The organism is Amycolatopsis rifamycinica (genome assembly GCF_000695625.1).
In the GTDB taxonomy this organism is placed as follows: domain Bacteria; phylum Actinomycetota; class Actinomycetes; order Mycobacteriales; family Pseudonocardiaceae; genus Amycolatopsis; species Amycolatopsis rifamycinica.
Genome location: NZ_JMQI01000082.1, coordinates 1 through 56,420, shown reverse-complemented (window position 1 = coordinate 56,420; position 56,420 = coordinate 1). Strand labels below are relative to the sequence as shown.

Below are 56,420 nucleotides of genomic sequence, written 5' to 3'. Positions count from 1 at the left end.
CGTGCACGCCGGCCCGGAACGCGCCGAGCAGCTGCTCCAGAACCCCTTCTACCAGACGATTTCCACGTCGTTCTCCGGCACGCAGGAGTACATGGCGATGGAGAAGCTGGGCCAGCTCGCCGCCACCGGCGAGTGGGACCTGATCATCGTCGACACCCCGCCGAGCCGGTCCGCGCTGGACTTCCTGGACGCGCCGACGCGGCTGTCGAGCGCGCTGGACGGCCGGATGATCCGGCTGCTCACCGCCCCGGCGAAGGCCGGCGGCTGGGGCCTGCGCAAGGTGGTCAACGCCGGGTTCTCGATGTTCGCCAAGGCGGTGTCGACGATCATCGGCGGCCAGCTGCTGACCGACGCGTCGGCGTTCATGCAGGCCTTCGACAGCATGTTCGGCGGCTTCCGCGAGCGCGCCCGCAAGACGGCGGAGCTGCTGCGCTCGTCCGGGACGTCGTTCCTGGTCGTGGCCGCGCCGGAGCCGGACGCGCTGCGCGAGGCGTCCTACTTCGTGGAGCGGCTCTCGTCGGAGTCGATGCCGCTGGCCGGGCTGATCGCGAACCGGACGCACCCGGTGCTCGCGAAGCTGTCGGGCTCGGAAGCGCTGGCGGCGGCCGAGTCGCTGCAAGAGGGCGACACGAACGCCCCGCTGGCCGAGGCGGTGCTGCGGCTGCACGCCGACCGCGTCGACCTGGCGGCCCGTGAGGAGCGGCTGCTGGCCCGGTTCACCAGGGCACACCCGGAGGTGGCCCTGGCGAAGGTCCCGGCACTGGCCGGCGACGTGCACGACCTCGACGGCCTGCGCGAGATCGGCGTGAAGCTCGCCGGCTGACCGGCACTTTCACGTGAAAGCTCCGCCCGCAGGTCGGCACTTTCACGTGAAAGTGACGCTTGGGTCAGCCGACCTTGACGCGCTCTATCGCGTCGCGCTTGGCTGCTTCGAGCAGGTCGGCCCAGCTCACCACGTCCGGGCGGCGGCGCAGCAGAGCTCGCCGCTCCCGTTCGGTCATGCCGCCCCAGACGCCGAAGTTGATCCGGCCGTCGAGCGCTTCGGCGAGGCATTCCGTGCGGACCGGGCAGCCCATGCAGACCGCTTTCGCGCGGTTCTGCTCCGCACCCCGGACGAACAGGCCGTCCGGATCGGCGTCCCGGCAGGACGCGTTGATTCGCCAGCTCGACTGGTTGGTTTCCATACCCCCAGCTCCCTACCCTGGTGATCGACGCACCAGCGGGGAAAGGCACTGCGCTCCCTTGCCCCCGCGAGCGTGTCTCCCTCAGCTCACGTCGGTTACCCGGGCACCTCCCCGGTGCCGGTGCCGCCGTTCGGACCAAGCGAGCTCCCACCCGTGTTGATCCATCCGACGGCTTGTCTTCGTGAGACGTTGACGGACTGTAGGGGCCCTCGGTTCCCCCCGTCGAGACCCAGAATGCCTTCCGTTACCAGTTGTCACCGAAGGGGGGCTGTTTTGTCACTGAATTCACACCTCCGGAGACACGGCGTCACCGGGGCCGGATCCGTTCCGGGTAGCCTGGCCCTCGTGCGAAAAGCGGATGGTTTGTTCAAGCTCATCGGCCTCTGTCTGCTCGCGGGGGTGCTCGTCGCCGGCATGCTCTTCCCGGTCGTGGGGGCCGCCGGCGTCATGTCGAACCAGGCCAGCGAGACGGTGGAGAAGACCTCCTCCGACCTCGCGGACATCCCACCGCCGCTGGTGACGACGGTCACCGACAGCACCGGCAAGCCGATCGCGACCCTGTACGACCAGTACCGGCTGCCGATCAACGAGAACCAGATCAACGAGGCCATGAAGTGGGCCCTGGTCTCGGTCGAGGACAAGCGGTTCTACGAGCACCACGGCGTCGACTGGCAGGGCACGCTGCGCGCGGCCGTCAGCAACAGCACCGGCGCCGACACCCAGGGCGCCTCGACGCTGACCCAGCAGTACGTGAAGAACTACCTGATCAACGTCGTCTACCGGACCGACCAGGTCGGCCAGAAGAAGGCGCAGGAGCAGTCGGTCGCCCGCAAGCTCAAGGAAGCGCGGATCGCGATCCAGCTCGAGACGAAGCTGACCAAGCAGCAGATCCTGGCCGGCTACCTCAACATCGTCGAGTTCTCCCGCCAGATCTACGGCATCGGCGCGGCGGCGCACGCGTACTTCGACACGACCCCGGAGAAGCTCACCGTGCCGCAGGCCGCGCTGCTGGCCGGCCTGGTGAACAACCCGATCAACAACGACCCGTGGAAGCACCCGGACAAGGCCACCGCGCGCCGCAACCTGGTGCTCGACCGCATGGTGGACAACAAGAAGCTGGCGAAGGCCGACGCCGACCGCTTCAAGGGCGAGCCGCTGGGCGTGGTCGCGGACTCCCCGAAGAAGCCGCCGGCCAACTGCATCGGCGCGGGCCCGGAGGCCGGGTTCTTCTGCCAGTACGTCGAGGACTACCTCCTCAAGGCCGCCGGGATGACGAAGGACCAGCTCTACACCGGCGGCTACACGATCAAGAGCACGCTGGACGAGCGCGCCAACCACGAAGCGAAGGTCTCGGCGGAGGCGCAGGTCAAGAAGACCCAGCCGTACGTGGCGAACACGTTGTCGCTGGTGAAGCCGGGCAAGGACCGGCACGAGGTGGTCGCGCTGGCCTCGAACCGCGACTACGGCCAGAACCAGGACGCGGGCCAGACGACGTATGCGCTGCCCACCGGCGTGTACAACACCGGGGGCGCGGGGTCGACGTACAAGATCTTCACCACCGCGGCGGCGCTGGACAAGGGTGTCGCCGGGATCTTCACGCCGGTGCAGGTGCCGGACACCTACGTCTCGCACGTCTACTCCGGTGGTGGTGAGAACTGCCCGCCGACCGGGCCGCCGCTGCGTTCGCGCTGGTACTGCGTCGGCAACGCCGGCGACTACAGCCGCATCGCCCAGGGCGCGACGATCCAGACCGCGCTCGCGACGTCGCCGAACACCACGTTCGTCGAACTCGAAGACCGGCTCGGCAGCACGGCTCCGGGCATCGACATGGCCAAGCGGCTCGGCATGCGCGACACGATGGCGAGCAACGTCGGCGGCGGAACGGTCGACCCGAAGGCGAAAACCGACGAGAAGCGCCTCAGCCAGGCCGAGTACTACGGCCCCAAGGGCAGCTGGCCGGGCTTCGGCGCGTTCACCCTGGGCTTCAGCCCGCTGAGCGGCCTCGAGCTGGGCAACGTCGCGGCGACCATCCTCTCCGGCGGCACCTGGTGCCCGCCGACGCCGATCAGCGCGGTGACCGACCGCAACGGGAAACCGGTGCCGGTCAAGGAAGCGCCGTGCGAGCAGGCCGTGCCCGAGGGGCTGGCGAACACCCTCGCCGTGGGCATGAGCAAGGACGACCAGCCGGGCGGCACGTCGAACCGCGCGGCGGCCGACGTCGGCTGGAACCGCCCGATGATCGGCAAGACCGGAACGACCCAGGGCAACGTCTCGGCGACGTTCGTCGGCGGCACGCCCCAGCTGGCGGGCGCGGCGATGACGTTCAAGTTCGGCGGCGGCCAGGGCGGTATCTGCGACGCCGGCCCCGGCAACGTCCGCGTGTGCCCGACCGGGAACATCTTCGGTGGCAAGGCCCCGGCCCGGACGTGGTTCGGCGCGATGAAGAACATCATGGACGGCAGCCAGCCGGTGCTGCCGTTGCCGGGCCCCGACCCGAAGTACATGGGCGGCGCCGCGCGGTAGGTCCGGCCGGCAAGCGGGGGCGGGAGGTGCGACACCTCCCGCCCCCGCTTGCCGTCTCGATCAGGCGCTTCCCATGTCCACCAGTATCAACGAGTTCCACCACGCGTAGAGCTTGTCGAGTTCGTCGGTGGTGCTGACCTTCGTGGACAGCAGGATGCCCGCCACCAGGTTCTTCTTCTCCGTCCACACCAGCTGCGCCGGGTCGCCCAGGTAGCAGGTCAGGTACTCGCCCGGGACCGGCCTGGGCGCCTCCGCCCGGTAGTACGTGCCCCAGATCTTGGGGTACTTGTTGGGGCGGCACGCTCCCTGCGCGTCGTTGCGGGTGAGGCCCTGTGTTTTGACGATGTTCTGGAAGAACGCGTCCATCGCCCCGGCGTCGGCGAAGCGGAGGAACCGCGCGCCGGTCGGCTCCGCGAACCAGACGTTGCCGATCTTGACGTCACCGACGGTCGAACCGGTGCACTCGACCGCCGCGACCGCTCCGGCCGGGGGCGCCGCGTCGACGCACGTGCGGTAGACCGGCGGCAGCGCGGCGTGCAGCTTCGTGTCGTGCGGGGGCGGCGATTCCGAAGTGGACGGTGGCTCGGTCGGGGTGGCCGGTGACGTCCGCGGCGGCGGCGTGGAGGTTCCGCTGGTGGTCGGCGGGTTCGTCGGTCCCGGCCCGGCCGTCTGGGTCTTGTCCCGCGTCACGACGTACGTGATCACCAGCGCCACCACGACGACTCCGGCCAGCGCGGCGCACAACGCGATCCACCGGTTCCGCTGCGGCTTCGCGGGCGGCGGCGGCTGCGGCGGCGGCGCGACCGGGGCCCGGAACGGGACACTCGGCGGGCCGGTGAACGGGCCCGGGTGCGGTGCCGTCGGGAGCGGCATCGGCCGGGGCGGGGTCACCGGCGCCGGAGCGGCCTGCGGTACCGGGCCGGGCAACGTCTTCTGCCACGTCGGCATCGGCGGGGCCGGCGGGGCCGGCGCGGTGACCGCCGCTTGGACGGCGTCGGCGAACGCCCCCGCCGTCGGGTAGCGGTCCGCCGGGTTCTTCGCCATGCCGCGCGCCACCACCGCGTCCAACGCCACCGGCAAGCCCGGCCGCGCCCGCGAAGGCAGCGGCGGTGGCGCGGTCAGGTGCGCGCCCATCTGCGCGGCCGCGCCCTCCGCCGGGAACGGGCGGTGCCCGGTGAGGCACTCGAAGAACACGCACGCCAGCGCGTAGACGTCGACCAGGCCGGTGATCGGCGCGTCGCCGAAGCGTTCCGGCGCCATGTAGTCGAGGGTGCCGATCACGTTGCCGGTGCCGGTGATCGACGTCCCTTCGGCCGTCATCGACCGCGCGATGCCGAAGTCCACCAGGTACACGAAGTCGGCGCTCGTCACGAGCACGTTCGACGGCTTGACGTCGCGGTGCACCAGGCCGTCCGCGTGGGCGGCGTCGAGCGCGCCCGCGACCTGGGCCACGATCCCGGCCGCCCGCACGGGCTCGAGCGGCCCGTCCTCCAGGAGATCCTTGAGGTCGCGGCCCTCGACGAGCCGCATGTCGAGGTACAGCCGTCCGTCGATCTCGCCGTAGGCGTGGATCGGGATCACGTGCGGTTCCCGCAGCCGCGCGACGATCTGCGACTCACGGCGGAAGCGCGCGCGGAAGGCTTCGTCGGTGACGAACGGTTCGGACAACAGCTTCAGCGCGACGACGCGGTCGTGCGCCGTGTCGTACGCGCGGTGCACCTCACCCATGCCGCCGCGGCCCAGCAGGCCTTCGATCCGGTACGGCCCGAACTGCTCCATCGTTCTCCCCAAGCCCCCCGGCTGGTGTCCCGTCTCTGGGCCGACGCAAATGCTAAACGGCAGGTTCCCCGTAACGGCGGCGAAGTCATCCAACTGTTGAGCACGTATCCTGGGTGCTGTGAGCACGCTCAGTAACACACGCACGTCGGGGGCGACGGCGGCGCGCCTCGCCGCGGGGACGGTGGCCCTCGGCGCCGCGACCCTCGGTTACGCCGTCGGGATCGAACGGCGCCGCTGGACCCTCCGCACCGCCGAACTGCCGGTGCTGGCCCCCGGCTCGCGGCCGTTCACCGTCCTGCACGTCTCGGACCTGCACATGCTGCCCGGTCACCACAGCAAGCAGCGCTGGGTCGCCGCGCTCGACGAGCTGAACCCGGACCTCGTCGTGAACACCGGCGACAACCTCTCGCACCGGACGGCCGTCCCGGCGGTGCTGCGCGCGCTGGGCCCGCTGCTCGACCGGCCCGGCGTGTTCGTCTTCGGCAGCAACGACTACTACGCGCCCAAGCCGAAGAACCCGGCCCGCTACCTGATGCCGCAGGGCAAGAAGAAGCGCATCCACGGCGTCCAGCTGCCCTGGCGCGACCTGCGCGCGGCGTTCGTCGAGCACGGCTGGACCGACCTGACCCACGTCCGCCGCACGATCGACGTGGGCGGGCAGCGGGTGTTCGCGGCGGGTGTCGACGACCCGCACCTGCGCCGCGACCGCTACGCCGACATCGCGGGCCCGGCCGACAGCGGCGCGGCGGTGCGCATCGGCGTCACGCACTCGCCGGAGCCGCGGGTGCTGGACACGTTCGCCACGGACGGTTACGACCTCGTCCTGGCGGGCCACACCCACGGCGGCCAGCTCCGGCTCCCGGGTTACGGCGCCATCGTCACCAACTGTGAGCTGGATCGCAGCCGGGCGCGGGGCGCGTCGCGGTGGGGCGCGCACATGTGGCTGCACGTCTCGGCGGGGTTGGGGACGTCGCCGTGGGCGCCGGCGCGGTTCGCGTGCCCGCCCGAGGCGAGCCTGTTGACGCTGGTCCCGCGCGGATCGGGCACCGACGAGCCCCATAAGTCAGCCCCCCGTAAAGCCCGCGACAGCGTCCGCTAGACTTCTCCACGACCCGTTAAGCAGTACCTCGGGGTGTGGCGCAGCTTGGTAGCGTGCCTCGTTCGGGTCGAGGAGGTCGTGGGTTCGAATCCCGCCACCCCGACGAGTAAGAGCCGGTGTCTTCGGACACCGGCTCTTCTGGTTTTCAGGGCCTGGTGGCCGTCACCTCGACCCAGCACTGGCTGAAGTCCCCGTCACCCCCGCGGGTCCACACCAGCGCCGACCGGGCCGCGCTCGCCAGCTGGTCGCGGTCACGGGCGTACGCCGGGTCCGCGATCGCCGCGTCGAGTCTCGACTCCACGTACTTCGCCAGGTCGCGGTAACTCATGTCCTCGCGGTACTTCGTCCGCGACGCCACCTCCGCGAAGCCGGCCCGGACGCAGTTGTCCGCGATGTGGCGGCCGGCGAACGGGTCGCCGCCCGCCCGGCGGCGCAGCAGGTAGTGGCCTCGCAGGGCAGCGTCGACGTTCGCCGTCTTCGGGCGCAAGCGGGCCTTGCTCCAGTCCGAAGTGGACACCGCGAGCCTGCCGCCCGGCCTCAGCACCCGGTGCAGCTCCACCAGCGCGTCCACCGGCCGGGAAAGGTGCTCGAACAGCGCGTGCGAGAACGCCACGTCCACGCTGCCGTCCGCGAAGGGCAGGTCGTACGCCGACGCCACCAGGAAGTCCACTGTGGACCGACCGGCGCGGCGGGCCGCCGCCCGGGCCAGCGCCACCTGACCCGCGTCGACGTCGACGCCCGTCACCCGCGACTCCGCGGCCAGGCCCAGGGTGATCGAGCCGGGACCGCACCCCAGGTCGACCACCCACATGCCCGGCCGGAACAGGGGCTGGGCGAACGTGGCCCGCTCGGCCGCCGTGCGCGCGGACATCATCGACACCGCGTCTCGCCCGTAGCCCGGCGCGTAACCCTCCAGCACCCCGCACACAGTACGGCCAGAAGGTGGCAGGATCGAGGGGTGAGCACGCAGTCAGCCAACCAATATCCGCCCGCGGTGGTCCCGGACCGGCTGTTCGACGACGCCGAAGCCGAAGCCCGCTGGCGCGCCCGCTTCCACGCCCCGCGCATCTTCGCGCCGGAGTGGGCCCGCGACGCCCCCGACGCGAACGTCTACGCCTCCAACGCCAGCGGCGTCTGGGAGGTCTACGCCTGGAACCGCGCGACCGGCGAGCACCGCCGCGTCACCGACCGGCCGAACGGCACCCTGCACGCCACGCCGTCCCCCGACGGCGAGTGGATCTGGTGGTTCGACGACACCGACGGCGACGAGTTCGGCTCCTGGGTGCGAGAGCCGTTCGCCGCGACCGAGGGCAGCGAGCCGGAAAAGGCCGTCCCGGACGTCCACGACGGCTACCAGGCCGGGCTCGAGATCGGCGCGAAGATCGTCGCGGTCGGCGTCTCGACCGACGACGGCAGCGAGCTGTTCGCCCGGATCGGCGGCGAGACTCGCCGCTTCTACAGCCACCCGGACGATGCCAGCGTCGCCGCCCTCTCCCGCGACGAAAGCCTGCTCGCGATCTCGCACTCCGAGCACGGCGACTCCCGCCACCCGGCGCTGCGGGTGCTCGCGACCGACGGGTTCGAAGCCGTCGCCGAGAAGTGGGACGGCGAGGGCAAGGGCCTCTCCGCGCTCGAATTCTCCCCGCTGCCCGGCGACCAGCGGCTGCTGGTCGTGCACGAGCGCCGCGGCCGCGATGAGCTGCTGGTCTGGGACGTCCGGGCGGACACCGAGACCGAAATCGAGCTGGACCTGCCCGGCGAGGTCGTCGCGGGCTGGTACCCGGACGCGCGCGCCCTGCTGGTCGTCCAGTTCCACGAGGGCCGCAATTCGTTGTACCGCTACGACCTCGACACCGCCGAAGTATCCATTTTGGATACGCCGGCCGGCCGGATCGGCGAGGCGGGCGTCCGTCCGGACGGCACGGTCGAGTACTCGTGGTCCAGCGCCGCCGAGCCGGCGGCGGTGCGGGCCCGGACCGCCGACGGCACCGACTCGGTCCTGCTCGAACCGCCGGGTGAGCGGGCGCAGGGCTCGGAGCCGGTGACCGACGCGTTCGTCGAAGGCGTCGGCGGGCGGATCCACGCGCTCGTCTCGCGGCCTTCGGGCGCGCCGGACGGGCCGCTGCCCACGGTGTTCTCCCTGCACGGCGGCCCGCACGCGGCGGACGAGGACCGCTTCTCCGCCTACCGCGCGACCTGGCTCGACGCCGGGTTCGCCGTGGTCGAGGTCAACTACCGCGGCTCGACCGGCTACGGCTCCGCCTGGCGCGACGCCATCGAGGGCCGTCCCGGCCTGACCGAGCTGGAGGACGTCGCCGCGGTCCACGACTGGGCCGTCCAAACCGGACTCAGCGACCCGGCGAAGTGCGTGGTGAGCGGCGCTTCGTGGGGTGGCTACCTGTCCCTGCTCGCGCTCGGCACGCAGCCGTCGCGGTGGGCGGCGGGGGTCGCCGGCGTGCCGGTGGCGGACTACGTCGCCGCGTACGAGGACGAGATGGAGCAGCTGCGCTCGTTCGACCGCGGGATCTTCGGCGGCTCGCCGGAGGACGTGCCCGCGGTGTACCGGGAGTGCTCGCCGATCACGTACGTCGACGCCGTGACGGCGCCGGTGCTCGTGCTGGCCGGCGACAACGACCCGCGCTGCCCGATCCGCCAGATCGAGAACTACCTCGACCGACTCGGCGGCCGCGACCTGCACCACGAGTTCTACCGCTACGACGCGGGTCACGGTTCGCTGGTGATCGCCGAGACGATCAAGCAGACCGCGATCGAGGTCCACTTCGCCCTGCGGGCCCTCGGCCTGCGCTGACGCCAACCCGCCACTTTCACGTGAAAGTGCCGCCCCGCTGAAGGGCACTTTCCCGTGAAAGTGGCGCTCAGCGTTCGGAGTACAGGACGCCGCCGGCGGCCCAGTGGTCGGCGCCGACCTCCACCAGCGTCACCTGGACGCCTTCGGGCTTGCCGCCGCAGGTGCGGACGAAGGCGTCGGTCAGCTCGCGGACCAGGGCACTCTTCTGGGCCGGCGTGCGGCCGGGGAACATGGCAACGCTGATCATCGGCATGGCGGCTCCTGCGCTCGAGGGGACGCCGCGAAGCCTAAAGCCCCCGGTTCACCGACCGCAGCCGGCCGACCGCGGCCGCGTCGCCCTCGAAGTCCAGGTGAACGGCGTCGCGGCCGAAGACGAACAGCAGCAGGTCCACCGGCGCCCCGACGACGGTCACCGGATCGGGTCCGGTCTTGACGGCGGCCTCGCGGCCGTCACGGGTCCGGAGCGTCACGCCGACGGGCGACTTCCGCAGGTTCAGCTTCGCCGCCTGCCTGGCCGAGCTCCAGGCGGCGGCGTCCCGGGTGGGGTCCGCGGGCCGCGGTTCCCAGCCGTCCTGCGCACGCCGGACGTCTTCGTGGTGGACGAGGAACTCGGCGGCGTTGGTCAGTTCGTCGAGGGGGCCGATCGCGGTGGGCCAGAACTTCGCCGGGCCCTTCCGCACCAGTTCGACCAGGCTCGCCCACGGCCGCGCGGCGTAACGGTCCTGGACTTTCTTCGTGTACCCGGCCAGCGCGGGCACGAGGATGCCGGGAGCGGCGTCCGGCCGGTGCTCCCGCACGACGAGGTGCGCGGCGAGATCCCGGGTCGTCCAGCCTTCGCACAACGTCGGCGCGTCGGGCCCGAGTTCTGCGAAGAGGGAGCTCAAGGCCTGGCGTTCGTCTGCAGCGACACCCATGTGGTCGACGTTACTCGGCGGTACCCGCCGTGGCGACGGGAAGAGACGCCGGGCCCGTGGGGTTGTCCGGAAGGTGAGCCGACTCTTCAGCCCGATCACCGTCCGCGGCCTGACCCTGCCGAACCGCGCCTGGGTGTCGCCGATGTGCCAGTACTCCGCCACCGACGGCGTCCCCGGTGACTGGCACCTCGTCCACCTGGGCCAGTTCGCCACCGGCGGCGCGGGACTCGTCATGACCGAAGCGACCGCTGTCGTCCCCGAAGGGCGGATCAGCCCGCAGGACACCGGCATCTGGACCGGGACCCAGGCCGAAGCCTGGCGGCGGATCGCCGGCTTCGTGCACGCGCAGGGCACGGCGATCGGCATGCAGCTGGCCCACGCCGGCCGCAAGGCCTCGACGCGGCGGCCGTGGGAAGGCACCGGCAGCGTCCCGGCGCCGGAGGGCGGCTGGCCGAGCGTCGGAGCCGACGCGCAGCCGTTCGGCACCTACGCTCCGGCGCGGCCGCTGAGCACCGACGAGGTGAGCGCGCTCCCCGAGACCTTCGCCGGAGCGGCCCGGCGCGCGGTCGACGCCGGCTTCGACGTCCTCGAGCTGCACTTCGCCCACGGCTACCTCGTCCACCAGTTCCTTTCACCGCTGTCCAACTCCCGCACCGACCGCTACGGCGGCGACTTCGAAGGCCGCACGCGGCTGGCCCTCGAGATCGCGGAGGCCGTCCGCGCCGAGGTGAGCGTGCCGCTGTTCGCCCGGCTCTCGGCCACGGACTGGACCGACGACGGCTGGACCGCCGACGACTCCGTCCGGCTGGCGAAGCTGCTGGCCGAGCGCGGGATCGACCTGATCGACACCTCGACCGGCGGCAACACCCCCCACCCCGACATCCCCGTCGGCCCGGGCTACCAGGTGCCGTTCGCCGAGCGGATCCGCACCGAAAGCGGCCTCCCGACCGGCGCGGTCGGCATGATCACCGACCCGCACCAGGCGGAGGAGATCGTCAGCGGCGAGCGGGCCGACGCGGTGTTCCTGGCCCGGGCGCTGCTGCGCGACCCGCACTGGCCGCTGCGGGCGGCCAACGCCCTCGGGGCGGACGTGCCGTGGCCCGCGCAGTACGCCCGCGCCAAGTCCTGGCACTAGTGGTGGAAGGCGGTCGCCTGTGCCGGGTCCTTCGGGCGGCCGCCCAGCTGCGCCAGCTCGGGGAGCACCCGGGCCAGATCCGCCAGCAGCAGGTCCGCCAGGTCGTGCGTGAAGCCGTTGCGGACCACGATCCGCAGCACCGCCAGGTCCGTGCGGTTCTCCGGGAACGTGTACGCCGGCACCAGCCAGCCGCGCTCGCGCAGCCGGCGGGACACGTCGAAGACGTCGAAGCCGGCGTCGGGGCGGGTCGTGAACGCGAACACCGGCAGCTGGTCGCCTCGCGTCAGCAAGGAGAACGGCCCGAGCGAGGCGATTCCGGACGACAGGTGCATGGCGACATCACGCGAAGCCTGCTGCACCGCGCGGAAACCCTCGCGACCCAACCGGACGAACGTGTAGTACTGGGCCGCGACCTCCGCGCCCGGGCGGGAGAAGTTCAACGCGAACGTCGGCATGTCGCCGCCCAGGTAGTTCACGTTGAACACCAGCTCGGACGGCAACGCGGCCTTGTCGCGCCAGATCACCCAGCCGACGCCCGGGTACACCAGGCCGTACTTGTGGCCCGACGTGTTGATCGACGCCACGCGCGGCAGGCGGAAGTCCCACTCCAGGTCCGGGTCGAGGAACGGGGCGATCATCGCGCCCGAAGCGCCGTCGACGTGCACCGGGATGTTCCAGCCCGTGCGCTCTTCCAGCGAGTCCAGCGCGGCCGCGATCTCCGCGACCGGCTCGTAGCTGCCGTCGAACGTCGAGCCGAGGATCGCCACCACGCCGATCGTGTTCTCGTCGCAGCGGGCCACCGCTTCGTCGGCCGTGAGGTGGTAGCGGTCGCCGTCCATCGGGACCAGGCGCGGCTCGACTTCCCAGTACTCGCAGAACTTCTCCCAGCACACCTGGACGTTCGCACCCATCACCAGGTTCGGCTTCCCGCCGCGGCCGAGGCGGGCCCAGCGCCGCTTCAGCGCCATCCCGGCGAGCATGCACGCTTCCGACGACCCGGTGGTCGAGCAGCCCATGATGTCCGTGGGATCGGGCGCGTGCCACAGGTGGGCGAGGATGTTCACGCAGCGCCGCTCGAGCTCGGCCGTCTGCGGGTACTCGTCCTTGTCGATCATGTTCTTGTCGACGCACTCGGCCATCAGCTCGCGCGCCTGCGGCTCCATCCACGTCGTGACGAACGTGGCGAGGTTGAGCCGCGCGTTGCCGTCCAGCATCAGCTCGTCGCGCACGAGCTGCAGCGCGGTGTCCGGCGGCAGCGGGTCGTCGCGCAGCTCGTCGTGCGGCATGACGAAGTCCGCCGCCAGTGCCGGGTTCGTCCCGGCGTAGAACGGATTCGTCCCGGCCGCGCGGTCCGGGCGGCCGGTGTTCCCCTGATGCAAGACCATGCCACCGAACGTACTGGCCCGCACCGACGAAAAAGGGCCGCTCCACCGGAGAACGGCCCTTTTGTGGCGGAAAATCAGGCCTGCTGGGCCTGCCACATCCAGTGCGCCTCTTCCAGCGCCCGGGTGATCTCGATCAGCAGGTCCTGCGTGACGAGGTCGCTCTTGTCGGTCTCGTCGATGCGCTGACGCAGCCGCTCGATGAGCGCCGCGAGGATGTCGACGATCGCGGCGACCGTGGCCTCCACCGACTGCCAGTTGTCCGGGTACTCGGGCACGCCCGAGCTCTCGACGACGGTCTTGGCCTTGCCGTTCGGCGAGATGCCGATGGCGTTGGCGCGCTCGGCGACCTCGTCGACGTACTGGCGCGCGGTGTTCACGAGCTCGTCGAGCTGCAGGTGCGCGCTGCGGAAGTTCGACCCGACGACGTTCCAGTGCGCCTGCTTGGCGATGAGGGACAGGTCGACCAGGTCGACCAGCGTGGCCTGGAGGGCGTTGCCGGTGATCTCCTTGTCGGCCTCGGAAAGCGGGCTCTTGATCGGAGACTTGCTCATCTGGCGGTGATCCTTTCCTCTTGGTGGTTCGGACCGGGATTGCGGGTCAGACGGTGGCCGACAGCGCGACCTCGATGTTGCCGCGGGTCGCGTTGGAGTACGGGCACACCTGGTGCGCCTGCTCGACCAGCTGGTCGGCCTGGGCCTGGTCGAGACCCGGGAGCGAGACGTTCAGCGCGACGCCGAGGCCGAACCCGACCTCCTGCTTGAGCACGCTGACCTCCGCGGTCACCGTCGAGCCGGTCAGCGGCACCTTGGCCTGGCGGGCGACCAGCTGCAGGGCGCTGTGGAAGCAGGCCGAGTAACCGGCGGCGAACAGCTGCTCCGGGTTGGTCTTGTCCCCGCCGGGGCCGCCCATCTCCTTCGGGATGGCCAGCGACTCGTCGATGACGCCGTCGGAGGAGGTCACTTCGCCGTTGCGGCCGTCGCCGCGCGCCGTCGCCACTGCGGTGTAGAGCGCCTGACCCATGCTCAGCCTGCCTTCTGTCCCGGACGCCCCACTGCGAACGTCTCAGTCGGCACAACGTCCCGCGGCCGCGGAACGGTGCCGCCACATGGCAGGCATCACGTGGATGACGTACCCGGCGGTCCCCGGGCGAAACGTCACGCGGCGCGCATCACGGCAAACTCGGCGACCTGCCGCCCGATCAGGCGAAGGGTGCGGACGCTCTTCTCGTCGGAAGCGCCGCCGGCGTCGTCGAACTTGGTCTCGGCCGAGTTGATCGAGCCGCCCAGCGGGGTGGCCCAGCCGCGCAGGGCGTGCGTGATCGTGCGGAGCTGCTCGAGCGTGGTCACCGCGGCCTGCCAGCCGTAGGCGACGGCGGCGAGGCCGACCGCGCGGCCGTCGAGGTACGGACGGCGGTCGTCGCGCAGGTCCTCGACGTAGTCCAGGGCGTTCTTGACCAGGCCGGACAGCGCGCCGTGGTAGCCGGGCGAGACGACGATGAGCCCGTCGGCCTCCCGGATGGCCTCCACCAGCCGGGTGGCGCGCTCGTCACGCTCCAGGACACCGGCGTCGTAGAACGGCAGGACCAGCTCCGGGCCGGTGAGCAGCCGGGTCCGGACCCCCGCTTCGGCCGCGCCGTCCAGCGCGATCTGCAGCGCGCGTTCGGACTGCGAGCCCTCACGCAGGGAGCCGCCGATTCCGAGCACGTTGATCGTCCTGGCTGAAGTCACGATTTCAGGCTAACCCCTCCAGTTAACTGGAGGACCAGACTCTGGGACGGAGGTCCTGGTCACAACTGGACCGGGTACCTACTGACAAGTAACCTCCTGGGCAGTCCCCGACGCTCGTGGAGGCACCATGGCGATCCCGCTCCCCGTCCGCGCCCAGGCGGCCGCGTCCCAGCTCGCGTTCTGGCTGCCCACGCCGGTGCGGCGGGCGGTCGCGGGCCGGGCCGTCCGCATCGACGGCCAGGACCTCGCCCTCGACGCCCAGCTTCTCCTCCGGCTTCAGAAGATCGCTCGAGCCGAGCTCGTGCGCGGCTCGGTCGAGGAGTCACGGGCCCTGCTCGACGCGGGCAGGCAGCTGGTCAGCGGCAAGCCGATCGAGCCGGTCGCGGTGCGCGAGGTCGCCGTCCCGACGCCCGATGGCGACCTGCCGGCGACGCTGTACACGCCGGCCGGCCTGCCCGAGAAGTCGCCGCTGCTGGTGTTCTTCCACGGCGGCGGCTGGGTGATCGGGACGCGCGCGAGCCACGACAACGCCGTTCGCTTCCTGGCCAAGCACGCCGGGGTGCGGGTGCTGTCGATCGAGTACCGGCTGGCCCCGGAGTTCCCGTTCCCGGCGGCGACGGAGGACGCGCTGGCGGCGTTCGAGTACGCGGTGGCGAAGGCGGCCGACCTCGGCGCGGACCCGGCGCGGATCGCCGTCGGCGGCGACAGCGCGGGCGGCAACCTCGCCGCCGTGACGGCCCAGCAGGCGGTGCGCCGCGGCGGCCCGGTGCCGGCGTTCCAGCTGCTGATCTACCCGGCGACGGACTTCGCGAAGCGCTACCGCTCGCAGGACCTGTTCGCCAAGGACCTGTTCCTCACCGACGTGCACATGAAGTGGTTCGAGGGCCATTACGTGCCCGAAGGCACGGACCTGACCGACCCGCGGCTGTCGCCGCTGCACGCGGACGACCTCGGTGGCCTGCCGCCGGCGTTGGTCGTCACGGCGGGCTTCGACCCGTTGCGGGACGAGGGTGAGGCGTACGCGGAGAAGCTGCGTGAGGCGGGCGTCGAAGTGGCCCTGCGGCGGCACGAGGACCTGATCCACGGGTTCATCAACTTCACCGGCGTCGGGACGCGGTTCCGGGAAGCGCTGGCGGAGACGGCGGGTGCGCTGCGGCAGGGATTGTCCAAAGTGCACTGAACCGGACCCGGAGCGGGTCCGTCCCGCCCGGGCCCGGTCAGAGCGGCAGTCCCGCTTCCAGGTGAGCCAGCGCCTCGTCGAGGATCACCAGGGTGTCGGCGCCCGGGTCCGCCGCGGCCCCGGCGAAGGCGGCCATGACCACCCCGACCACCGCGCCCGCCCAGTTGCGGACCTCGAAGTCGTCCGCGGCCCGGCCGGTGCGGCGCGCGGCCAGCCCGGCCAGCAGGTCGATGCCTTCGGCGAACTTGTCCATCACCGCGGTGCGCAGCTCGGGCTCCCGGAACACCAGCACCTGCCGTTCGCGCTCCCGCTCCCAGTCCTCGGCGGCGATCTGCGTGCGGATGGTCTGCGCGGTGGCCCGCAGCGCGGCGGCCGGGCTGAGCTCGGGTGGCTGGGCCAGCGCGGCTTCGATGAGCACCGGGTCGAAGGGGTCGTAGAGGACCGTCGCCTCCTTCGTCGGGAAGTACCGGAAGAAGGTGCTGGGCGAGATCTCCGCCGCCGCCGCGATCTGGTCCACCGTCGTGGCGCTGTAGCCCTGCTCGTGGAACAGCCGCAACGCGTGCCGCTGGATCGCGGCGCGCGTCCTGGCCTTCTTCCGCTCCCGCAGCCCCGTGGGCTCAGATGGCGACGACGTCATGCCCCGATTCTCGCGGCTGCGCTCCCGTGGCCGCCCGGCCGGGCAGGAACAGCAGGGCGAGCAGTGCCCCGGCGACCCCGAGCCCGGCGCACACCCACAGCGTCACGGCCATGCCGTCGGTGAACGCGGCCCGCGCGGACTCGGCGAGCCCGGACCGGTGCAGCTGCCCCGCGACGGCGACCGCGGCCGACGCGCTGCCGCGTACCGCGTCGGCGACCGGCGCGGGCAGGCCGTCGACGCCGACGCCGTCGCGGTAGACGCCGTTGAGCACCGTGCCCAGCACCGCCACGCCGATGGTGCCGCCGACCTGGCGCAGCACCTGGATCAGCGCCGAACCGGCGCCCGAGCGGCCTTCGGTCAGCGCACCCATGGCCATCGTCATCAGCGGCGGGAGCGTGGCGCCGGTGCCCAGCCCGATGACCAGCTCCCAGCCCACGGTGGCGCCGTAGCCGCCCGACGGCGTCGTCGTCGAGCCCCACGCCGGCCCGGCGGCGAGCAGCACGAACCCGCCCGTGACGACCCCGCGCACGCCCAGGACGGCGACCAGCAGTTCGGCGACCTTCGCCGCCACCAGCATCCCGCCGATCAGCGGCAGCAACCGGACGCCGGTCTGCAGGGCGTCGGCCCCCTGCACCGCCTGGAACAGCTGCGGCAGCACGAACAGCAGGCCCATCAGCGCGAAGGACGCCACCGTGGCCAGCACCGCGCCCCAGACGAACCGCGGCTCGCGGAACAACGCGAGGTCGGTCAGCGGCGCGGCCACCCGCGTCTGCGCCCGGCAGAACACCGCCACGAGCCCGGCGCCCAGCGCGATCAGGCCGTACGTCACCGGATCGGCCCAGCCGTGTTCGCCGGCGTGGACGAAGCCGTAGGTGAGCGCGACCAGCCCGGCCGTCGACAGCGCGATGCCCGCGAAGTCGATCCGGCCGCCGCCGGAGCCGGGGGTCAGCGGCAGGAGGAACACCACGGCGACGACGCCGACCACGGTCAGCGGGACGTTGATGAGGAACACCGAGCCCCACGCGAAGTGGTCGAGCAGCCAGCCGCCGAGCAGCGGCCCGAGCGGGATGCCGGCGAACATCGCCATCACCCACGTCGTGAGCGCCTTCGCCCGCTCCTCCGGCGGGAACAGGATGTTCAGCAGCGAGAGCGAGAGCGGGATGAGGAACGCGGCGCCGACGCCGAGCACGACGCGGGCGGCGATCAGCTCGCCCGGCGAGCCGGCGTAGGCGCACCACAGCGAGGCCAGCCCGAACACCGCGAGCGCGCCGAGCAGCAGTTTCTTCGGCCCGAACCGGTCGCCGAGCAGGCCGGCGGGCAGCAGCAGCGCGGCCAGCGCCAGCGTGTAGGCGTTGCCGAACCACTGCAGCTGCGTGGTCGTGGCGCCGAGGTCGACGGCCAGCGTCGGGACGGCGACGTTGAGCACGGTCAGGTCGAGCCCGATGGTCAGCAGGCTCACCGCGAGCGCGCCGAGCGCCCACCACCTGCGTGGGTGCGCTTGAGTCATGGCAACCCCCAAATTTGATAGTGACTACCAAATGAGAGTAGCTCTCATAATCTCCGGCCGCCAGGGGGTGCGAACGCGGAAATATGTTGCACGCGCGTACCACCTTGGGTTCTCATCGAGGACGTGCCGCTGCAGCCCTACCGCCGGGTGCTCTCCGTGCCCCGCGTGCCCTCGACGATGGCCCTGATGTTCCTGGCGCGTCTCCCGATCACCATGAACGGCATCCTGATGACGCTGTACATCGTCACCGGGCTCGGCCGCGGCTACGGCGCCGCCGGGCTGGTCGGCGGCTGCGTCACGCTGGGGATGGCGCTCGGCGCGCCGCTGCTCGGCCGCTGTTTCGACCGGTACGGGCTGCGTCCGGTGGTCGCGGTCTGCGGGATCGGCACGACGGTGTTCTGGATCGCCGCACCGCACCTGCCGTTCGAGGCGCTCGCCGTCGTCGCCGTCGCGGCCGGGATGCTTTCGGTGCCGGCCGGCTCACTGGCCCGGCAGGTCCTGGCCACGCTCGTGCCGCCGGATGAGCGCCGCGCGGCCTACTCGCTCGACACGATCTCGATCGAAGCGACGTTCATGATCGGCCCGGCGGCCGGCATCGCGGCCATCACGGCGTTCTCCCCGACGTGGACGCTGACCGCGCTCGGCCTGCTGTTCGGCGCCACGGCGTTCCTGATCTGGCTGGTGAACCCGCCCATCCGCGAGGGCGCGGGCAAGGCGGAGGAGCTCGGGCCGCGGCCGCCGCTGCGCAGCTGGCTCACCGGCCCGCTGATCGGGACGCTGCTGATCGCGGGCGGCGCGTTGTTCGTGCTCGTCGGCACCGAGCTGGCGACGCTGGCGGCCCTGCGCGCGAACGGCGAGCTCGGCGTGACCGGCCTGATCATCGCGGTGATGTGCGCGGCGTCGATCGCCGGCGGCATCGTGCACGGCGTGGTGAAGCGGTCGCTGCCGCAGGGTGTGCTGATGCTGCTGCTCGCGCTGCTGGTGATGCCGGTCGGCCTGGCCGACCACCCCTGGTGGCTGCTGATGCTGGCCCTGATCCCGACCAACCTGCTGTGCGCCCCGACGCTGGCGGCCACGACCGAGACGGTCGCCCGGATCGCCCCGCCGCAGGTCCGCGGTGAGGCCATGGGCCTGCAGGACGGGTTCACCCGGCTCGGCCTGGCCGTGGGCAGCCCGGTGGTCGGCTTCGCGATCGACCACTCGAGCCCGGAGTGGGGCTTCGTCGCGGCCGGCCTCGGCGGCCTGGTGATCGCCGCGGCCGGCCTGCTGCGCCGCCGGACCCCGGCCCCCACCCCCGAACCGGTCCTCGCCGTCGCCGACCAGCCCTAGTCGCCACTTTCACGTGAAAGTGCCGGGCCCAGGTCGGCACTTTCACGTGAAAGTGCCGGGCCCGAGGGTGGCACTTTCACGTGAAAGTGGCGGGCCCGAGGGCGGCACTTTCACGTGAAAGTGGCGTCTGGAGGGTCAGCCGCAGGCGGCGCGGAGCGCGTCGAGCTTCTTGACGTTGCGCTGCACCCACTGGGCCACGACGCCGGCGTCCTCGATGCGCTCCTTCTGCACCTGAACGTACGAGTCGGCCATGCCGAGCAGCGCGTTCTTGACGTCCTGGTCCTGGACGTCGCCCGCGAGCTCGCGCAGCCGCCGCTCCTTGTCCTCGGCGCGCGCCTTGAGCCTGGCCGGGTCGACCAGGGGGTTGAGGTCGGCGAGCCCGAGTGCCTCGGTGCACACCGCGACCTTGTCGGCCGTCCTGCTCCCCTGGTCGACCGCGTTGCCGACCTCGGCGCACCCGCTCAGCAGCAGCGCCAGCACGGCGAGCGCGGCCGTCGTTCCACCCCTCGTCATGACGCCAAAGGTACCGTCAGCCCTTGACGCAGACCACCTGCTTGAGGTGCGCCACGACCTCGACCAGGTCCGTCTGCGCGCGGATCACCGTTTCGATGTCCTTGTACGCCGCCGGGATCTCGTCGACCACGCCGGAGTCCTTGCGGCACTCGACACCCGCCGTCTGCGTCGCGAGGTCGTCGGCGGTGAACAGCTTCTTCGCCCTGGTCCGCGACATCCGGCGGCCCGCGCCGTGCGAAGCCGACTGGAACGACGAGTTGTTCCCCAGCCCCCGGACGATGTACGAACCGGTCCCCATGCTGCCCGGGATGATCCCGAGGTCACCCGATCCGGCGCGGATCGCCCCCTTCCGGGTGACGAGCAGCTCGACGCCGTCGTAGGTCTCCTCGGCGACGTAGTTGTGGTGGCACGAGATCGCGTCGTCGAAGCTCACCTGCGGGAGCTCGTCGCGCACGGCCTGCTTCACCAGCGCGACCATCGTGGCGCGGTTGCGCGCCGCGTAGTCCTGCGCCCAGAACAGGTCGCGCCGGTAGGCCGCCATCTCCGGCGTGCCGGCGACGAACACCGCGAGGTCGCGGTCGGGCAGGTCGGCGTTGTGCGGCAGCTTGCGCGCGACGGCCATGTGCCGCTCGGCCAGCTCCTTGCCGATGTTGCGCGAACCCGAATGCAGCATCAGCCAGACCCGGCCCTCGTCGGCACCGCCCTGCTCGAGGCAGACCTCGATGAAGTGGTTGCCACCACCGAGGCTGCCGATCTGCCGCGCGGCCCGGTCGTGCAGGTCCTGGACGCCGGGGTGCAGGTCGCCGAACTGCTTCCAGAACGCGTCCCAGCCGCCGACGCCGTTCACCTTCGCCGGGTTCACGGGCGTCCTGTGCAGCCCGAAGCCGACGGGCACAGCGCGTTCGATCCGCCGGCGCAGCTTCAGGAGGTCGTCGGGCAGGTCGCTCGCGGTGAGCGACGTCCGGACGGCACTCATCCCGCACCCGATGTCGACGCCGACGGCGGCGGGCGAGACGGCGTCGCGCATGGCGATGACGCTGCCGACGGTCGCGCCCTTGCCGTAGTGGACGTCGGGCATCACGGCGACGCCGTGCACCCACGGCAGGTTCGCGACGTTGTGCAGCTGTCGCATGGCCTTGTCTTCGACCGATGCGGGATCCGCCCACATCCGGATCGGGACGCGGGCGCCTTCGACAGCGGTGTACATGGTTTTCCTCCCCTTGAAAAGCGTTTCGCGGTGCCCAGGATCCCCCGGGCACCGCGAAACGGCCAAGCGAGTTTTACTCGTCCACTGTGGTCTACAGCTGCTGGGCCACCAGCTCCGCGATCTGCACGGCGTTGAGCGCCGCACCCTTGCGCAGGTTGTCGTTCGAGATGAACAGCGCCAGCCCGCGCCCGCCCTCGATGCCCTGGTCGACCCGGATGCGGCCGACGTAGCTCGGGTCGTTGCCCGCCGCCTGCAGCGGGGTGGGGACCTCCGACAGTTCCACGCCCGGTGCGTGCGCCAGCAGCTCCGTCGCACGCTCGACCGACAGCGGCCGCTCGAACTCCGCGTTCACAGAGATCGAGTGGCCCGAGAACACCGGCACGCGCACGCAGGTGCACGAGACGCCGAGGCCCGGGATGCTCAGGATCTTACGGCTTTCGTTGCGGAACTTCTTCTCCTCGTCCGTCTCCAGCTCGCCGTCGTCCACAATGGACCCAGCCATCGGGAGGACGTTGAACGCGATCGGGCGGACGTACTTCTCCGGCTTCGGGAACTCGATCGCCGCGCCGTCGTGCGTCAGCAGCGAGGCGTGCTCCGCCGCCGCCTTGACCTGGTTCGCCAGCTCGTCGACGCCGGCCAGCCCGCTGCCGGACACCGCCTGGTACGTCGACGCGACCAGGCGGACCAGTCCGGCCTCGTCGTGCAGCGGCTTCAGCACCGGCATCGCCGCCATCGTCGTGCAGTTGGGGTTCGCGATGATCCCCTTCCGCGCTTCCTTGACGGCCTCGGGGTTGACCTCGCTGACCACCAGCGGCACGTCCGGGTCCATCCGGAACGCCGAGGAGTTGTCGATCACCGTGACACCCGCGGCGGCGAAGCGCGGCGCCTGCGCCTTGGACGTCGAGCCGCCCGCGGAGAACAGCGCGATGTCCAAACCGGACGGATCGGCCGTCGACGCGTCCTCGATCGTGATTTCGGTGTCCCGCCACGGAAGCTTCGACCCCGCCGAGCGCGCCGAAGCGAAGTAGCGCAGCTCGGCGACCGGGAACTCCCGCTCCGCCAGCAGCTTGCGCATCACCGCACCGACCTGGCCGGTCGCGCCGACCACCCCGACCCGCAGCCCGTCCGCCATCAGCGACCACTCCCCGCGTAGACGACGGCTTCTTCGTCGCCGCCGAGTTCGAACGCCTCGTGGATCGCGCGTACGGCGTCGTCGAGCTGCGCGTCCCGGATCAGCACCGAGATGCGGATCTCCGAGGTGTTGATGATTTCGATGTTGACGCCGGCCTCGGCCAGCGCTTCGCAGAACGTCGCCGTGACACCCGGGTGCGAGCGCATCCCGGCGCCGACCAGCGACACCTTGCCGACGTGGTCGTCGTAGAGGACCGACTCGAAGCCGATCTCCGCCTTGACCTTCTCCAGTTCCTTGACGGCCTTGGCGCCGTTGGCCTTCGACAGCGTGAACGTGATGTCGGTGCGGCCGGAGACGGTGCTGGACACGTTCTGCAGCACCATGTCGATGTCGATCTCGGCGTCGGCGATCACGCGGAAGATCCGGGCCGCGGCACCGGTGTGGTCCGGCACCCCGGTGACCGTGATCTTGGCTTCGGAGCGGTCGTGCGCCACACCGGTGATCAGGGCTTGTTCCACGGGGATCTCCTCGATAGAACCGGTCACCGTCGTGCCCGGCTTGTCGCTGTAGGAAGAACGGACTCGGATCGGGACGCCGTAGCGGCGCGCGTACTCGACCGAACGCAGGTGCAGGATCTTCGACCCGCTCGCGGCGAGTTCGAGCATCTCCTCGTAGGTGACGGTGTCGAGCTTGCGCGCGTCCGGCACCACCCGCGGGTCGGCCGTGTACACACCGTCCACATCGGAGTAGATCTCGCAGACGTCGGCGGTCAGCGCGGCGGCCAGCGCGACGGCGGTGGTGTCCGAGCCGCCGCGGCCCAGCGTGGTGATGTCCTTGGTGTCCTGCGCGACGCCCTGGAAGCCGGCGACCAGCGCGATGTAGCCCTGCTCGAGCGCCTCGGTGACCCGGCTCGGCGTGACGTCGATGATGCGCGCGTTGCCGTGCACCGACGTCGTGACGACGCCGGCCTGCGAACCGGTGAACGACCAGGCCTCGGCGCCCTGGGCCGCGATCGCCATCGCGACCAGCGAGTTCGAGATGCGCTCACCGGCGGTGAGCAGCATGTCCATTTCCCGCTCCGGCGGCGCCGGGTTGACCTGCTGCGCCAGGTCGAGCAGCTCGTCGGTGGTGTCACCCATCGCCGAGCAGACGACGACGACGTCGTTGCCCGCCTTCTTGGTCGCGACGATCCGCTCCGCCACGCGCTTGATCCGGTCGGCACTTTCCAGCGACGATCCGCCGTACTTCTGGACCACGAGGGCCACGCCCGAACCTCCTCGCGGGCCGGGCGGCTCCCTGGTGGGCACCGGAGAGCCCCCGCGTCCCATGATTTGACCAGGAGCCTACCGGGGCTTCGGCGCCCTGCCACCCTCTTGACGTGGGGCGGACCCCGCCGGTGGGTGTCCCGGAAGTAAATCTTCCGCAACACCAACGAAACTCGTGGAGCCCTTCCTCCCGAGTGACGCACAGCACTCACCGGTAACGTCTTCACCGTGCGGAAACCAGCTGTGACGAGCGTCCCGATCGCGACCCTGATGGCGGAACGGTGGAGCCCGCGGGCTTACGACGAGTCGGCCGTCGTCACCCCGGACCAGGTGCGAGCCCTGCTCGAAGCGGCCCGCTGGGCACCGTCGTTCGGCAACACCCAGCCGGCCCGCTACCTGGTGGGCGTCCGCGGCACCCCGGCGTTCGACGCGATCCTCGCGACGCTCAATTCGGGCAACCGGGCCTGGGCCCACCGGGCGAGCCTGCTGCTGATCGGCGTGATGGTGACGACGAACGAGAAGGGCGAAGTCCCCTACGCGGAGTACGGGCTCGGGCTGGCTTCGGAGAACCTCGTGCTGCAGGCGGTCGAGCTGGGGTTGGTCGCCCACCAGATGGCGGGCTTCTCCCCGGAGGCCGTGAGCGCTTCCTTCAGCCTTCCGGGTGACGTGGTCCCGAAGGTGGCGATCGCCGTCGGGAAGCCGGCGGCCCCGGAGGTCCTGGAAGAGGACTGGCGGGTCGAACGGGAGAAGGCGGAGCGGGTGCGGTTGCCGCTGGAGCAGTTCGCGTTCGGCGATCAGTGGGGCAAGCCGGCGCTATGACGCCCCGCCCACGCGGCGGATGATCTTGGCCAGGATCCCCGACACGACCATCCAGAAGATCGCCGCGATCCCGTAGTTCACCAGGACGCGCAACTTGCCGTCACTCGGTGTGAACAGGTCGCTGAAGCCGAGCGCGAGGCTGTCCGCCCAGGACTTCACGAACGAGACGATGCCGTTGTCCGGGTTGGCCGAGCCGACCGTGAAGATCACGTGGATCACCAGGAAGGCCGCGAAGATCAAGCCGACCCAGCGGACGATCGACGCCACCAGCGAGGCCGCCTTGCCCCGCCTCTCGCGCCAGTCGACGGTGGCGCGGCGGGAGACGCGGGTCTCCTCCGACGACTCTGCGTGCTCACCCATGCCCGCAGTTTGGCACGCCACCCAGCCGATTGCTACCCACAAGTAACCGTTCTGGGGAACAACAGCGCCTCCGTTGAGGACGGTGTGGGGCACGGCCGGATTGCGGCCCGGCTTCCCTCCGCCCGCCTTCGCTGGCTATGGTGGGGCCGTGGCGCGTGCTCTCCTGCTTCGCTGCCGCGACGGGGCCTGACCGGACCGGCTCCCCGTCGCGGGGCTTCGTGGTGCCGGTCGCACCCGTCGATCTGGAGACACTCGCAATCCCATGAGCAAGATCCGCAAGCCCTCTCGTCCGGCGCCCGCCGACCAGCCCGCTTGGAACACCCAGCGCGGCACGTCCATGCCCGTCCACCGCTACCGCCCCTGGTACGACCTGGTCGAGAACATCGACCTGCCCGACCGCACCTGGCCCGAGAAGCGCATCGAGCGCGCGCCGCTGTGGTGCGCCGTCGACCTGCGGGACGGTAACCAGGCCCTGATCGACCCGATGTCGCCCGCGCGCAAGCGCAAGTTCTTCGACCTGCTGGTCCGCATGGGCTACAAGGAGATCGAGGTCGGCTTCCCGGCCGCGTCGCAGACGGACTTCGACTTCGTCCGCGAGATCATCGACGACCACGCCATCCCGGACGACGTCAGCATCCAGGTGCTGACCCAGTGCCGCCCGGAGCTGATCGAGCGGACCTTCCAGGCCCTCGAAGGCGCTCCGCGCGCGATCGTCCACATCTACAACTCGACGTCGATCCTGCAGCGCCGCGTGGTCTTCCGCGAGGAGCGCGAAGGCATCAAGAAGATCGCGACGCAGGCCGCGGAAATGGTCGTCGAGCTGGCCGCGAAGCAGCCGGACACCGACTTCCGGTTCCAGTACTCGCCGGAGTCCTACACCGGCACCGAGCTGTCCTACGCGCTCGAGGTCTGCGACGCCGTCACCGAGATCTGGCAGCCGACGCCGGAGAAGCCGGTGATCCTGAACCTGCCGGCGACCGTCGAGATGGCGACGCCGAACGTCTACGCCGACTCGATCGAGTGGATGAGCCGGAACCTGGCCCGCCGCGACTCGGTGATCCTGTCGCTGCACCCGCACAACGACCGCGGCACCGGCATCGCCGCCGCCGAGCTGGGGTACGCGGCCGGCGCGGACCGGATCGAGGGCTGCCTGTTCGGCAACGGCGAGCGCACCGGCAACGTCGACCTGGTCGCGCTGGGCATGAACCTCTACAGCCAGGGCATCGACCCGCAGATCGACTTCTCCGACATGGACGAGATCAAGCGGACGGTCGAGTACTGCAACCAGCTGCCGGTGCCCGAGCGCTCGCCGTGGGGCGGCGACCTGGTGTTCACCGCGTTCTCGGGCAGCCACCAGGACGCGATCAACAAGGGCCTCGACGCGCTGAAGGACGCCGCCGACAAGGCGGGCGTACCGATCGACGAGCACCCGTGGGAGGTCCCGTACCTGCCGATCGACCCGAAGGACGTCGGCCGCACGTACGAGGCCGTGATCCGGGTGAACTCGCAGTCCGGCAAGGGCGGCGTCGCCTACATCATGAAGGCCGAGCACCAGCTCGACCTGCCGCGGCGGCTGCAGATCGAGTTCTCGAAGGTCATCCAGCGCTACACCGACTCCGAGGGCGGCGAGGTCGACCCGGCGACCATGTACAACGCCTTCTCGGCCGAGTACCTGGAGCTGAAGACGCCGCTGGAGCTGGTCCGCCAGCACGTGCGCGACAACGGCGACGGCGAGTACGACATCACCGCGACGGTGCGCGTCGAGGGCGACGAGCACGAGGTGACCGGCCGCGGCAACGGCCCGATCGCCGCGTTCTTCGACGCGCTGTCGACGGTCGGGTACGACCTGCGCCTGCTGGACTACAGCGAGCACACGCTGTCCCCGGGCGACGACGCCCGCGCCGCGTCGTACATCGAGTGCGCGATCTCCGACCGGGTGTTCTGGGGTATCGGGATCGACCCGTCGATCGTCACGGCGTCGCTGCGCGCGGTCGTCTCGGCGGTGAACCGCGCCCACCGGTAGCCGGTGAAAGCCGAGCGGCTGGTCGCGCTGCTGTTCACGCTGCAACGACGGCGCAGCGCGACCGCCGCCGAGCTCGCGGAGGAGCTCGGCGTCTCCGAGCGGACGATGCACCGCGACCTGGCCGCCCTGCGCGAGGCGGGCGTTCCGCTGTGGACGGAGCCGGGGCGGCACGGCGGCTTCCGCCTGGTCGACGGCTGGCGGTCCGGGCTCGACGGCCTCACCGCGCGGGAGGCCGTCGCGTTGTTCGCGCTCGGGGTGCCGGACGCGCTCGCCGGGCTCGGCCTCGACACCGCGGGCAGCGCGGCGCGGGCGAAGGTGTCCGCGGGCATGCCCGCCGAGCTGCGAGAACACGCGGCGCTCGTGGCCGGGCGCTTCCACCTGGACGCGCCCGGCTGGTTCGGCTCGCCGGACGAGCCGCCGGCGCTGGCGGCGGTGGCCCGGGCGGTGTGGTCCCAGCGGCGGGTCTCGGTGACGTACCGGCGCCGCGACAAGGTGGCTTCGCGGGAGCTGGAGCCGCTGGGGCTCGTGCTGAAGGCGGGCGTCTGGTACCTGGTGGCGCGGGTCGTCTCGGACGACGCTCTGCGGACGTACCGGGTGTCGCGGATCCTCGAGGTCCGGTCTTCGGACGTGCCCTTCGACCGGCCGCCGGAGTTCGACCTGGCCCGCTGGTGGCGGTCGTCTTCGGCGGCGTTCGAGCAGGTGGCGCGGCCGTTGCGGGTGCGCGCCCGGCTGGACCGCACCGCGGTGCGGGAGCTGCGCCGGGTGTTCGGGGCCGAGCACCTGGCGGACACGGTGGTTGCGCTGGGCACGCCGGACGAGCACGGCTGGGCCGAGGCCGAACTCGCCCTGGAAGACGGCGAGATCGGCCTCGGTCAGCTGGTGGCGTTGAGCCCCGGTGTGGAGGTGCTGGAGCCGGCGGAGCTGCGGGCGGCACTGGCCGGGATCGGCGCGGAGCTGGCCGCCCGCAACGCTCAGCGGTAGCCGGTGGTGTCCGCGGGCTTTCCCGCGTCCGCCACCTCCACCATGTACCGCCAGCCGTCCGGGCGGCTGCCGTCGACGTCGTCCACCCCGTACTCCTTGGCCAGCTGGCCGCTGTTCAGCGTCTGCCCGGTCCACCGGTGCCGGTCCGGGTCCGCCGCCAGCGCCGCCACCGTCCGCCCGCAGAACGTCGGCGTCTCGGAAATCGCGAAGTGCGGCACGCGCTCGCAGGCGTCGCGCCAGTTCTCCTCGGTCACCCCGTAGATCTCGAGCATCGCCTCCGACCGCAGGTACCCCGGGGTGAACGCCACCGCCGTCGCACCGTGCGCGGCCAGCTCCGCCGCCTCGCCGATCGCCAGCAAATGCGCCGAAGCCTTCGCCAGGTAGAACGGCAGCGAAGTGCCTTCGCGGTACTTCGCGTTGTACTCGGCCGTCCCGTCGGTCAGTTCGACGAGCAGCCCACCCGGTCGCTCGATCAGCCGCGGGAGCAGGAAGTGGCTGGTGATCAGGTGCGCGTCGATGCCGAGGCGGATCATCCGCAGGCCGGCCTCGAGGTCGTGCTCCCACACCGGCTTGCCCCAGCCCAGGTGCTTGTCGCCGCCCCAGAGGCCGTCGACCAGGATGTCGAGGCGGTCGATCCGCTTGGCCAGCGCCTCGACCTCGGCCGGCACCAGGTGGTCGACGCGGATGGCCTCCGCCCGGCCACCCGCCTTCTCGACCAGCTCGGCGGTCTCCTCGATCGTCTCCGGGCGGTCCACTTCGGACCGCCCGGCCCGTGTCGTCCGGCCGGTCACGTACACGAAGGCGCCCGCGCGGCCCAGTTCGACGGCGATCGCCCGGCTCGCGCCGCGCGTCCCGCCCGCCACCAGGGCGACTTTTCCGGAAAGTTCGTTCATGACCCCAGCGTCACCGGAAACCATGACAACCTCTGGCATGGTTCCGGCACGGTGTCAAAGCGATCTGACCGCCTCCAGAATCCGCTCCGGCTCGGTGCGCGTGGCGAAGTCCGGGTGGACGTCGATGAACCGGATCACCCGGTCCCGGTCGACCACGACGACCGCCGGGTGGACCAGCTCCCACGTGCCGTTGACCTGCTCGAGGTCGGTTCCGAGCGTCACCATGGCCTCGCGCACGACGTCGGAGACCGGGTAGCCGAGGCCGAGCCCCCGCGCGACGGTGCTGCCGACGTCCGAAAGCACCGGGAACGCCAGGTCCGGTAGTGCGCCGTCCGGCCGCTGCGGGCTGATCGCGACCAGGGCCGCGCCGAGCTTCGCCAGCTCGGGCAGCAGTTCCCGCTGGTAGGTGCGCAGGGTCAGGTTGCAGTACGGGCACCACTGGCCGCGGTAGAAGACGAGGACCGCCGGCCCATCGGCGACCAGCTCGCCCAGCTTCGCCGGCACCCCGTCGGCGCCGGGGAGCTCGAAGTCCTCGATCTCGGCGCCCACCTCGGCGAACTTCGTTCCGGCGGCCCGGCGCCGATCCGCCTCGAGGACGGCGAAGAGCTCCGACGGCAGCGCGTCCCGGACCTGGTCGGTCACGCCGGTCAGCGCGTTTTCGAGCGTCATGGGTCCCCCAGTCGTTGTACTGATCGGTACAGTGGGGCGAACTGTACTATCCGGTACATGGAGGCGCAAGCGGCCACGACCCCGCGGGGCAAGCGGACCCGGGACGCGATCGTCGACGCCGCGGCCGCGCTGATGTACGTCGACGGCGTCGCGGGCACGAGCGTCGACAAGGTGCTCGCCGCGAGCGGGGCCGGGAAATCGCAGATGTACCACTACTTCAAGAACAAGGAACAGCTGGTCGCGGCCGTGATCGACCGGTACCTCGAGCAGGTGCTCGGCAACCAGCCGGCGATCTTCACCCTCGCCTCCTGGGCCGACCTCGAGACGTGGACCGAGCAGCTGCTGGACGTCCACCGCCGCGCGGGCGGCCCGATCGCCTGCCCGCTGGGCAACCTCGCCGGGGAGGTCGGCGACAACCCGAAGCTCGCGCCGCTGGTCGACCAGGCGTACCGGACGTGGGAATCGCACCTCGCGCGCGGGCTGGCCACCCTGCGGGACAAGGGCGAACTCGCACCCGGCGCCGACCCGGACCGGCTGGCGCAGGCGGCGATGACGTCCGTCCAAGGTGGACTCCTGCTGGCGCACATCCGGCACGACATCACGGCACTGGAGGACGCGCTCGGCATCGCACTGGCCTACCTGCGCTCCCACGCTCGTGAGCGGTAAGGCGGGTAGCACCGCCCCTACCACTCACGAGGCGGTGAGCTGGGCGACCTCCGCGCGCAGTTCGTCGATCACCTGGGCCACCGCGGCGCGCTGGCGGGCGCCGGTGCGGCAGACCGCCTCCACCAGGCGGGCCGCGCGGATGCCGGCGAGGGGCCGCCCGACCAGGCCGCTGCCGCGGCGGGTGTCCATCGTGTACCGCGGCAGCAGCGCGATGCCGTGGCCCGCGGCGACCAGCCGCTCGGTGATCCGGAAGTCGTTGATCCGCTGCACCACCACCGGCCGCACGCCCGTGCGGACGGTCAGCGAGCGCAGCACGTCGTCCACCGGGAAGCCGAGGTCGACGCTGAGCCAGCGTTCGTCCGCCAGCTCGGCCAGCTCCACGCGGCGCTGGTTCGCCAGCCGGTGGCCGGCCGGCAGCGCCACGTCGAGCGGTTCCCGCAGCAGCGGCACCACTTCGAGCCGGCTCGAGTCGAACTCCGGCGCGTGCTCGTCGCGGTGCGCCACGACGATGTCGTAGTCCGCGACCAGGCCGGGCACCTCCGGCGGCGTCATGTCGACGTCCCGGACGTCGATCTCCAGGCCGTCGTACCCGGCGACGCGGGACAGCAGCCCCGGCAGCAGCATCAGGCCGGCCGTCTGGAAGATCGCCAGCCGCACCCGCCCGCGCGGCGCGCTGCGGTAGGTGTCCAGTTCGGACTCGGCCCGCTCGAGCGCGGCGAGCACCTCGTCGGCGCGGGCGACCAGCGCGCGGCCCGCGTCGGTCAGCCGCAGGCCGCGGCCCGCCGGCTCGGTGAGCGGCAGGCCGACCTCGCTCTGCAACGCGCGCAGCTGCTGCGAGACCGCGGACGGCGTGCAGTGCAGCGCCCGCGCGGCCGCCGTCACGCTCCCCCGGTCGGCGAACTCCCGCAACGTGCGCAACCGGCCCAGATCCACACCGGCACTCTACTTGAAGCACCGCTACAAGGTCCCTGAAAATATTCTCGCTGGTGCTTCACGGTCGCCGTCGTCAGAGTGGAGGCATGCCCGCCCGTGATCGCCTGCTCGCCGTGCTCGTCGCCGTCCTCTGGGGCCTCAACTTCCTGGCCATCCACGCCACGCTCGGCCAGTTCCCGCCGGTGTTCGCGGGCGCGCTGCGGTTCGCCGTGATCGCGATCCCGACGATCCTGTTCGTGCCGTGGCCGAAGGTGAAGGTCCGGCACCTGCTCGGCTACGGCCTGGGCTTCGGCACCGGGCAGTTCGCGTTCCTGTTCATCGCGATGGACACCGGGATGCCGACCGGCCTCGCGTCGCTGGTGCTGCAGGCGTCGGCGCCGTTCACCGTGCTCCTCGGCGCCGTCTTCCTGCGCGAACGCGTCACGCCGCACCAGCTGGCCGGCATCGCGCTGGCGGTGGCCGGGATGGTCGCGATCGCGTGGCAGCGGTCCGGGCACGCCGCCCTGCTGCCGATGATCCTGACGTTGCTGGCCGCGCTGAGCTGGGCGTTCGGCAACCTCAGCACGCGCAAGGCCGAGCCGGACAACCCGCTGCACTTCACGCTGTGGATGTCGGTGGTGCCGCCGCTGCCGATGTTCGCGCTTTCGCTGGTCATGGAGGGCCCGGCCGCGCAGTGGCGGTCGCTGACGACGCTCGGCACCCCCACCGGCCTGACCGCGCTCGGCGGGCTGACCTACGTCGTGCTGATCGGCACGGTCGTCGGCTCGGGCCTGTGGACGACGCTGATGCGACGCAACCCGGCCGGCGTGGTGTCGCCGTTCTCGCTGCTGGTGCCGGTGGTCGGGCTGACGGCGTCGTTCCTGCTGCTGGGCGAGCGGCCGACCTGGCTGGAGGCCGGCGCCGCCGCCGTCGTGATCGCCGGCGTGCTGCTCGGCTCGCTCCGGCCCGCGCGCAGGCCCGAGCCGGAGCTGGTCGCGGCTTAGGCGGCGGTCTCTTCCTGCTTTTCCGGTTCGGCGTGGTTGCGGCCCAGTCGCTTCTTCATGACGAAGAAGACGACGACGCCGATGACGATCGCGGCGAGCAGGCCGAACTTGGAGAACCGGCCGAGCCACTCTTCGGCGACGACGCCGAGGTAGTAGACGGCCGCGGTCGTGCCGCCCGCCCAGACGATGCCGCCGGCCGCGTTCGCCAGCAGGAACTTCGGGTAGTGCATGCGCAGCGACCCGGCGAGCGGGCCGGCGAGGATCCGCAGGAACGCGATGAACCGGCCGAGGAAGACCGCCCACACCCCGCGTTTGTCGAAGATCCGTTCGGCGTTGGCCAGGTGCGTCGGGCCGAAATGCTTCGGGAATTTCCGGCCGGCCCACGCGAAGAGCCGTTGCCCACCGGTTTTCCCGATGAAGTAGCCGATGCTGTCGCCGATGATGGCGCCGGCACTGGCCAGGATCCCGATCCAGAGCGGGTTCACCGCATCGTGCGTCGAAGCCAGCAAGGCCGCGCTCACCAGCACGATTTCGCCCGGCAGCGGAATGCCGAGGCTTTCGATCATGATCACCGCACCGACGATCAGGTACACCGAGATCGGCGGGATCGCCTCCAGCCATTGGTCGATGTGCACAGCCCGTACCCCCTGGTACCCGCGTCGGAATTCGGTGTTCGCTTTCCGCAGGGTACCGGGGGCGGTCCGCTCGGGGCGGCATCCTCAGGTATGGCCCGGCCTACGACTTTCGTCGGGGCACGGCCGGTTTGTCCCCCGAAGTTGTCCACAGGGTGCACCCCCATGTGGACAACTTCGTGGACAGCCGCCGTCAGGGCTTCAGGTCCACCGCCGCCCGCAACGTCGCGTCCATGTGGAACGGCGTCGAGTCGTGCACGTGGGTGATCCGCCACTCGCCGTCCTCCCGGCGGAAGCACACCGTCGAGCGGAACCACAGCTCGAAGCCCGCCGGCGCGCCCTTGGGCGTGGTCGACAAGCGGTTCAGCGAGTGGCTGTACGCGATGTCTGCCCCGATAGTGATCTCCAGGTCGCGGATCTCGTAGTCGATCGGGCCCTCGAACGTCTCGAACCACGCCTTGCGCGCCGCGACGCCGGTGACCTCCTCGCCGCGGTGGACCAGGGGCGGGGCCAGCGTGAACGCCACGACGTCCGGGGCGTACTGCGAGCCCAGCGTCTCCGCGTCACGGGCCGTCATCGCCGCTTCACGTGCCGCCAGCAACGCGCGGATCTGCTGCTCACTCATGCCATTCTCCTCTGTGGTCGGTGCTTGCACGGGAGACGTCGGCGCCGCCGGGCCGATTTCGACAGGGAGGCTTTCGTGAAATACGTGGTCCTGATCTACGGCAACCCCGAGTCGCGCCAGGCCTGGGAGGGCATGAGCGACGAACAGCGGGCCGCCGGGCTGGCCAGCTACCGGCAGCTCAACGACGATCTCGACGCTTCCGGCGAACGGATCGTCTCCGAACGGCTCGCCTACCCCGAACTGGCCAAGCGGGTGGGACCGCTGGCGACCGACGGCCCGTTCGCCGAGGCCAAGGAGTTCCTCGCCGGCTTCTACCTGCTCGACTGCGAAACCGAAGAACGCGCCCTCGAGATCGCGCACCGGATCCCGGAAGCCTCCTTCGGCGTCGTGGAGGTGCGGCCCGTCATGGGGTTGCGTGGTCCGGAGCTGTGACCGACGTCGAAAGCCTGCTCCGCGAGCTCGCACCGCAGGTACTGGCCGCCCTCGTGCGGCGGTACGGCGGCTTCGACACCTGCGAAGACGCCGTCCAGGAGGCGCTGCTCGCCGCGTCGCGGCAGTGGCCGGTCGAGGGCGTGCCCGATCACCCGAAGGGGTGGCTCATCACGACCGCGTCCCGGCGTCGCATCGAGCAGTGGCGCAGTGACACGGCACGGCAGCGGCGGGAGGAGACCGCCGCGCTGGCCGAGCCGCCCCACCCCGAGCCGGTCAGCGGGGTCGACGACACGCTGACCCTGCTGCTGCTCTGCTGCCACCCGTCGCTGACGCCGCCGTCGCGGGTCGCACTGACCCTGCGGGCGGTCGGCGGGCTGACCACCGCCGAAATCGCGCGGGCCTTCCTCGTCCCGGAAGCGACCATCGGCCAGCGGATCAGCCGCGCGAAGCAGAAGCTCCGCGGCGAACGCCTCACCGGCGACGACCGTCCCGAGCGGCTGGCCGCCGTGCTGCAGGTGCTGTACCTGATCTTCACGGAGGGCCACACGGCCAGTTCGGGGGACGCGCTGAGCCGCGTCGACCTGACGACCGAGGCGATCCGGCTCGTCCGGCAGCTGCACGCGGAAGTCCCGGACGACGGCGAGGTCACCGGGCTGCTGGCGCTCATGCTGCTCACCGAGGCCCGCCGCCCGGCGCGCGTCGACGCGACCGGAGCACTGGTTCCGCTGGCCGAGCAGGACCGGTCGCGCTGGAACCGGGCGTTCGTCGACGAGGGCGTCGCGCTCATCACCCAGGCGCTGGCGACCGCGCCGGTCGGCCCCTACCAGCTCCAGGCGGCGATCGCCGCCGTCCACGACGAGGCCGCGACCAGTGAAGACACCGGCTGGGCGGAAATCCTCACGCTCTACGACCTGCTGCGGGTCGTCGCCCCCGGCCCGATGGTGACGCTGAACCGGGTCGTGGCGTTCGCGCAGGTCCACGGTCCCGAGGCCGGGCTGGCGGAGCTGGGCGAGGCGGCCGCGGACCCCGCGCTGGCGAAGCACCACCGGGTCGACGCGATCCGGGCGCACCTGCTCGAGCTGTCCGGGGACGCGGCCGGCGCCCGGGAGGCGTACCTGGCCGCCGCGCGGCGGACGTTGAGCCTGCCGGAACAGGCGTACCTGCAGTCCCGGGCCGCCCGCCTGGCGGGCACTTTCACGTGAAAGTGACCTGGAGGGACTAGCTCCGGATCACTTTCACGTGAAAGCGGCGCTCAGAGGATTTCGGCGGACGTGCCGATGTCCGGCGGGCCCAGGTCGGGGTTGAGCGCCCCGGTGAGCTCCACCAGTTCCGGCTCCACCTCGTGCGGCTGGATGCGCCCGTCGCGGATGTCCTCCGCGTAGTGGCACGCCACCCGGTGCCCGCCGCCGATTTCGCGCAGCTGCGGGCGGTCGGTGTCGCACAGGCTCGCCTGCCGCCACGGGCAGCGCGTGTGGAACCGGCAGCCCGACGGCGGGTTGGCGGGCGAGGGCAGGTCACCGGCGAGCAGGATCTGCTCGCGGGTGTCCTCGACCTGCGGGTCCGGCACCGGGATGGCCGACAGCAGCGCCTTCGTGTACGGGTGCAGCGGGTCCCGGTACAGCGAGTCCGCGTCGGTCTCCTCGACCAGCGCGCCCAGGTACATCACGCCGATGCGGTCGGAGATGTGCCGCACCACCGCGAGGTCGTGCGCGATCACGACGTAGGTCAGGCCGAGCTGGTCCTGCAGGTCCTCGAGCAGGTTCACCACCTGGGCCTGCACCGAAACGTCCAAGGCGGACACCGGCTCGTCGGCGACGATCAGGTCCGGCTCCACGGCCAGCGCCCGCGCGATGCCGATGCGCTGGCGCTGCCCGCCCGAGAACTCGTGCGGGTACTTCCGCAGCGACGTCTCCGGGAGGCCGACCGCGGCCAGCAGCTGCCGCAGCCGCCGCTGGGTGGCCGCCTTGTCCTTGTCGAGGCCGTGCGCGTGCATGCCCTCGAGCAGGATGGACTCGACCGACTGGCGCGGGTCCAAACTGGACATCGGGTCCTGGAAGACCATCTGCATCCGGCGCCGGGCCTTCCGCAGTTCCTCGCCCTTGAGCTGCGCGACGTCGGTGCCGTCGAACACCACGGAACCGGCGGTGGGTTCGCTCAGCCGCAGGATCGCCCGGCCCAACGTGGACTTGCCGCAGCCGGATTCGCCCACCAGGCCGTAGGTTTCGCCCCGCCGGATGGCCAGGTCGACGCCGTCGACCGCGTACACGTGCCCGACCGTCCGGTCGAACACGATGCCGCTCTTGATCGGGAAGTGCACCTTGAGGTCGGTGACCTCGAGCAGCACGTCACCAGCAGGACGGGTCATCGGGCTCCTCCTCCCGCGGCGACCGCGGGCCGCACGGGGTTGTGACAGCGCAGCAGCCCGCCCTGGTCGGGCGCCAGCTGCGGCTGGACCTCGCGGCAGACCGGCAGCGCGTTGGGGCAGCGCGGTGCGAACGCGCACGCGTGGTCCCACGGGATGTTGTCGGCCACCGAACCCCGGATGGGGACCAGCTTCTCGCCGCGGCCCGCGTCCAGGCGCGGGATCGAGGCGAGCAGGCCGTGCGTGTACGGGTGCCGCGGCTGGGCGAACAGCTGGTGCCGCTGCGCCCGCTCCACGATCTTGCCGCCGTAGAGGACGTTGACCTCGTCGCACAGCCCGGCGACGACGCCGAGGTCGTGGGTGATCATGATCAGCGCGGTGCCGGTGTCCTGCACCAGTTCCCGCAGCAGCGCGAGGATCTGCGCCTGGATGGTGACGTCGAGCGCGGTCGTCGGCTCGTCGGCGATGAGCAGCCGCGGCCGGCAGGCCAGCGCGATCGCGATCAGCGCGCGCTGCCGCATCCCGCCGGAAAGCTGGTGCGGGTACTCGGAAAGCCGTCGCGACGGGTCCGGGATGCCGACCTTGTCCAGCAGGTCCACCGCTTCGGTGGACGCCGCCTTGCGCGACATCCCGCGGTGGCGCTCCAGCACCTCGGTGATCTGCAGCCCGATCGGGATGACCGGGTTCAGCGAGGACAGCGGGTCCTGGAACACCATGCCGAGGTCGCGGCCGCGGCGGTCGCGCATGTCCCGGTCGGACAGCTTGAGCAGGTCGGTGCCTTCGAAGCGCACCGAGCCGCTGACCTTGTTGCCGCGCTTGGCCAGCAGCCGCATGATCGCCAGGGACGTCACGGACTTGCCGCAGCCGGACTCGCCGACCAGGCCGACCGTCTGGCCCGGCTCGACGTCGAAGCTGACGTTGTCCACCGCGGTGAACGACTGCTCGCCACGGCGGACGAACTGGACCGTGAGATCACGGACCTCAAGGAGTGCCACGGGGAATCACCGCCTGTTCTTCGGGTCGAGGGCTTCGCGGAGGGACTCGCCGAGCAGCGTGAACCCGAGCGCGACGATGATGATCGCGATGGCCGGGTAGTACGCGAGCTCGGGCCGGACGTCGAGGAACTGCCGGGCACCCTTGCTCAGCATGATGCCCCACTCCGCCCGGTTCGGGTCCGGGTCGCCCAGACCGAGGAACGACAGCGCCGCGGCCTCCAGGATGGCGGTCGCCAGGGTCAGCGTGGCCTGCACGATGACCGGGCCGAGCGAGTTCGGCAGCATGTGCCGGAACACGATCGCGCCGCGCTTCACGCCCAGCGACGTCGCCGCGAGCACGTGGTCGCTGCTGCGCTGCGTCAGCATCGAGCCGCGCAGCAGCCGCGCGAAGATCGGCACCCCGATCAGCGAGACGGCGAGGATCACCGTCCACTGGCTGGGCTTGGCGAACAGGGCCGCGACCGAGATCGCCAGCAGCAGCGACGGCACCGACAGCATGACGTCGACCAGTCGCATGAGGACGGTGTCGACCCAGCCGCCGAAGGCGCCGGCGAGCCCGCCGATGATGACGCCGAGGAGCACGCCGATCACCGTGGCCAGCACGCCGACGAGCAGGGTGTTCTGCGCGCCGACGAGCAGCCGCGACAGCTCGTCGCGGCCGAAGTCGTCCACGCCGAGCGGGTAGCCCGGCTGCGAACCGGGGATGATCCCCTGGCCGAGGGCGACCTTGTCCTGCAGGTAGCGCTCGAACGGGTCCTTGGGCGCGATCAGCGGCGCGAAGATCGCCAGCAGGAGGAACAGGCCGGTGATCACGCCACCGGTGATGGCGACCGGGCTGCGCAGCATCCGCCGCAGGGCTTCGCGGCCGAGGCTGTTCCCGCTCGCCGCGGCGAGCTTGTCGATCGGTTCCTTCTTCTTGTTCAGCAGAGTGTTCATCGCACACGCACCCTCGGGTCGATGAGCCCGTACGAGACGTCGACCAGCATGTTCACCAGCACGTACACCAGCGCGCCGAACAGCAGCAGCGCCTGGAGCCGGGGGTAGTCACGCCGTTCGATGCCTTCGGCCAGCAGGAATCCGAGGCCACGGAAGTTGAACACCCGCTCGGTCAGCACCGCGCCGCCGAGCAGGGCGCCGGTCTGCAGGCCGATGGTGGTGACCACCGGGAGCAGGCCGTTGCGGAGCACGTGCCGGCGGCGGACGACGGGCTGCGTGAGGCCCTTCGAGTTGGCCGTGCGGATGAAGTCCTCGTTGAGCACTTCGAGCACCGACGCGCGGGTGATCCGGGTGATCACCGCGAGCGGGATGGTGGCGAGCGCGAACGCCGGGAGGATCAGGTGCTTGATCGCGTCCCAGACGGCGTCCCACTCGCTCGTCATGATGCCGTCGAGGACGGCGAAGTTGGTGACGGCGGTGGCGTCCAGGCCCGCGGTCTGCCGTCCCTGCGACGGCAGGCCCAGCGGCCCGGCGAGCAGGTCCTGCATCATGTAGCCGAGGAAGAACACCGGCACCGCGACACCGATCAGCGTCAGCACGATGATCACGTTGTCAGCGACGCCACCGCGGTAGCGGGCCGAAATGTAGCCCGCCGGGATGCCGATGAGCACCGCGATGATCATCGCGGTGATGCCCAGCTCGATGGTGGCGGGCAGGAAGGTGCCGATCTCCGACATCACCGGCTGGGTGGAGACCAGCGAGGCGCCGAAGTCACCGGTGATCGCGCGGCCGAGGAACTTGAAGTACTGGATGATGACCGGCTGGTCAAGCCCCAGCACGTGGTTGAGGTTGGCGATCTTCTCCGGCGTTGCCTTGTCGCCGAGGAGGGCGGCCGCGGGCCCTCCGGGCAGCGACCGGAGCCAGGCGAAGACCAGGATGGACAGGATGAGGAGCGTCGGGATCGCTTGTAGCAGCCGACGCACGAGAAATCGGAGCACTTGCAGTCAGTCCTTAGGTGGCAGCCCGCTGAGTACGGAACATGGGGTGGGCGCGGTAGCGCCCACCCCATGCCTCGCGGCTTAGTACCGTCAGTTAACGGTCACGGTGTTGAACCGCTCGTCGGTCAGCGGGCTGGCGACCAGACCCTTGACCTTCGGGCCGACCACGATGGCGGGCGGGCCGTAGGAGATCGGGATGGCGGGCAGGTAGTCCATGATCTTCTTGTTGACGTCCTGGTACGCCTTGGCGTGCGCGTCGCCGGCGGGCGACGCGTCCGCGGCGGCGAGCGCCTGGAACAGCTCCGGGTTGTCGAACCCGAACTCCGGCTTCTTGCGGCCGAAGAAGGTGCCGACGAAGTTGCCGGCGTCGTTGTAGTCACCGGTCCAGCCGAGCAGGTGCAGGTCCTGGTGGCCGAACTTCTGGACGTCGTCCTTGTAGCCACCGTTCCACGGCTTGGCGACCGGCTCGATCTTGACGCCGATGGCCTTCAGGTCCTCGGAGATCGAGGTGAAGACGTCCGCCGGGTTCGGCATGTACGGCCGGGTGACCTCGGTCGGGTAGTAGAACTTCAGCGTCAGGTTCGTCGCGCCGGCTTCCTGCAGGAGCTGCCGGGCCTTCGCCTGGTCGAACGGGTACTTGGTGACCTCGTCGGTGTAGCCGGAGATCGTCTTGGGCACGAACTCGGTGGCCACCTCGGCGCCCTCGGGCAGCTTGCTCTTGACGAACTGCTCGCGGTTGATGCCGTAGGCCAGCGCCTGGCGGACCTTGACGTCCTTCAGCTTCTCGCCGGCCGGGCCGGACTGGTTGATGCCCAGGTAGAGCACGTTGAACGGCGGGCGCACCAGCACCTGCTCGCCCTCGTTGCGCAGCAGGCCGTAGTCCGCGGGCGCCGGGTAGTCGTAGCCCTGGATGTCGCCGGCCTTGAGCGCCTGCTTGCGGGCGTTCTCGTCCGGGATGACCTTGAAGATCAGCTTGTCGAGCTTGGCCGTCTGGGTCGGGCTGGTGTCGTTCTTGGACAGGACGATCTCGCCCTTGCCCTGGTCCCAGCTGTCGAACTTGAACGGGCCGGTGCCGACCGGGTGCTTGTTCGCGTACTCGCTGTAGGTGAACGAGTCACCGGACTGGGTGACCTCGTCCGCCTTGAACTGCTTGAGCGCGGTCGGGCTCTGCATCGCGAACGACGGCAGGGTGAAGGCCGCCGGGAACGCGCCCTTCGCCTTGTTCAGGTTCACGACGGCGGTCGCCGGGTCCTTGGCTTCGCAGCTCTTGTAGACCGGGTCGCCGTACTCGTCGCTCTCGTTCTTCGCGAAGCCGCTGAAGACGTCGGCGTAGTAGATCATCTGGCTCTGGGCGGCGGCGCCCTTCATGTTGTACCAGCGGTCGAAGTTGAAGCAGACCGCGGCGGCGTCGAAGGCGGTGCCGTCGGAGAACTTCACGCCCTGCTTGAGCGAGAACGTCCAGGTCTTGCCGTCGTTGCTCGGCTCCCACTTCTCGGCCAGCGAGGGCTCGAGGTCGGCGGTGCCCGGCTTGTTCTGGATCAGCGTGTCGAAGATCTGCCGCGTGATCCGGAAGGTCTCGCCCTCGTCGTTGAAGATCGGGTCGAACAACTTCGGGTTGCCGGCCGCGCCGAAGATCATCGTGCCCCCGGAACCACCCCCCGCGCCTTCCTCACGCTTGGACTCCGCACAAGCGGACAGCGAAACCGCGAGCGCGCCGGTGAGCCCGATCAGGGCCACGCGGCGTGTTCGGGTCAGCCGCAATTGCTGCATCTGGCACCCCTTGGGAGATGTTCGGGTTCAAAGTCACCGTCCGGTCGGTCAGGAACTCGACGGACGATCGGTGTGCTCGCCGACACTAGCGGGAACTCGGCCCGCACTTAAGCACGTGAGGTTACGATCGCGCTACGCGGACGTCGATTTGACCGCAATGTGTCCGGAAATCATGACAGAATGTGACCGTTTGGGGTGGATGGCTGCACCCAGTGCTCGATCCATGACTCAGATGGCGGTACCGAGATTGGCCCACTCGTGTATCCGACTACGGACCGCTGGATCGATCCGGAGCAGGCCGGACACAGAGCGTGACCACGCTGTCCCCTACGAAAGTCGGGATCCGGCGGCCTCGCGGGTGCCGTCAACGGTGAACCAACCGCGCTCGAACCGTTGCCAGCGCGCCAATTCGTCCCGTGCGGCCGGGCCGTCCCGTGCGACGGCCCGGGCCAGCCGCTCGGCCGCGGAGCCGCCGGAGAGCCAGCAGAGGTGGGAAAGCAAGGGTCTTACCGAAGCGCGGCCGCTCGACACGCCTTCCAGCACCAGGACGTCCGGCACCTCCACCCCGACGAGCTCACCCGGCCGGGGTGCCCCGGTGGACCAGTCCACCCGCCGGTACGCCCCCGCCACGCCGGCGGCCAGCGGCCGCAGAACGCCGTCGGCGAGCCGCGGCCACCACGCGACCGGGTCGTCCCACGTCGCGAAGGCGTCGGTGCTCACCAGGGCCGTCCGGCACCCGCGGGCGGTCAGCCCGGCGACGACCTGGGCGGCGAGCGTGGACTTGCCGGCCCCCGAGGGGCCGTCGATGGCGAGCACGCGCACCCGGCCCAGCCGCGCGGGGGCGGCGAGCAGGGCCTCGATCAGCGCGTCACTTGCTGACGCGCTCGACCTCCGGGAGCCCTTTGACGTCGTCGGGAGCCGCCGTCTTCGCTTCCAGCTCGGCGATCCGGCTCGCCAGCTCGCGCCGGGTGTCCTCCAGCTCGCAGCGCAGCAGCGCGATTTCCTCGACCGACGTGCGCACCTCTTCCTCGAGGTGCCCGGTCTCGGTGGACAGGTGCAGCGACACGAGCGCCAGCACGACACCGGCGAGGAGGAAGACGAAGTTCGACGGGGTTTCCACCCCGGTCAGCCGGGCCAGGAACTGCGCGGCCGCCGGGATCGCGGCCAGCACCACGACACCGATGGCGACGATCAGCCACACGCCCGCGTACTTCTCCCGCAGCTTGCGCCGCCGCATCATCTCGACGACGACGAACAGCACCAAGCAGGCGATGACGATGCTGAGGATGCGCCAACCGGCCATCTTCGGAAGCTCCTTATGCCGAGTCTGAGGAGTCGACCGCGGGACGGCGGCGAACCAGCGCGAGCAGCAGCGCGAGCCCGGCGCGGCCCAGGTAGACGGCCGACTTGACGGGCGAGTGGCTGGGCGTGCCGCCCGCGCGCTCGCGCATGATGACCGGGATCTCCTTGATGGTCAGCTCGGCCCGGATGGCCATGACCAGCGATTCGACCGTGTCGCCGAGGTACTCGGCCGGGTAGTAGCCGGCGAACAGCCGGATCGCGCGCGGCCCCATCGCCTTGAAGCCCGAGGTGACGTCGGTGAGCCGGGTCTTCGCCAGCCGCGAGAACACGATCGACAGCGCGACCATGGCGTACTTGCGCGGGCCGCTGGCCTTGTACGCGCCCTTGCCGGCGAACCGGGAGCCGATCACGATGTCCGCGTCGTCCAGGCCGCGCAGCAGCGCGTCGAGCTCGTCCGGGTCGTGCTGGCCGTCGGCGTCCACCTGCACGACGACGTCGTACCCGCGGGCGGCGGCGTAGCGGAAGCCGGTGCGCATCGCGCCGCCGACCCCGAGGTTCACGGCGAGCCGCGCCACCTCGGCCCCCGCGGCGCGGGCCAGCTGGGCGGTGTCGTCCACCGAGCCGTCGTCGACGACCAGCAGGTCGCCGTCCGGGAGGGCCCGCTTCACCTGCTCGATGACCGACGCGACGCTCGCCGACTCGTTGAGGGCGGGCATCACGATGAGCACGCGGCGGCTGGTCACCGAGGTCGCCGAGGTCGAAGACACGCGATCACTTTATCCCTTCACTGCCGGTCACCGGCCGCGGACCCGGGCGCGGCCCCGGCCGCCACGACGTCCTGCTGGCCGGCGATCTCGTAGACGGAGGCACCGGCGTTGCGGTAGACCAGCTTGAACCCGGGCGTGGTGTCCAGGTTCAGCAGGCCGGGGTCGTTCCGCTGGTCGGGGACGGCGTTGCCCTGGCCGACGAAGGCGTAGCGGACCTTGAGCTCCCGCAGGATCCGCCGGGCCTCCGGGTCGGACTCCAGCCGGTTCGCGAACGTGCTGACGTAGCCGACGTCGCTGGTGCGCGGGGCGCCGTAGTAGTTCCACTGCGTCGGCTTCACCCCTTGCAGCGCGTACATCCAGACCGACCCGTCGAGGCGGTCGTTCAGGACGCGCTCGCCGGGCACGGTGTGCGCGGCCAGCCAGGCGAACGCCGTCTCTTCGTCCGCGCTGACCGCGGGGAAGCCGCGGTAGGCGATGTTGACGTGGACGGAGTTGAGGTACACGTACCCGCGGCTGAACCCGCCGACCACCGCCGCGAGCACCACCACGCCGGCCAGGACGGGCGCGGCCGGGTGCAGCTTCGGCAGCCGGGGCCGGACCTTCTCCGCGAACCACGCCGTCGCGGAGTGGACGAACTCGCCGAAGCCCACCGCGCCGATCATCGGCAGCAGCGCGGCGAGCCGGTAGTTGTCGTTGTAGAACGGGCCGCTCAGCAGGTGGACCAGGCGGTTCTCCATGGACACCGTCGCCGCGTACAGACCGCCGAGCACGACGTACGCGCCGACCAGCCAGACCATCCGCCGTCGCCGGGCCAGCAGGAAGATGCCGATGATGGCGGGCAGGCCGATCCACCACTGCGGGAAGTTCGCCATCGGCGAGAACGTGACGGCCTGCCCGACCGCGCCGGTCATGGTCGCCGCGTTCGCCCAGACGGCGGACGTGACGCCACCGGCGTTGTAGAGGGAGGGCAGCACCTGGGGCAGGCCGAGCCCGGCGGCCAGCAGCGCGGCCGCCACCAGCGACGGCCAGGCCCGCCGCCAGTCGATCGGCTCGAACTTCAGCAGCACGGCGGCCAGGATCAGGACGCAGTAGACGACGAGGACGAACACGACGCTGGTGTGCAGCGCCGCCAGTCCCGCGACGCCGACGCCCACGGCCAGCGGCCCGGTGGCCCCGCCCGGCTCGAGCAGCAGGCGGACCACCGCGAGCATGGCCGGGACCAGCGCGACGCCGGCGGCGTACGGCCAGACCGGGCCGTGCCAGAACAGGTCGTAGGGGAACGAGGTGAAGCAGGCGGAAGCCGCGGCGGCCGCGGCGGCCGTCACCGGGGGCAGCCGCCACGCGCGGCACATCGCGGCCACGCCGAGCGGCACCGCGAAGGTGACGGCGATGGACGCGAAGTTCAACAGCGGCATCACGGTCAGCCCGCCCTTGCCGAAAAGCAGGGCGAGCAGCGCGTGGTAGGTGTCCGGGTAGAAGTAGCGGGTCTCGTCCGGCAGGTTCGCGATGGTGCCGATGGTCGACGGGCGCGCGTCACCGCGCTCGGCGATCCAGCGGACAAGGTTCGCGTGGAACGCGGCGTCCCAGTCCTGGTTCACCGTGCCCGGCGTCGGGATGCCGCGCAGGACCGTCAGCGCGCCGACCGCCATGCCGGCGGCGACGCCGAGCGCCGTGAAGGCGTGCGCGCGCCACGACCACCGCGGACGTCCGGGCGAGGCCGCCTCGGCGTCCGGACGGCGCCGCCGGGTGAACCGGGCCACGGCCCAGGTGACGGCGAAGCCGAGGGCCGACACCACGAGCGTCCACAGGGACACCGACAGCGCGGTCCACCGGATGCCCGTACCGCCGAGCAGCGGGACGGCGAGGGCCACGAGCCCGAACGTGAGGACCGGCGCGGCCGCGCCCAGCGTCCAGCCCCGCAGGCCGATCGCGGCCCCGAAAACGGCGCCCGGGAGCCAGAATGCGGCCAGAACGAGCAGAAAACCCATTCTCACCCCTTATTTTCCGCCGTGATCCGTCCCGCACCCGCGGCGACCGCCGTTCTCCGGCGGCGGCCACGCTACCGCGCACGTCAGCTCGCTGGTCACCCGCATCCTGGGCGGACCGCGGCCACCCATAGACTCCCCGGCGTTGGCGGCTTTGTTGATCGGAGAAAGCATGCTGTCCGAAGCTGTCCGGCTGGCTGTGGGAATCCTGGTGGTGTTGCTCCCGGGATTTTCGATCCTCCTGGTCACCGGCATACGGGAACGGTTGTGGCTGGCGGGCCTTTCGGCGCCGTTGACCACCGGGTTCGTCCTCCTGGTGTCGCTCTTCACGGGCGTCACCGGGATCCGCTTCGGCCTGCTGACGACGGTCGTCGCGCTCGTGGTCGTCCTGCTCGTGCTCGGCGGGGTGCGGTGGCTGGTCCGCCGCCGCCGTCCGGCCGCGGAGCCCGCCGAGCCCGCCGAAGACCCGCGGCTGCGCACGCTGACCGGCCGCGCCGGGCTGGTGGCCCAGGTGCTCGGCGCGCTCATCGCCGTCGCCGGGGTCGGCCTCGGCGTCCGCACGTGGCACAAGGGCCTCGGGTCGTGGCAGACGCCGACCCAGGAGCACGACACCGTCACGCACGCCGTGCTGACCGCCTTCACGCACTTCACCGGCAAGGCCGCGCCGTGGCAGATCCTGCCGATCGACGTCGTGCACGACACCAACGTCCAGTTCTACCCGCCCGGCTTCACCGACCTCTGCGCGCTGCTCACCGACGTCTTCGGGGACACGATGCTGTCCCTGAACCTGGCGACCGTCGTGTTCTCGGTGGTCGTGCTGCCGCTGTCGGTCGCCGCCCTGACCGCGGCCGTGCTCCGGCACGGACGGCTCGGCCGCGGCTGGGTCGAGCTCGCCGCGGGCGTGGCCGCGCTGGTCTCCGTGCAGCTGTACCGCCCGGGTATCGCCTTCGCCCACGACGGCGGCGTGCTGCCGAACGCGGCCGCGATGACGCTCATGCCCGGCCTCGTCGCCGTGATGCTGCTGCTCGGCAAGCGCAACTGGGGCCGCGCGGTGCTGGTCGGCGTCGCCGCGGCCGGCGCGTTCAACGTGCACCCGAGCGCGCTGACCTCGGTCGCGCTGACGACGGTCGCGGCCCTGATCGGCCTGCTGTTCACCAAGGCGGGCCGGCTCGCCTTCGTCCGCGCGCTCCTGCCGCTGGTGCTGGCGGGCGTGGTCGGCGTGGTCCTCATCGTCCCGGACGTGCTGGCGCTGCTGCGGCTCGGCAACGGCTCGGTGGTCGACGCGCCGGCCAACATCCGCGGCACGCAGCTGGGCGCGTCGTTCGAGCTGGTCGCCCGGCTGCCCTACGGCGGCTACTTCGACCCGAGCGGCACGATCGGCCAGCTGGTGCTCGGCCTGCTCGGCCTGGCCGGCGTGGTCGCCACGCTGCTGTCCCGCCGGGCGTGGCCGCTGCTGACGGCCTGGCTGTTCTGGGCGACGGTCATGGTGAGCTTCCACTACTCGCCCAACTCGGGCTTCGGCGCGACGATCGGCCGCTACTACTACCGGGTCGCCAACCGCCTCGACACCCACGTCTACCTGCTGATCCCGCCGCTGGCGGGTGTGCTGTTCGTGGCGCTGGCGCTGTTCGTGGTCGCGGTACAGAAGCGCAACCCGGTCCCGGCGCGGTTCCGGCCGGCGGTGGCGTACGGGCTGGTCGTAGTGCTGCTGGGTGCGCTGACGGTGACGTCGTTCCGCGGCTACATGAACACGGGGGCGCTGTCGCTGAGCCAGCGCTACGCGGCCCCGCAGTTCGTCCGCTACGACGCGGCGGACGACGCGGCGGCGAAGTGGCTGCACGAGCACGTGGCCCCGGGCGAGGCGATCCTCAACAACGCGAACGACGGCTCGACGCTGTTGTACGTCGACTACGACCTGCCGATCCTCAACATCGTCCCGGACGGTCACAGCCCGATCCAGGACAACATCACGCTGCTGGCGATGTTCAACTACTACCCGGAGGACCCGGAGGTCCAGAACATCCTGCGGGCGAAGAACGTCCGCTGGGTGTACGTGGACACGTCGGCCCCGACGGTCGGCACGGACGGCCGCCACTGGACGGGCAAGCTGACGTACAGCCTGGCGCCGGGATTGAGCAAGCTGTCGGGGTTGCCGGGCCTGACGAAGGTGTTCACCTCGGGCACGGTGAGCGTGTACCGGCTGGACCTGCCGCAGTCCCCGCCGCGGGGCTGAGGCTTCCGCTGCGGCCGGTCGTTCGGCGCTCGCTGGTTCACGCTGGTTGCCTGCTGGTTGCCTGCTGTCGTCAACGACGAGGCTTTGCGTGCTGCCTTCCACCAGGAGGCTGGCGTGTGGAGCCTCTCACCACGAGGCTTTCGCGTGCCGCCTTCCACCACCAGACTTTCGCCTGCCGCCTTCCACCGCAACGAGGCTTTCCCTGCCGTCTTCCACAACGAGGCTGGGGTGTGGACAAGACGGCTCGGGCGGCTTCTCGGCGAGGGTTTCGGTCGGGTGGGGCCGATAGACTGAAGCGGGGATGGACCCCCAGGGAGGGTGGGCCCTGTCTGGGGGCCTTGGATGAGGGCGTTGGCTGGGGGTTGCTGCCCGCTGCGCCAGGCTCAAACCGGCCCCGCACCGCGTCCGGGACCACTCACGACATCCCGGTGACCGGCGAACCTCAGGCGGCTTCGGGCTCGACCGGCTCCGGCGCCCGCCGCAGGACGAACGCCAGCACCACGGCCAGCCCGAGCGCCGGCGCCACGGCCAGTGCGACCACCGCGCGGAACACCGTGTCACCCGGCAGGAACAGCAGCACCAGCGAGGCCGTGCCGGTCACCACCGCCCAGGTCGCGAGCACGAGCTTCGCCTGCGTGCGGGCCACCAGCACCGCCGTGAGCAGCTGCATCGGCACCAGCAGCACCGACGACCACACCAGCCCGGCCACCGACCAGCCGTCGATGTCGTACTTCGGGCCGCTGACGAACCGGACCGCCCACGGGCCGAGCCACAACCCCACCAGCGCACCGAGCGCGGCCAGGGCCAGCGACGCCGCCGCGCCGAGCGCGAGCACGCGGCGCAGGCGGTGGCGGCCCTCGTCCGTCACCGACAGCCGGACGACGAACGGCACGGCCAAGGACTGCACCGGCCCGATCAGCGTCAGCGGGAGCCGCGCGATGACCAGCGCCGCGAAGAGCGCGCCGACGCGGTCGCCGTCGCCGCCCGGGGCCAGGAGGCCGACCAGGGCCGGGTAGCCGGTGATGACCGCCGCCGTCAGGGCCGCGCCGACCAGGAGCATGCTCATCCGGCGGGTCGTGACGCCCCAGCCGTCGCCCTCGACGTGGAAGTCGAGCAACCGGCGGGCCGGGCGCGCGAACAGCAGCCAGGCGAACGAGCCTGCCGCGACCGCGATCGCCAGCGAGACGACGTTGTAGGCCACCGAAACGAACAGGACGCCCAGGATCAGCGCCCGGACGGCCGGTTCGGCGATCACGAGCAGCGAGAAGGCCTTCACCTTGTGCTGCCCGATGAGCAGCCCGCGCGTGCCGAACTGGCAGGCGAACGCGACGCCCCCGGCCAGCACGATGACCGCCAGCGACCACTCGCCGTGGAACAGCTTGTCGTTGACCGGCGGGATCAGCAGGGCCAGCGAAAACGCGGCCGCGACGACCACGCCGACCGCGACCGCCCGCAGCGCCGGGCGGCCCGCCTTGCCGCCGCCGAGCGCGGCGACCGCCGACTGGCGCGAAAGCTCCTGCTCGAGCGGCGACAGCGTGCTGCCGAGGCCCATCACCAGGCCCCAGAAGGTGACGAAGACCGCGTACTCCTGCGGCGGCAGCAGCCGCTGGCAGGCGACCGTGAGCAGGTAGCCGAGGCCGATGGACACGATCAGCGAGCCGCCGAGGCTGCCCGCGGTCGTGCGTCCGCTGGGCGCGGCGGCCGGCGTGTCCACTTCGGTGCTCATCGGCGGCGGAGCCCGGCCCGCACGGCCATGGCCAGTCCACGCAGGACACCGGCGCCGAAGCCCCCGGCGAACACCGGCAGCAGCTTGGTGACCGCGCGGGCCTCGGGGCCGGTCGCGCCGCACTTCTTGACGACTTCGCCCGCGGCGACGGCGCCGAGGACCCCGGCGGCCAGCGTCGTCTTCGGCTTCTTCGCGGCGAAGACCAGGCCGATCACCCCGGCGGCGAGCGCGCCGAACAGGGCGTTGCGGGCCGGGCCGGGCGAGGCGATGTAGGAGTCCACGTAGGTCGTGCCGCGGAAGTAGGCCTGCTGCGTGAACTTCTTGAACGAGTCGCGCCCGTTGTAGGTCGCCGACAGCTCCGGGGCCAGCCAGATCCGCTCGCGCTCGGCGATCCAGCGCAGCATGCGCGTGTCGTCGCTGGCGAAGCGGAGGTCGTCGAACAGCGACGCGAACGCCGTCACCGAGCCCTCGAGGAGGCCGCGACGGGCGCAGAAGAACGTCGTCCCCTTCGGGTAGACGTCGAACTCGTCGATGCCGTACGACATCAGCCGCGGGTTCGCGCAGTACTTGCGCCACGGCACCTTGACCAGGCCGGCCATGAAGCCGGCGTACGGGTTGTGCTCGGACGCGACGTTGATGTGCCCGTTCCAGACCGCGCGCTCGGGGTGCTCCACGAGCTGGTCGCGCAGGAACGTCAGGGTCTGCTCGTCGACGATGACGCGGCTGTCGAGCAGCGCGACCCACTCGCCGGACGACTTGGCGATGCCGGCCCGCCGCGCCTCGAACCGGCCGGAGTTGGCCTGCCTCAGCACGGTGATGCCGTGGCGTTCGCGCAGGTCGTCGAGCCGGGAGGGGGTGGCGTCGGTGCTGCCGTCGTCGACCACGACGACCTCGATCGGCCAGCTCGCGGCCGACGCCGAAGCGAGCAGCGCGCCGACACTGCGTTCGATCCAGTCCTGCTCGTTGTAGACCGGGATCACGACGCTGAGCGAGGGGAGGAGCGGGTTCGCACTCACCGTGCCGAGGCTACCCGGCGGCCCGGGTGCCGGGTCGGCCAGTATCCTTACGCCACCGCACCCGACCGGAAATGGGCTCCTCTGGTGATTTCCTTCATTCTCGGCACCACCGCGGAACTGATCAAGATCGCGCCCGTCTACCACGGGATCCGCGAGCGCGGGATGCGGCCGAAGATCTGGTTCACCGCCCAGCACGTCGACGAGGTCGCCGACGTCCTCGCCGACCTGAACATGCCGGAGCCGGACGTCTGGCTGGTGCCGGAGGACAAGGCGCACAACCTCGAGTCGCCGGCGCAGGTGCCCGGCTGGGCCGCGCAGGTGCTGCGGACGGCGTGGAGCCGCCGCCACGAGCTGCGCGCCGCGCTGACCGAGGACGGCCGCCCGCCGCTGGTGCTGGTGCACGGCGACACGTTCACCACGCCGTACGGCTCCCTGATCGGCAAGCGGATCCTCAAGTCCCGCGTCGGGCACGTCGAGGCGGGCGCGCGGTCGGGCAGCATCCTCTCGCCGCTGCCGGAGGAGCTGAACCGCAAGATCGCGGCGAAGATCGTCGACATCCACTTCGCGCCGAGCATCCGCGAGGTCAACAACCTGCGCCACGCCCGCGGCGTGGTCGTCGACACCGAGGCGAACACGGCGATCGACGCGATGCGCCTGGCCATCAACGGCCCGCTGGACGTGCCGAACCTGCCGGAGAAGTTCGGCCTGGCCACGCTGCACCGCTTCGAGCTGGTTTCGCGCCCGGACAAGTACCGCGAGGCGCTGGAAATCCTGCGCGAGCAGAGCCGCAAGATGCCGATCCTGTACATGGCCGGCGCGCCCGAGCGCGAGAAGATCCGCTCGCTCGGCATCGGGAACATCTTCGACGACCAGTTCATCGTCCAGCCGAAGATGCGGTACCTGAAGTTCCTGCCGCTGGTGGCGCGCGCCGAGTACGTCGTCACCGACTCGGGTGGTCTTTCGGCGGAGTGCTACTACCTGGGCCTGCCCTGCGCGGTGCACCGCGAGCGCACGGAGACGCCGCAGCACCTCGGCGAGACGGTCGTGCTGACGGAAATGCGCGGCGACAAGCTGCAGAACTTCCTCGACACGTACCAGAACCGGCGCGGCGAGTCCTGGATGGACAAGTACCACCCGTCCGAAATCATCGTCGACACGCTGGCGCAGCTCGGCTACTGCTGAGTCCTTCGTCCGGGTGACCTCGCGTTTTTCCGGGGGTGAGCCGGGCAAAGTGTCGCCATGATCCTCCTCGGACTGGCGGCGGTACTGGTGGTGGTCCCACCCATCGACCAGGAAGCCACGCACTCGGCGGCGTTGAGCTCCGGTTTCCAGGAGGCGTACGTCACCACGGCGGGCCCGATCGCGCGCGCGATCCACGCGGCGTACGACATCCCGGCGTCGGTGACGGTCGCGCAGTCGATCCTGGAGTCGAACTGGGGCCGCAGCAAGTTGTCCACGGCCGAGCGGAACTACTTCGGCTTCAAGTGCGTGACGCCGACGAGCCCGGGGCCGATCGCGCTGCGGTGCGCGCAGTACCCGACGACGGAATGCGTTCCGGCGCCCTGCCACCCGGTGGACGCGTATTTCCGCTCCTACGCGTCGATCGACGACTCATTCCGCGATTACGGCCGGCTGCTGACGACTTCGCCGAACTACGCGGCGGCGCTGCCGGTGCGGACGGACCCGGACGCGTTCATCCGGGCGGTGGCGCGCAAGTACGCCACCGACCCGGAGTACGCGAACAAGGTGATCCGCCTGATGGACCTGTACGACCTGCGCCGCTTCGACGCTCCCTAGAGCGCCCGGCGGCCCGAGAGCGCGCGGCCGAGGGTCAGCTCGTCGGCGAACTCCAGGTCGCCGACGGAAGGCCCGACGCCGGCCCGGCTACCCGCCGCAACTCCTCGTTTCCGCCGTTCGAGTGTTTTCCCGACCGCATCCGACCTCGGGTGATCGCGTTCTTGTGCGCCCTCCGACGAGGTAACTAGGGTCCGTAAGGGGTCACCTGATCGTGTGATCTCACGGGGCTGGGGGGATCTCGATGCGGTTTCAGCTGCTGGGGACGGTGACGGCGCGGCGAAACGGGACCGATGTCCCGCTGGGCGGCCCCAAACCCCGCACCTTGCTCGCGGCGCTCTTGCTCGCGGAAGGCCGGGTGCTGCACGCCGACCGGTTGATCTCGATCATTTGGGACGAAGCGCCGCCGGAAAGCGCATCCGCGTTGCTGCACACCTACGTCTCGACCCTGCGCCGGGCGTTCCAGCAGCCCGACGGGGTACCGGGCGCGATCCTCACCGAACAGAGCGGCTACCGGATCGAGCTGACCGGCTGCACCGTCGACTTGCTGGAGTTCGCCCGCCTGGCGGCCGAAGGGGATTCGGCGGCCGGCGCGGGGGACCACGAAGCGGCCGAACAGCGGTACGGGCAGGCGCTCGACCAGTGGCAAGGCCCGGCTCTCGGCGGCCTCAAGTCCCGGTTCGCCGCGACGGAGGCCGCCCGGCTGGCGGACCAGCGGCTGGACGTGCTGGAGAAGCGCATCGACTGCGCGTTCGCACTGGGTCGCGGCGCGGGGTTGGTCAACGAGCTGACGGCATTGGTCGCGGAGCACCCCCTCCGCGAACGCCTCCGCGGCCAGCTGATGACCGCGTTGTGGACGACCGGACGGCAAGCCGATGCGCTGAGGTGCTACCAAGCGGGGCGCGGCTTGCTCGTCGAAGAGCTCGGCGTCGAACCCGGGCCGGAGCTGCGGGCCCTGCACCAGCGGATCTTGCGCGGTGACACGGTGGCGCCCGAGCCCGGCGCACCGGCCGCGCCGAAGTCCGAAGAGGAACCGGCGCCGCTGCGGGAGGCGTCCGGCGGCCCATGCCTGCTTCCCCCGGACATCACCGACTTCACCGGCCGGACCGCCGAGTCGGCGGCGCTCACCAAGCCGGCCGCGCGCCGGGTGGCGATCTCCGGCAAGCCCGGCTCCGGCAAGAGCTCACTGGCCGTGCACGTGAGTCACCTGCTGCGGGCCAGGTTCCCCGACGGGCAGCTCTACGTGGCCCTGCGCGGCGCCCAGCAGTCGCCAGTAGACGCCGTCGAGGTGCTCGGCCGGTTCCTGCGCGCCCTGGGCGTCGCCGACGCCGAACTCCCGGTGGGCCTCGACGAACGCGGCGAGCTGTACCGGACCCTCTCCGCGTCGAAGCGGCTGCTGGTGGTGCTCGACGACGCAGCGGACGAACGCCAGGTGCGGCCGCTGCTGCCCAGCGGTGACGATTGCCTGTGCGTGCTCACCAGCCGGGTGCGGCTGGCCGCGCTCGACTCGACCGAGCACATCGACCTGCAGGTCCTCGACGACAAAACCGGTCTCGCTCTGCTCACGCAGATCGTCGGGGGCACCCGGATCGCCGCCGAACCCGACGCGGCCCGCACGCTCGTGCACCTCTGCGGCAACCTGCCGCTGGCCGTCCGGATCATCGGCGCCCGCCTCGCCGCGCGGCCGGACTGGCGGCCGTCCCGGCTGGTGCCGAGGCTGCGCGAACAGCGGAAGTTCCTGAACGAACTGGCGATCGGCGACCTCGAAGTCCGCGGCAGCCTCGCCCTGTCCTACCGCGGCCTCGGTGACCTCGAACGGTCCGCGCTGCGCCGGCTCGGCTGGCTGGGAGTGCCCGACTTCGGCGCTTGGCTGGTGAGCGTGCTGCTGTCGGTGCCGCCGGACGACGCCGAGGACATCGTCGAAGGACTGGTCCGCGCCCAGCTGCTGGACGTGGTCAGCAACGACGGGTCGGGTGTCACCCGGTACCGCCTGCACGACCTCATCCGCGTGTTCGGCTGGGAACGCGCCGAAGCGGAGGAGGACGCCGAGCAGCTGCGGCTCGCGGTCCGGCAGGCGGCCGACGAGTGGTACCGGCTGGTCGAGTGGGCCTCGGGCGGCACCCCGGTGCGCGCCCTGCGGCCCGCCGCCCCGGGTCCGGCGGCGACCCCGGAGCTGGTCTCCACAGACGCGCTCGGCGAGCCCCTCGCCTGGTTCGACACCGAACAAGCGGCGCTCGTGCACATCGTCGAGCGCGCCAGCGAGCTGGGGCTGGCGGATCCGGCCGTGCGGCTGGCAACCGCGCTGTGTTCCTCGTCCTTCGCCGTGGAGAACCACTTCCACTACTGGTGGCGGACCCACACGGCCGCGCTCGGAGCGGCCCGGCAGACGGGCGACCTCTCCGGTCAGGGCCTGCTGCTGGCGGGTCTCGGCTGGCTGCGCAGCGAGCAGGATCGACTCGACGAAGCCGCCGACTACTACGCACAGGCCCTCGAGGCGTACGCCGAAGTCGACGACGTCCGCGGCCAAGCGATCACGCGGATGATGCTGAGCAGCGTCCGGCGCGAGCAGGCACAGCTGCCCGAAGCGTTGAAGCTGCTCGGAGAGGCCCTCCCGGTGCTGAGCCGGCTCGGCGACCCGCGGGCGGAGGCCCGCGCGCACCACGGCCGCGGCATGGTTTTGACCGAACTCGGCCGGCTGCCCGAAGCCCGCACCGAACTGGAGCGCGCCCTCACCCGGTACCGGGCGCTGCCGGACAACCACGGCGTCGCCCTCGTCCTGCGTTCGCTCGGCATCGTGCACCGCGCGGCCGGGCGGCTCGCCGAAGCCGAGCGGGCGTGCGCGCAGGGCTTGGACCTCCTGCGGGGAGCCGGTGACCGGTTGATGATCGCCTACGCCACCCAGGCCCTCGTGAAAGTCCACATCAGACAGGGACGCCGGAACACCGACGAGTTGCGCGCGGAGCTCGAAGACGCGCTGGCGACCTGCCGCGAAATGCAGGACGGCTTCGGCCAGGCGCTCATGCTCCGCACCTTGGGTGAGCTCGAACTCGTCCGCGGCGAGCCGGAGTCCGCCCGGCGCCACCTCGAGCTCGCCCTCACCTGGTGCGACGCGCTTTCCCTCCCCCTGTGGCGGGCCCGCAACCTGCGGGACCTCGCGGCAGCCCAGCGAGCGCTGGGCCGGCAGGCGGAATCCGACGCCACCCACGCCGAGGCGCAGGCCCTCTTCACCAGGTACGGCGCCCGGGAGGCCGGTGAACCGCGGATGTCCGTGAAGACCGCTTCCGGCAACGGGAAAGCGGTCTTCACGGAACACCACTAGCAAGCGTTGAAGTCGCCCGGCGGCACCCAGGGGATGCCCGGCCAGAAGATCCGCCCTTCCGGCCGGTACTGCTTGCCCATCACGTTGTCCCACGACCACGGGCTGATCTGGTAGTCGAACGGCTTGTAGGCGTTCCAGATCTGCTGCTTGCGGTCGCGCCAGTAGCCGCCGACGTTGTCCGGGTAGTCGGTGATGACGTAGCCCTGGTATTCGTCCCGCCGGATCCAGGTGTTGCCCGCGCCGTCGACGTCCGCGTCGGCCGCGAGTATCGCCCCGGCGACGTGGTCGACGTTGTCGGCCACGCCGTCACCGCGTCGTTCCCGGTGTCCGAGCGTGCTCTGGGTGCGCAGGTAGTCGGGCTGGACGTAGTCGATGATCGACCGGAGCATGCCGACGAACGAATCCTTCGTGTACGCGGGCCGGTAGTCGATCGGCCGGGCCTCGTACGAGTCGTCGTGCAGCATGCGGAAGAGGTCACCGCAGTTGTCCTCGGGCCCGGCGGCCGCGTGGATGTACGTGAAGACGAGGTGGACGTTCGTCCCGTCGAGGTGGTTCACGGCGACGGGGTGGCCACCGAACCACATTTCCTCGTACGTCCAGGAATTCGGCACCCCCGCTGTCTCGGCGTAGGCGGCGCGTTCACCCTGCACCCGGCTGTCGGCGTAGTCCATGCCGCACGGGTCGTGGCTCTCGCACGGGATCTCCCCCGCGGTGAGGTAGGTGACCCACACGTTGTACCCGGCTTCGACGTCGGAGGCGATGTCCGGATTCATGAACAGCAGGTCGTCGTCCTGGTGCGCGGAGAAGCTGAGCGTTGTGGTGGTGTCCGCGAAGGCGGGACTGTGCACCGCGGCGACGGTCGCCGCGGCCAGTACCAGCGCGGCGAGCGGCCGTGCGATCTTCGTTCGCATGACGTACTTCCTTTCTTTCACTGGCCCCAGTTTTCGATGTCCGGGGCGCCCATGTCGGTGTTCCAGTACCAGTGGGTCAACGTGCCGTTGGTGGTTCGGCCGTAGATGTTTTCCTGGTTGTCGGTGGCGAAGCCGGTGGGGTTGGTGCCGAGGTTGCCGCCCCAGTTGTCGTGGCGGGGCTGGTTGTCTTCCGGGGTCCAGTACCAGTGGCCGAGCTGGTTGTCCGGGGTGCGGGCGAACACGTGCTGCTGGTCCTGCCAGACGTAGGCGGCCGGGTTGCCCTGGATGGGTGCGCCGAGGGGTTCGTCGACGACTTCTTCGTCGGGAGTCCAGTAGAAGTGCTTGAGCGTGCCGTCGGTGCCGCGGGCGAAGACGTGCTGCTGCTCACCGAAGGCGTACCCGGTGGGGTCACCGGCGATGGTGCTGGAACCCCAGATCCCGTAGTTGGGGTCGGCGTCGGTGGGGGTCCAGTACCAGTGGGCGAGGTGGCCGTCGGTGGTGCGGCCGAACACGTGCTGCTGGTCGCCCCACACATACGCCACCGGGTCACCCGCGACCGACTGGGTCTGGGTTTCCTCGACCATGCCCGTGTCCGGGGTCCAGTAGAGGTGCTTGAGCTTGCCGTCGGTGCCGCGGGCGAAGACGTGCTGCTGGTCCCCGAAGGCGTACCCGGTCGGGTTGCCCGCGATGTCGTCGGCACCCCACTGCTCGAAGTTCGGGTCGGCGTCGGTGGGGTACCAGTACCAGTGCCCGATCGTGTTGTCGCTCAACCTGGCGAACACGTGCTGGGTGTCACCCGACACGAACGCCACCGGCTGACCCGCGAGCGCCGCGGGATACGACTCGGACTCGATGGACTCACCGGCGTTATAGGAGTGCAGCAACGACCCGTCCGCACCCCGGGAGAACATGTGCTCCTGGGTGCCGTACCGATACGACGCCGACGCCGCAATCCCCTCATCGCC

Annotated in this window: 52 protein-coding genes, 1 tRNA gene and 1 pseudogene (1 of these 54 running past the window's edge); 19 read left to right on the top strand and 35 right to left on the bottom strand. The window is 71.0% G+C overall.

The window, feature by feature from the left end; all coding sequences use genetic code 11:
• Positions 1-823: the 3' portion of an ArsA family ATPase gene (locus tag DV20_RS40915; RefSeq protein WP_043789055.1), read on the top strand. It extends 299 nt beyond the left edge of the window; 823 of the gene's 1,122 nt are visible here — the last part of the coding sequence; its start codon lies off the left edge, out of view; it ends in the stop codon at positions 821-823.
• 64 nt (positions 824-887) lie between these two features.
• Here the strand turns inward: DV20_RS40915 and DV20_RS40910 are convergent, their stop codons facing one another.
• Complete coding sequence (locus tag DV20_RS40910) at positions 888-1,184, bottom strand: WhiB family transcriptional regulator (protein WP_043789054.1); 297 nt, start codon at positions 1,182-1,184, stop codon at positions 888-890.
• 345 nt (positions 1,185-1,529) lie between these two features.
• Between DV20_RS40910 and DV20_RS40905 the strand changes: the two genes are divergently transcribed.
• Positions 1,530-3,707, top strand: a complete 2,178-nt coding sequence (locus DV20_RS40905; protein WP_200876607.1) for a transglycosylase domain-containing protein — start codon at positions 1,530-1,532, stop codon at positions 3,705-3,707.
• Positions 3,708-3,767: 60 nt separating this feature from the next.
• Here the strand turns inward: DV20_RS40905 and DV20_RS47130 are convergent, their stop codons facing one another.
• Positions 3,768-5,486: a serine/threonine-protein kinase gene (locus DV20_RS47130; protein WP_043789052.1), complete on the bottom strand. Its 1,719-nt coding sequence runs from the start codon at positions 5,484-5,486 to the stop codon at positions 3,768-3,770.
• Between the two features lie 118 nt (positions 5,487-5,604).
• Here DV20_RS47130 and DV20_RS40895 point away from each other — a divergent pair, with 118 nt between their 5' ends.
• Positions 5,605-6,585 carry a metallophosphoesterase gene (locus tag DV20_RS40895; RefSeq protein ID WP_051736344.1) on the top strand — a complete coding sequence of 327 codons (981 nt, stop codon included), beginning with the start codon at positions 5,605-5,607 and terminating at the stop codon, positions 6,583-6,585.
• 29 nt (positions 6,586-6,614) lie between these two features.
• Positions 6,615-6,688: transfer RNA gene (locus tag DV20_RS40890), tRNA-Pro, on the top strand.
• A 42-nt stretch (positions 6,689-6,730) separates the two neighbouring features.
• On the opposite strand, the gene DV20_RS40885 is transcribed toward DV20_RS40890, so the two are convergent.
• A complete protein-coding gene (locus tag DV20_RS40885; protein ID WP_043789051.1) occupies positions 6,731-7,504 on the bottom strand; it encodes a class I SAM-dependent methyltransferase in 774 nt (257 codons plus the stop codon).
• Positions 7,505-7,543: 39 nt separating this feature from the next.
• Between DV20_RS40885 and DV20_RS40880 the strand changes: the two genes are divergently transcribed.
• Positions 7,544-9,394 carry a prolyl oligopeptidase family serine peptidase gene (locus DV20_RS40880; RefSeq protein WP_043789049.1) on the top strand — a complete coding sequence of 617 codons (1,851 nt, stop codon included), beginning with the start codon at positions 7,544-7,546 and terminating at the stop codon, positions 9,392-9,394.
• Between the two features lie 67 nt (positions 9,395-9,461).
• Here the strand turns inward: DV20_RS40880 and DV20_RS40875 are convergent, their stop codons facing one another.
• Complete coding sequence (locus tag DV20_RS40875; RefSeq protein WP_043789048.1) at positions 9,462-9,647, bottom strand: tautomerase family protein; 186 nt, start codon at positions 9,645-9,647, stop codon at positions 9,462-9,464.
• Between the two features lie 34 nt (positions 9,648-9,681).
• Positions 9,682-10,308 carry a TIGR03085 family metal-binding protein gene (locus DV20_RS40870; RefSeq protein ID WP_043789047.1) on the bottom strand — a complete coding sequence of 209 codons (627 nt, stop codon included), beginning with the start codon at positions 10,306-10,308 and terminating at the stop codon, positions 9,682-9,684.
• 73 nt (positions 10,309-10,381) lie between these two features.
• Between DV20_RS40870 and DV20_RS40865 the strand changes: the two genes are divergently transcribed.
• A complete protein-coding gene (locus DV20_RS40865) occupies positions 10,382-11,443 on the top strand; it encodes an NADH:flavin oxidoreductase/NADH oxidase (RefSeq protein ID WP_043789046.1) in 1,062 nt (353 codons plus the stop codon).
• Here the strand turns inward: DV20_RS40865 and DV20_RS40860 are convergent.
• From DV20_RS40860 to DV20_RS40845, 4 genes are all read right to left on the bottom strand, one after another.
• The gene (locus tag DV20_RS40860; RefSeq protein ID WP_043789045.1) at positions 11,440-12,828 is read right to left on the bottom strand and encodes a glutamate decarboxylase; all 1,389 of its coding nucleotides are present in this window, start codon (positions 12,826-12,828) and stop codon (positions 11,440-11,442) included. The genes DV20_RS40865 and DV20_RS40860 overlap by 4 nt on opposite strands.
• 74 nt (positions 12,829-12,902) lie before the next feature.
• The gene (locus tag DV20_RS40855) at positions 12,903-13,379 is read right to left on the bottom strand and encodes a Dps family protein (RefSeq protein ID WP_013230585.1); all 477 of its coding nucleotides are present in this window, start codon (positions 13,377-13,379) and stop codon (positions 12,903-12,905) included.
• 46 nt (positions 13,380-13,425) lie between these two features.
• Positions 13,426-13,848 (bottom strand): organic hydroperoxide resistance protein, encoded by a 423-nt coding sequence (locus tag DV20_RS40850; protein ID WP_043789043.1) that lies wholly within the window; start codon positions 13,846-13,848, stop codon positions 13,426-13,428.
• A gap of 134 nt (positions 13,849-13,982) precedes the next feature.
• On the bottom strand, positions 13,983-14,531 hold the full coding sequence (locus tag DV20_RS40845) for an NADPH-dependent FMN reductase (RefSeq protein WP_043789042.1): 549 nt from the start codon (positions 14,529-14,531) through the stop codon (positions 13,983-13,985).
• 151 nt (positions 14,532-14,682) lie between these two features.
• On the opposite strand from DV20_RS40845, the gene DV20_RS40840 reads away from it, so the two are divergent.
• Positions 14,683-15,735, top strand: coding sequence for an alpha/beta hydrolase (locus DV20_RS40840; protein ID WP_043789041.1), 1,053 nt, complete (start codon positions 14,683-14,685; stop codon positions 15,733-15,735).
• A gap of 37 nt (positions 15,736-15,772) precedes the next feature.
• On the opposite strand, the gene DV20_RS40835 is transcribed toward DV20_RS40840, so the two are convergent.
• Positions 15,773-16,372, bottom strand: coding sequence for an acyl-CoA-like ligand-binding transcription factor (locus DV20_RS40835; RefSeq protein WP_200876605.1), 600 nt, complete (start codon positions 16,370-16,372; stop codon positions 15,773-15,775).
• A complete protein-coding gene (locus DV20_RS40830) occupies positions 16,353-17,879 on the bottom strand; it encodes a DHA2 family efflux MFS transporter permease subunit (RefSeq protein ID WP_235191148.1) in 1,527 nt (508 codons plus the stop codon). Before DV20_RS40830 ends, DV20_RS40835 begins: the two co-directional genes overlap by 20 nt.
• Positions 17,880-18,065: 186 nt before the next feature.
• Between DV20_RS40830 and DV20_RS40825 the strand changes: the two genes are divergently transcribed.
• Entirely contained in the window at positions 18,066-19,208 is a 1,143-nt protein-coding gene (locus tag DV20_RS40825; RefSeq protein ID WP_043789121.1) for an MFS transporter, read from the top strand.
• A gap of 135 nt (positions 19,209-19,343) precedes the next feature.
• Here DV20_RS40825 and DV20_RS40820 read toward each other — a convergent pair whose 3' ends face one another.
• The 4 genes from DV20_RS40820 to DV20_RS40805 form a co-directional block, all read right to left on the bottom strand.
• Positions 19,344-19,721 (bottom strand): hypothetical protein, encoded by a 378-nt coding sequence (locus DV20_RS40820; RefSeq protein ID WP_043789037.1) that lies wholly within the window; start codon positions 19,719-19,721, stop codon positions 19,344-19,346.
• A gap of 16 nt (positions 19,722-19,737) precedes the next feature.
• On the bottom strand, positions 19,738-20,928 hold the full coding sequence (locus DV20_RS40815; RefSeq protein WP_043789036.1) for an RtcB family protein: 1,191 nt from the start codon (positions 20,926-20,928) through the stop codon (positions 19,738-19,740).
• Positions 20,929-21,019: 91 nt separating this feature from the next.
• On the bottom strand, positions 21,020-22,060 hold the full coding sequence (locus tag DV20_RS40810) for an aspartate-semialdehyde dehydrogenase (protein WP_043789034.1): 1,041 nt from the start codon (positions 22,058-22,060) through the stop codon (positions 21,020-21,022).
• The gene (locus DV20_RS40805) at positions 22,060-23,325 is read right to left on the bottom strand and encodes an aspartate kinase (protein ID WP_043789033.1); all 1,266 of its coding nucleotides are present in this window, start codon (positions 23,323-23,325) and stop codon (positions 22,060-22,062) included. Before DV20_RS40805 ends, DV20_RS40810 begins: the two co-directional genes overlap by 1 nt.
• Positions 23,326-23,553: 228 nt before the next feature.
• On the opposite strand from DV20_RS40805, the gene DV20_RS40800 reads away from it, so the two are divergent.
• Positions 23,554-24,144: a nitroreductase family protein gene (locus tag DV20_RS40800; RefSeq protein ID WP_235191147.1), complete on the top strand. Its 591-nt coding sequence runs from the start codon at positions 23,554-23,556 to the stop codon at positions 24,142-24,144.
• On the opposite strand, the gene DV20_RS40795 is transcribed toward DV20_RS40800, so the two are convergent.
• Complete coding sequence (locus tag DV20_RS40795; RefSeq protein WP_043789030.1) at positions 24,139-24,504, bottom strand: hypothetical protein; 366 nt, start codon at positions 24,502-24,504, stop codon at positions 24,139-24,141. The genes DV20_RS40800 and DV20_RS40795 overlap by 6 nt on opposite strands.
• A 262-nt stretch (positions 24,505-24,766) precedes the next feature.
• On the opposite strand from DV20_RS40795, the gene leuA reads away from it, so the two are divergent.
• Both leuA and DV20_RS40785 read left to right on the top strand, forming a co-directional pair.
• On the top strand, positions 24,767-26,527 hold the full coding sequence (leuA, locus tag DV20_RS40790) for a 2-isopropylmalate synthase (protein ID WP_043789029.1): 1,761 nt from the start codon (positions 24,767-24,769) through the stop codon (positions 26,525-26,527).
• 3 nt (positions 26,528-26,530) lie between these two features.
• Entirely contained in the window at positions 26,531-27,508 is a 978-nt protein-coding gene (locus tag DV20_RS40785) for a helix-turn-helix transcriptional regulator (protein WP_043789028.1), read from the top strand.
• Here DV20_RS40785 and DV20_RS40780 read toward each other — a convergent pair.
• Together DV20_RS40780 and DV20_RS40775 are read right to left on the bottom strand one after the other, a co-directional pair.
• Positions 27,499-28,401 (bottom strand): SDR family oxidoreductase, encoded by a 903-nt coding sequence (locus DV20_RS40780; RefSeq protein ID WP_043789027.1) that lies wholly within the window; start codon positions 28,399-28,401, stop codon positions 27,499-27,501. The two genes, DV20_RS40785 and DV20_RS40780, sit on opposite strands and share 10 nt — an antisense overlap.
• 54 nt (positions 28,402-28,455) lie before the next feature.
• A complete protein-coding gene (locus DV20_RS40775) occupies positions 28,456-29,070 on the bottom strand; it encodes a peroxiredoxin-like family protein (RefSeq protein WP_043789025.1) in 615 nt (204 codons plus the stop codon).
• Positions 29,071-29,127: 57 nt separating this feature from the next.
• On the opposite strand from DV20_RS40775, the gene DV20_RS40770 reads away from it, so the two are divergent.
• On the top strand, positions 29,128-29,736 hold the full coding sequence (locus DV20_RS40770; protein WP_043789024.1) for a TetR/AcrR family transcriptional regulator: 609 nt from the start codon (positions 29,128-29,130) through the stop codon (positions 29,734-29,736).
• A gap of 24 nt (positions 29,737-29,760) precedes the next feature.
• Here the strand turns inward: DV20_RS40770 and DV20_RS40765 are convergent, their stop codons facing one another.
• Positions 29,761-30,669, bottom strand: a complete 909-nt coding sequence (locus tag DV20_RS40765) for a LysR family transcriptional regulator (RefSeq protein ID WP_043789023.1) — start codon at positions 30,667-30,669, stop codon at positions 29,761-29,763.
• 86 nt (positions 30,670-30,755) lie between these two features.
• Between DV20_RS40765 and DV20_RS40760 the strand changes: the two genes are divergently transcribed.
• Entirely contained in the window at positions 30,756-31,652 is an 897-nt protein-coding gene (locus DV20_RS40760; protein WP_043789022.1) for an EamA family transporter, read from the top strand.
• On the opposite strand, the gene DV20_RS40755 is transcribed toward DV20_RS40760, so the two are convergent.
• A complete protein-coding gene (locus DV20_RS40755) occupies positions 31,649-32,287 on the bottom strand; it encodes a DedA family protein (RefSeq protein ID WP_043789021.1) in 639 nt (212 codons plus the stop codon). The two genes, DV20_RS40760 and DV20_RS40755, sit on opposite strands and share 4 nt — an antisense overlap.
• A gap of 190 nt (positions 32,288-32,477) precedes the next feature.
• The gene (locus DV20_RS40750) at positions 32,478-32,909 is read right to left on the bottom strand and encodes a YybH family protein (protein ID WP_043789020.1); all 432 of its coding nucleotides are present in this window, start codon (positions 32,907-32,909) and stop codon (positions 32,478-32,480) included.
• A 75-nt stretch (positions 32,910-32,984) separates the two neighbouring features.
• Between DV20_RS40750 and DV20_RS40745 the strand changes: the two genes are divergently transcribed.
• Together DV20_RS40745 and DV20_RS40740 are read left to right on the top strand one after the other, a co-directional pair.
• Positions 32,985-33,341, top strand: coding sequence for a YciI family protein (locus tag DV20_RS40745; protein ID WP_043789018.1), 357 nt, complete (start codon positions 32,985-32,987; stop codon positions 33,339-33,341).
• The gene (locus DV20_RS40740) at positions 33,338-34,543 is read left to right on the top strand and encodes an RNA polymerase sigma factor (protein ID WP_043789017.1); all 1,206 of its coding nucleotides are present in this window, start codon (positions 33,338-33,340) and stop codon (positions 34,541-34,543) included. The genes DV20_RS40745 and DV20_RS40740 overlap by 4 nt, the downstream gene beginning before the upstream one ends.
• Positions 34,544-34,593: 50 nt before the next feature.
• On the opposite strand, the gene DV20_RS40735 is transcribed toward DV20_RS40740, so the two are convergent.
• The 9 genes from DV20_RS40735 to DV20_RS40695 all read right to left on the bottom strand — a co-directional run bounded on the left by DV20_RS40735 (position 34,594) and on the right by DV20_RS40695 (position 44,459).
• A complete protein-coding gene (locus tag DV20_RS40735) occupies positions 34,594-35,706 on the bottom strand; it encodes an ABC transporter ATP-binding protein (RefSeq protein WP_043789016.1) in 1,113 nt (370 codons plus the stop codon).
• Positions 35,703-36,698: an ABC transporter ATP-binding protein gene (locus DV20_RS40730; RefSeq protein WP_043789015.1), complete on the bottom strand. Its 996-nt coding sequence runs from the start codon at positions 36,696-36,698 to the stop codon at positions 35,703-35,705. The genes DV20_RS40735 and DV20_RS40730 overlap by 4 nt, the downstream gene beginning before the upstream one ends.
• A 6-nt stretch (positions 36,699-36,704) precedes the next feature.
• Positions 36,705-37,634 (bottom strand): ABC transporter permease, encoded by a 930-nt coding sequence (locus tag DV20_RS40725; RefSeq protein WP_043789014.1) that lies wholly within the window; start codon positions 37,632-37,634, stop codon positions 36,705-36,707.
• Positions 37,631-38,632: an ABC transporter permease gene (locus tag DV20_RS40720; RefSeq protein WP_043789012.1), complete on the bottom strand. Its 1,002-nt coding sequence runs from the start codon at positions 38,630-38,632 to the stop codon at positions 37,631-37,633. Before DV20_RS40720 ends, DV20_RS40725 begins: the two co-directional genes overlap by 4 nt.
• Before the next feature lie 90 nt (positions 38,633-38,722).
• Entirely contained in the window at positions 38,723-40,402 is a 1,680-nt protein-coding gene (locus DV20_RS40715) for an ABC transporter substrate-binding protein (protein WP_235191146.1), read from the bottom strand.
• Positions 40,403-40,729: 327 nt separating this feature from the next.
• Positions 40,730-41,233: a uridine kinase family protein gene (locus tag DV20_RS40710; protein ID WP_235191153.1), complete on the bottom strand. Its 504-nt coding sequence runs from the start codon at positions 41,231-41,233 to the stop codon at positions 40,730-40,732.
• 37 nt (positions 41,234-41,270) lie between these two features.
• Positions 41,271-41,705, bottom strand: a complete 435-nt coding sequence (locus DV20_RS40705; RefSeq protein ID WP_043789010.1) for a DUF2304 domain-containing protein — start codon at positions 41,703-41,705, stop codon at positions 41,271-41,273.
• A gap of 13 nt (positions 41,706-41,718) precedes the next feature.
• Positions 41,719-42,420: a glycosyltransferase family 2 protein gene (locus DV20_RS40700; RefSeq protein ID WP_084093926.1), complete on the bottom strand. Its 702-nt coding sequence runs from the start codon at positions 42,418-42,420 to the stop codon at positions 41,719-41,721.
• Between the two features lie 68 nt (positions 42,421-42,488).
• A complete protein-coding gene (locus DV20_RS40695; RefSeq protein WP_043789009.1) occupies positions 42,489-44,459 on the bottom strand; it encodes a DUF6541 family protein in 1,971 nt (656 codons plus the stop codon).
• Between the two features lie 169 nt (positions 44,460-44,628).
• Between DV20_RS40695 and DV20_RS40690 the strand changes: the two genes are divergently transcribed.
• Positions 44,629-46,689: a DUF6541 family protein gene (locus DV20_RS40690; RefSeq protein WP_043789008.1), complete on the top strand. Its 2,061-nt coding sequence runs from the start codon at positions 44,629-44,631 to the stop codon at positions 46,687-46,689.
• 442 nt (positions 46,690-47,131) lie between these two features.
• On the opposite strand, the gene DV20_RS40685 is transcribed toward DV20_RS40690, so the two are convergent.
• Together DV20_RS40685 and DV20_RS40680 are read right to left on the bottom strand one after the other, a co-directional pair.
• On the bottom strand, positions 47,132-48,415 hold the full coding sequence (locus DV20_RS40685; RefSeq protein WP_043789007.1) for a lipopolysaccharide biosynthesis protein: 1,284 nt from the start codon (positions 48,413-48,415) through the stop codon (positions 47,132-47,134).
• The gene (locus tag DV20_RS40680; RefSeq protein WP_043789005.1) at positions 48,412-49,431 is read right to left on the bottom strand and encodes a glycosyltransferase family 2 protein; all 1,020 of its coding nucleotides are present in this window, start codon (positions 49,429-49,431) and stop codon (positions 48,412-48,414) included. The genes DV20_RS40685 and DV20_RS40680 overlap by 4 nt, the downstream gene beginning before the upstream one ends.
• A gap of 84 nt (positions 49,432-49,515) precedes the next feature.
• Here DV20_RS40680 and DV20_RS40675 point away from each other — a divergent pair, with 84 nt between their 5' ends.
• Together DV20_RS40675 and DV20_RS40670 are read left to right on the top strand one after the other, a co-directional pair.
• Complete coding sequence (locus DV20_RS40675) at positions 49,516-50,613, top strand: UDP-N-acetylglucosamine 2-epimerase (protein WP_043789004.1); 1,098 nt, start codon at positions 49,516-49,518, stop codon at positions 50,611-50,613.
• A 57-nt stretch (positions 50,614-50,670) separates the two neighbouring features.
• Positions 50,671-51,228, top strand: a complete 558-nt coding sequence (locus DV20_RS40670) for a glucosaminidase domain-containing protein (RefSeq protein WP_043789003.1) — start codon at positions 50,671-50,673, stop codon at positions 51,226-51,228.
• Here DV20_RS40670 and DV20_RS45320 read toward each other — a convergent pair.
• Positions 51,225-51,299: pseudogene (locus DV20_RS45320) on the bottom strand (recombination mediator RecR); the annotation flags it as partial. The gene DV20_RS40670 and the pseudogene DV20_RS45320 sit on opposite strands and share 4 nt — an antisense overlap.
• A gap of 170 nt (positions 51,300-51,469) precedes the next feature.
• Between DV20_RS45320 and DV20_RS40665 the strand changes: the two are divergent.
• On the top strand, positions 51,470-54,544 hold the full coding sequence (locus DV20_RS40665) for an AfsR/SARP family transcriptional regulator (RefSeq protein ID WP_084093924.1): 3,075 nt from the start codon (positions 51,470-51,472) through the stop codon (positions 54,542-54,544).
• Here the strand turns inward: DV20_RS40665 and DV20_RS40660 are convergent.
• Both DV20_RS40660 and DV20_RS40655 read right to left on the bottom strand, forming a co-directional pair.
• The gene (locus tag DV20_RS40660) at positions 54,541-55,455 is read right to left on the bottom strand and encodes a PIG-L family deacetylase (protein WP_043789002.1); all 915 of its coding nucleotides are present in this window, start codon (positions 55,453-55,455) and stop codon (positions 54,541-54,543) included. The genes DV20_RS40665 and DV20_RS40660 overlap by 4 nt on opposite strands.
• 17 nt (positions 55,456-55,472) lie before the next feature.
• Positions 55,473-56,420: DUF346 domain-containing protein (locus tag DV20_RS40655; RefSeq protein ID WP_043789001.1), on the bottom strand; the 948-nt coding region annotated here is incomplete at its 5' end.

What these genes read in the sequence shown, in the direction of transcription:
- DV20_RS40910 (WP_043789054.1), bottom strand. Translation starts at nt 1,184, where the DNA reads ATGGAAACCAACCAGTCGAGCTGGCGAATCAACGCGTCCTGCCGGGAC.
- DV20_RS47130 (WP_043789052.1), bottom strand. Translation starts at nt 5,486, where the DNA reads ATGGAGCAGTTCGGGCCGTACCGGATCGAAGGCCTGCTGGGCCGCGGC.
- DV20_RS40875 (WP_043789048.1), bottom strand. Translation starts at nt 9,647, where the DNA reads ATGCCGATGATCAGCGTTGCCATGTTCCCCGGCCGCACGCCGGCCCAG.
- DV20_RS40870 (WP_043789047.1), bottom strand. Translation starts at nt 10,308, where the DNA reads ATGGGTGTCGCTGCAGACGAACGCCAGGCCTTGAGCTCCCTCTTCGCA.
- DV20_RS40860 (WP_043789045.1), bottom strand. Translation starts at nt 12,828, where the DNA reads ATGGTCTTGCATCAGGGGAACACCGGCCGCCCGGACCGCGCGGCCGGG.
- DV20_RS40855 (WP_013230585.1), bottom strand. Translation starts at nt 13,379, where the DNA reads ATGAGCAAGTCTCCGATCAAGAGCCCGCTTTCCGAGGCCGACAAGGAG.
- DV20_RS40850 (WP_043789043.1), bottom strand. Translation starts at nt 13,848, where the DNA reads ATGGGTCAGGCGCTCTACACCGCAGTGGCGACGGCGCGCGGCGACGGC.
- DV20_RS40840 (WP_043789041.1), top strand. Translation starts at nt 14,683, where the DNA reads ATGGCGATCCCGCTCCCCGTCCGCGCCCAGGCGGCCGCGTCCCAGCTC.
- DV20_RS40835 (WP_200876605.1), bottom strand. Translation starts at nt 16,372, where the DNA reads ATGACGTCGTCGCCATCTGAGCCCACGGGGCTGCGGGAGCGGAAGAAG.
- DV20_RS40830 (WP_235191148.1), bottom strand. Translation starts at nt 17,879, where the DNA reads ATGACTCAAGCGCACCCACGCAGGTGGTGGGCGCTCGGCGCGCTCGCG.
- DV20_RS40825 (WP_043789121.1), top strand. Translation starts at nt 18,066, where the DNA reads ATGTTCCTGGCGCGTCTCCCGATCACCATGAACGGCATCCTGATGACG.
- DV20_RS40820 (WP_043789037.1), bottom strand. Translation starts at nt 19,721, where the DNA reads ATGACGAGGGGTGGAACGACGGCCGCGCTCGCCGTGCTGGCGCTGCTG.
- DV20_RS40815 (WP_043789036.1), bottom strand. Translation starts at nt 20,928, where the DNA reads ATGTACACCGCTGTCGAAGGCGCCCGCGTCCCGATCCGGATGTGGGCG.
- DV20_RS40810 (WP_043789034.1), bottom strand. Translation starts at nt 22,060, where the DNA reads ATGGCGGACGGGCTGCGGGTCGGGGTGGTCGGCGCGACCGGCCAGGTC.
- DV20_RS40795 (WP_043789030.1), bottom strand. Translation starts at nt 24,504, where the DNA reads ATGGGTGAGCACGCAGAGTCGTCGGAGGAGACCCGCGTCTCCCGCCGC.
- leuA (WP_043789029.1), top strand. Translation starts at nt 24,767, where the DNA reads ATGAGCAAGATCCGCAAGCCCTCTCGTCCGGCGCCCGCCGACCAGCCC.
- DV20_RS40780 (WP_043789027.1), bottom strand. Translation starts at nt 28,401, where the DNA reads ATGAACGAACTTTCCGGAAAAGTCGCCCTGGTGGCGGGCGGGACGCGC.
- DV20_RS40775 (WP_043789025.1), bottom strand. Translation starts at nt 29,070, where the DNA reads ATGACGCTCGAAAACGCGCTGACCGGCGTGACCGACCAGGTCCGGGAC.
- DV20_RS40770 (WP_043789024.1), top strand. Translation starts at nt 29,128, where the DNA reads ATGGAGGCGCAAGCGGCCACGACCCCGCGGGGCAAGCGGACCCGGGAC.
- DV20_RS40760 (WP_043789022.1), top strand. Translation starts at nt 30,756, where the DNA reads ATGCCCGCCCGTGATCGCCTGCTCGCCGTGCTCGTCGCCGTCCTCTGG.
- DV20_RS40750 (WP_043789020.1), bottom strand. Translation starts at nt 32,909, where the DNA reads ATGAGTGAGCAGCAGATCCGCGCGTTGCTGGCGGCACGTGAAGCGGCG.
- DV20_RS40735 (WP_043789016.1), bottom strand. Translation starts at nt 35,706, where the DNA reads ATGACCCGTCCTGCTGGTGACGTGCTGCTCGAGGTCACCGACCTCAAG.
- DV20_RS40725 (WP_043789014.1), bottom strand. Translation starts at nt 37,634, where the DNA reads ATGAACACTCTGCTGAACAAGAAGAAGGAACCGATCGACAAGCTCGCC.
- DV20_RS40715 (WP_235191146.1), bottom strand. Translation starts at nt 40,402, where the DNA reads ATGCAGCAATTGCGGCTGACCCGAACACGCCGCGTGGCCCTGATCGGG.
- DV20_RS40705 (WP_043789010.1), bottom strand. Translation starts at nt 41,705, where the DNA reads ATGGCCGGTTGGCGCATCCTCAGCATCGTCATCGCCTGCTTGGTGCTG.
- DV20_RS40700 (WP_084093926.1), bottom strand. Translation starts at nt 42,420, where the DNA reads ATGCCCGCCCTCAACGAGTCGGCGAGCGTCGCGTCGGTCATCGAGCAG.
- DV20_RS40695 (WP_043789009.1), bottom strand. Translation starts at nt 44,459, where the DNA reads ATGGGTTTTCTGCTCGTTCTGGCCGCATTCTGGCTCCCGGGCGCCGTT.
- DV20_RS40690 (WP_043789008.1), top strand. Translation starts at nt 44,629, where the DNA reads ATGCTGTCCGAAGCTGTCCGGCTGGCTGTGGGAATCCTGGTGGTGTTG.
- DV20_RS40685 (WP_043789007.1), bottom strand. Translation starts at nt 48,415, where the DNA reads ATGAGCACCGAAGTGGACACGCCGGCCGCCGCGCCCAGCGGACGCACG.
- DV20_RS40670 (WP_043789003.1), top strand. Translation starts at nt 50,671, where the DNA reads ATGATCCTCCTCGGACTGGCGGCGGTACTGGTGGTGGTCCCACCCATC.
- DV20_RS40665 (WP_084093924.1), top strand. Translation starts at nt 51,470, where the DNA reads ATGCGGTTTCAGCTGCTGGGGACGGTGACGGCGCGGCGAAACGGGACC.
- DV20_RS40660 (WP_043789002.1), bottom strand. Translation starts at nt 55,455, where the DNA reads ATGCGAACGAAGATCGCACGGCCGCTCGCCGCGCTGGTACTGGCCGCG.